Raw genomic sequence first — 57671 nt, 5'->3', positions numbered from 1 at the left:
CTTATCTATATGCGATGCTCGTTAATAAAGATGGTACAACCGGTCCGTTGAGAAAAGTTACACAACTTTCATCTAGTCGAAAGAGTGGTTTTCCTCAGATGGAGCTTGTAGGAGATCAGGTATATTTTGCATGGGTGGAATTACAAAATAATGTTACGAAACTGAGAACAGTATCAAAACCTATAAATCAGTTTAAATAATAGAAAATGCTATATGTAACCTTAATTTATAAATAATGATAAAAAAAGCCGGATACAAAAATGTATTCAGCTTTTTTTGAAAAAATGTAATATTATTATTTATCGTATCTTTTAGGATGGTTATTTTCATCCATATCTGCCAAAAATAAATGATCTTTGTTTGGATGGATCTTAAGAAGATATTATTTAATTCTTATCTTTAAATAATAGTAATGTATATTGAATCAGTATTGATTACGATCAACCCAAACTAATTTATATTTTATGGACTACTCTCAATTGATAAAGGAAACGGCCAAATTTGTACATAAGTATATGGATGAACATGACCTTTCAAAATTCAGCTTCCATAATGATGCACATACGCAGGAGGTTGTGGATGCAGTTCAGAAAATGGCAAGTTATTATAATCTTGAAGAGCGCGACACCGCAATTGTAACGTTATCAGCCTATTTTCATGATCTTGGTTATTGTGTTCATGGCAAAGATAGTCATGAAGAGAGGAGTGCGGCCATTGCTTCAGATTTCCTTCATTCAAAAGATGTTGATGATAGTTTTATTCAGTCTGTGTCTGGCTGTATATTAGCGACAAAATTACCGCAATCACCAAAGAATCTATTGGAAGAAATTGTTTGTGATGCTGATTTATTTCACTTAGGCAGCGATCGCTTTGATGCTCGCAATAAATTGATGCGTCAAGAAGCGAAAGCTTGTGGATATGTAGTGAGTAAAGATGAGTGGCGAAAAAATACGATTAAATTAATGGAAGATCATCATTATCATACGGATTATGGTCGTAATTTACTAGAAAATAAAAAGCAGCAGAATATGACGGTTTTGAAACAAAAAGAAAATTCTGGAACTGCTGATCAAGAAAAAAAGAACGGGAGACCTGAAAGAGGGATTGAGACAATGTTTCGCATCACCTCGACTAATAATCAGCGTTTAAGTGATATGGCTGATAATAAATCCAATATCCTAATCACTGTTAATTCGATAATATTATCTGTTGTTATTGCTCTCCTATTACGTAAATTAGACAATAATGCTCATTTAATATTTCCTACATCAATTTTATTATTTACTAGTTTAGCAACTATGGTGATTGCTATTTTGGCAACGCGACCATCTGTTCCGGACGGAAAATACACCGATGAAGATTTGAAAAGTAAAAAGGTCAATTTGTTGTTTTTTGGTAACTTTTACAGAATGAATCTAGAGAGTTATAATAGCGGAATGAAACTTATGATGGAAGAGCGTGATTATCTGTATAGTACTTTAATAAAAGATGTCTATTCTCAGGGTGTTGTGTTGGGCAGAAAGTTCAAATTACTTCGATTAGCTTATAATATTTTTATGTACGGGTTGATTGTATCCGTATGTGCGTTTATTATTGTTGTATTGATTAATTCCTAATGTATGCTAAACATTGAAAGTGAAGAAGTGAGTACACGTCTTTATAATCGTGATTTGAGCTGGTTATCGTTTAATGCGCGTATTTTGAGAGAAGCAGGTAAAAAACAAGTTCCGCTATTAGAGAGCATTAATTTTTTAGCAATTTTCTCTTCAAATCTGGACGAATTTTATCGGGTTAGAATGCCCGTACTGCTTGCTTTGAAAAAGATTAAACATCAGGAAAACATAGATAATGACTCGCAAGACGTTAAAATTTATAAACAGGTCAAGTTACGCATAAAAAAACAGTTATCTCTTTTTGGAAGTATCTTGGTAAGTGAAATCATTCCTGCTTTAAAATCAGCTAACATTCATTTCATCTATAATGAAACAATCCCCGATACTATTGTTAACCAAACTAAAGATTATTTTTATGAACAGATTGCATCATACTTAGAAATATCTATTATCGAAGATGTCACTTTTTTTCCAAAAAACAATCAACTTTATTTTGTTTTTACTTTCAAAGAAGGGGAACTTGATAAGTTGGGAATGATTTCTATTCCGTCGGATCAAGTTTCCAGATTCTATTATGTTGCCACTGAAGATAAAAATTATATTGTTTTTATTGACGATATTATTAGGCAAAACTTTCCAGATATTTTCAAAGATCACTTCATTACAGGTATGTATTCATTTAAGGTGACTCGTGATGCAGAGTTGGAGTTAAATAATGAATTTGAAGGCTCGTTGCTTCTGAAAATTGAAAAGCAGATCAGAAAAAGAGATTTTGGGCTAGCGACACGTTTACTCTATCAGCCAGATCTTCCAGATGATCTTTTAAGTGCATTGATTAAGTTGTTTAAACTTCGCAAATCTAGTTGTATAAAAGGAGGTAACTATCATAATCTAAAAGATTTTTTTTCTTTTCCGATTGATAAAAAAGAGTGGAAATATAGACCTCAACCTCCAATACCTTATCGGTTTAAATCTTCATTTTTATCTTTGTTAGATGAAATTAGTGTTGAAGACATCCTCGTTAATACTCCCTACGAGTCTTATGATGTGGTGCTTAGATTTTTTAATGAGGCAGCGGTTCGTCGAGATGTGGAAGAAATATATATATCCATGTATCGGGTAGCTAGTGATTCTAAAATTCTACATGCAGTATTAAATGCAGTCAAAAATGGAAAAAAAGTAACTGTTTTCGTGGAATTAAAAGCGAGATTTGATGAGGAAAATAATATTTATTGGGCAAAGAAATTGAAAGCAGCAGGTGTAAATGTACTATATAGTATTCCAAATTTAAAAGTGCATGCTAAAATTGCTTTAGTAAAAACAAAACAAGGTAATGCCGTCCAGTATTTTGGTTTACTTTCTACGGGCAATCTGAATGAAAAAACAGCCCATAGGTATGCTGATCATGTTTTATTGACTGCTCAGCAAGAAATCTTACAAGAAGTAATGGAGGTGTTTAATGTGTTAAAAAAAAGACGAGATCAAACTTCCTATTATAGTACCCATTTCAAGTATTTACTGGTGTCACAATATAATTTGGCAGCAGGTTTTATGCAGCTCATCGATCAGGAAATTGCATCTGCAAAGATGGGATTGCCAGCATGGATTATTATTAAGGTCAATAATTTAGAAGAAAAGGGCATGATCCAAAAGTTGTATGAGGCAAGTCAAGCTGGAGTGGTAATTCAATTAATAGTCAGGAGTATCTGTCGTCTAATACCTGGTGTTGCCGGTCTAAGTGAAAATATTAGCGTTAGACGTATTGTAGATAGGTACTTAGAACATAGTAGAGTTTTTATATTTAACAATAATGGTCAAGAACAGGTGTATTTAGGATCGGCAGACTGGATGCACCGTAATATATACAATAGGATAGAAGTTTGTTTTCCGATTGTTAATAGACGATTAAAAAAGGAGATTCAAACAATTATTGACATACAATTGGAAGACGATACGTCTGCTGAAGTTCTGGATGAACATATGGATTCCATCGAAAGATCTGTTGATAAAGGTATTCGCGCCCAAGAGTGTATTTATGATTATTGTAAACAACTAAATGAGTAAGGAAATGAATGGTAGAAAATTATTATTGATATGTATGCCTATTGCTAGTCTATTTTTCTTGACAGCATGTGCACAAACTACTCAAGTTTATAGGAGTCCAAAGGGCTATGATTTCAATAAAGGAGAAAAATTATTTTTACCAGATGCTCTTCATGAACTATCTGGAATAGCATTTCCTGCAGAAAGCTCCAAACATATCTTTGCAAACGAGGATGAAAATGGTCTGGTGTATTATTTTGCGCCAGGTGAACACCAGTACCAGCAGATCAAGTTTGCAAAGAAAGGTGACTACGAGGGAATTGCCATCAGTAATGGATATATTGTAGTGCTAGAAAGTAAAGGTACAGTCTATTCGTTTCCTTACAGAGATATACTTCAAAGGGAAGCTACAAATGTTAAAGTAGGAAAAGACCTGATTCCTAAAGCTGAATATGAATCACTAGCGGCCTCTCAATCAGACAGTTTATTGTATATTATATGTAAGAAATGTGCTGTTGATAAATCGTCTAGCAAAGTTACTGGTTATGTATTGGGACTTTCTAAAGAGGGTGATTTTTTCAAAAAAGGGGAATTTAAAATTGATGAGAAACAAATTGACTTAATTAGTAGTTTAAAAGGAAAACAGTTTCGGCCATCAGCTTTGACTAAAAACAAGCGGACAAACGAGTGGTATATTTTGTCCTCGATTAATAAAATGTTAGTTGTTGCAAATGAAAAATGGGAGGTGGTTGGCGCATTTCCATTAGATCCGTCACTTTTTAATCAGCCTGAAGCTATTGCATTTGATGATTCGGGCAGTTTATATATTGGTAATGAGGGTGGAGATAAAGCAAATAAAGCAACATTATTAAAATTTAAATTGAATTAAAAGATGTTGAAATTTTTATGTGTTACACTTCTTTCATTTTTAATGACTGGGGTATTTGCACAAGATAGTGTAGTAAACCGAGTTATTTTTATTGGTGATGCCGGTGAGATTAATTTTAAACAGGAAACGATTATTCCACTTGCCGCCGCACTGGTTTTAAAAGGGAAGACAACTGTTATGTTTTTGGGGGATAATATCTACCCCAGTGGTATGGGGCTACCCGGTAGTAAGGAAGAATTGGAAACAGCATCGATCTTAAGGTCACAGTATGAACCTATGCGAGCCGCTGATGCACCGGTATATTTTATACCCGGCAATCATGATTGGGATAAGATGGGGAAACAGGGACTAGCAAAGATCAGAGCTCAAGGAAATTTTCTGGATGCACAACAAGATTCACTTTTGCAATTAGTTCCTAAAAATGGCTGTCCTGATCCGGTAGAAATTCCTATTTCAGATCATCTGGTTATTATTGCCTATGATAGTGAATGGTGGCTTTTTCCTCATGAAAAGATCGATACTAATATTAGATGTGGCTGTGATTCTGAAGTTAAAGTTATAGAAAAACTGAAGGAATTGGTTCATAAGAATAAGAATAAAACAATTTTGGTTGCTTCACATCATCCTTTCTATTCATACGGTGTTCATGCGGGTTACTATTCGTGGAAGGACCATATTTTTCCACTTACAATATTGAATAAAAATTTTTACCTTCCATTACCTGTAATTGGATCATTGTATCCATTAATGAGATCAACAGTGTTTTCAAATCCTGAAGATATGAATCATTCGGATTACAAACGTTTAAAACTACAAGTAAATGCGGTATTTGAGGGAGTTCCGAATTATGTTTACATATCTGGTCACGATCACGGCTTACAGTTTATAAAAAAAAGAGATCAATATCAAATTGTTAGCGGTTCTGGAGCAAAAAGCTCATCTATAAAAAGTAATAGTAACTTACTTTATAAAAATTCAATGCAGGGTTTTGTTACTGTGGATCTATTATTGGATAGAAGTACTCAGATTACTTATTATACTTACGATAATAAGGATATTAAGGCAGATTATGCATACCGGATACCTTATAAAACAGAAATCACAAATAAATAACGAACTGAATCTACTCTGCATAACATTCCCATCTTAAATGTGATGGGTCGTGTTAGTAATTTAATTTTTTTAATATGCAATCAGCATTATTTACTATAATAAATGAGGAGGAAGATCAATTTCCTGAAATTGAAACCCACCTTTCTTTTGACCCATTTTTGAATTATCTGAAAAGAAAAGGTGAAAATGAAATATCAATTAAAAAGAACTTTTTAGCTAGTGTATTAAAGGATTTTAATCAAGCATTTGCAAAATATGGTCCTTTGGAGAAGCACAATATTCACCAATTTGAAAACGAATTTAGATTAATTCATGCATCTTTAAATCCAGTATTACAAGATGATGAGGACACTTATTGGGCATTGGGCTTTCCTTTAGGACAAAAAATATGTTTTGGAACAGATAAATTCTATGCTTTACTTGAACAGTATAGATGTGATAATCAACTTGCTTTAGCACATGATTCTGTTGGGTTTTCTGAGAAAATCCAGATGTTGTATTCATTTATATTAGAAAGGTTATATGGGATAAAATCTGCAAAGCATTTTGAGATAATTCATTCCTTTATCGATGCATTGACTGGACTACAAAAGTATTACCGGATCAATATCGATCATACTTTTGTAGATGTAAAAGTAATCGGAAATTTACCTGTTTTTGATCGGATAAAAGTAATTGATGAGTTTTCAAAAACATTAAATTTTGAGATAATAAAAACTTTGATTCCATTGAATAAAATCAAAATGGATGGTTTTTCTATTTTAACAGTTACTGATATTACTGAACAACAGGCGCTTGAAAATATAAAAAATATCATTATAAGGGGAATTGATGAAGCAGATTCTTATGGACACGTGATTATGGCTTTAAGAACATTAGCAGGAAATCCTGCTATTGAATTTTCTCTTTTACCTTTTTTTAAGTTGAATAACAAAGTCGTATTTGATTTTAAAGAAAAGAAAACGTCAGCTTTATTGGATTTATTAAAAATTAATAAAGGAAGTGAGCAACGTATTCAAGAGTTGCTGGATGAATTTATTAAGCAACCCCAAATTCTTGTTTTTAGTAAAGATTTTCCTATTGAAGATAAAACTATGTCGTTCCTTTGGGAACGACTGAAAGATCTGGGCATCGTCAACTATGCATTGATTCCCATAGCCCATAATAAAGAGATCGTAGGTGTTATCGAAGTCTTTACAAAAACAGATGCAGTTCTTGATGAACAGATTTTGGCTCGAATATTTAGTGCAAGTACCTTACTAGCACAGTTGCTAAAAGATGAAATTGTTGAGTTTCAGACAAAAATAAACGAGGTTATAAAGGAAAAATTTACATCTCTTCAATCAGCAGTACAGTGGAAGTTTAATCAAGAGGCTTGGGAATATTTACAAAGAATAGAACAAGATAAACCTAAACCTATTGTTGGTGATATTAAATTTGAACAAATATATCCGTTGTACGGTGCCATCGATATTCGAAATTCAACTATTGAAAGAAATAAGGCGGCTTTTCAGGACATGATTGTTCAATTAGAATTATTGGAGAATGTCTTAATTCAATTGAAACACTTAAATAGTATTGTTATTCTTGATGAAATGATTTTCAACTGCCGAAGATGGTTACAGGAAATTAATGAAGAATTAATGGATAGTATGCAGATTCAGCTTAATGACTTTTTTAATCAAAATGTGGCTGAAGTTCTCACTTATTTTAAGGAGAATTTAAAAGAATCTCATCCGATTATTGCCGCATATGAAAATGCTATCCATCCTTTAAATGGGGTTGTTTATAAAAATCGTAATGTTTTAGAAAAATCGATACGTTTAATTAATAGTGGAATAAGTGGTTATCTGGAGTTATTTGAAAAGGAATTGCAAAATTCTTACCCTTGTTATTTTGAAAAATTTAGATCAGATGGTATTGAATATGATATTTACATAGGCCAATCTATCGCTCCAGACAAAAAGTTCAATGAGATATACTTAAAAAATATCCGACTTTGGCAATTGACGTCAATGGCGGCGATTGCAAAAATTACACATAGTCTGTTGGATCAAATGGAGAAACGTTTACTAACAACGCAGCTTATTTTTGTTAATGCTACGTTGATCGATATTAATTTTAGAACAGATGAACACCGATTTGATGTAGAGGGAGCTTATAATATTCGCTATCAGATTATAAAAAAGAGAATCGATAAAGTGACTATTAAAGGTTCGAACGAACGCCTTACTCAGCCGGGTAAAATTGCTATTGTCTATTTTACAAAGCGCGAGGAAAAGGAATATTTAGGATATATTCAATATCTACAAAAGAGCGGATCTTTATTAGATGATCTAGAAGAATTGGAATTGGAAGAATTACAGGGTGTTAAAGGATTGCAAGCGTTGAGAATAGGAATTAATTTAGCCTAAAGTAGCATACTAAACGCATCAAACAAATGATCTAAATCAATTTTTAGATTTTTAGTAATCCTTATTTTTGCAATTATTAGATATCTACCTAATTAATTAAAATAACAGTTTATGGCAACATACAAATGGTCAATAGACCCAAGTCATAGTGAAGTCGCTTTTAAAGTGAAACACTTAATGATTACAACGATAACAGGTTATTTTGGGAAGTTCACACTTGATCTTGAAACTACTTCTAATGATTTTAATACCGCTAAGAATATAGCATTTAAAGCGGAGATAAATTCTATCAATACCAATGATACACAAAGAGACGAACATTTGAAGTCAGCTGATTTTTTTAATGCTGAAGCCTACCGTTATTTAGAATTTACTGGTGTTAAATATGTAGGAATCGGGGATGAAGCGCAACTAACCGGAAATTTGACAATAGGAAATATTACCAAAGCTATTACATTAAAAGTTTTGTTTGGCGGGATTGTGGTCGATAGTTATGGCCAAACAAAAGCAGGCTTTTCTTTAAGCGGGCAACTTAGTCGTAAGGAATTTGGTTTAACATGGGATGCTGTTACAGAAGCTGGTAATATTGTGGTTAGTGATGAAGTACGAATTAGTGCTGAAGTTCAAGTGATTAAAAAAGATATAATACTCTAGATTTTGGATCATGATAAAGATATATCATAACAAATTGTGTAGTAAAAGCTGTGCTGTATTAGATTTATTGAAATCGAAAGATGTAGATTTATCAATACGGGAGTATCTTCAAGATGTTCCTAGTAAAGATGAATTGCTTGAGCTGGTCACTTTACTTCAATTAAAACCTCTTGAGCTGATACGACGTAATGAATCAATTTTTCAAGAAAAGTTTAAAAATCTTGTTCTTTCGGATGAAGAATGGATCTCCCTTATGTTGGAGTATCCTATTCTAATTGAGCGTCCTATTGTTGTAAAAGATGGTAAGGCCGTTATCGGTCGACCGATTGATAAAGTAATAACACTAATATCACAAGGTTAACATTATTTGTTATGAAAAGTATCTAGATAGGATTGCATACTTTATTTTTTTTAATACTGGGTATCTAAATAGAAATCCAGTCGGAACTTTGGGAAGGTGTTAAAAAATCAGTGCGTGGTGGAAGATTTAGGTATGGATAGTTAACTTTGGATAGATACAAACCTATTGGATGGGCCGGTCTCAATATTTTGGGAAGTTCTAATGTAATTAAATGATTTTCAAATTCATCAATACTTAGTTCCCCATTACCTATTTTTAAAAGTTTACCGGTTAGAATTCTGATCATCTTACCTAAAAATCTATTACTGGAAATATTAAACCGAATTCTATCACCTTTTGTATTGACAAATATTCCTGCAGCTGTTACGTGGCAGATTGTATGTTCATTTTTATCAGGATGTGTGCAAAAGGGACGAAAATCCTTATATTTTAAGAGCAATTTTGCAGCTTCACTCATTTTGTCTAAATTTAATTTGGGATATAAGTATAATGAGCTTTGATTGCTTAAGAAAGGATCTTTGTACGTGTGAATAAAGTAATCATATTCTCTATGCACTGCATCAAAACGAGCATGCGGCTTACCTTCCATTTTTATTATATCGTAAATGGCGATGTTATCAGGAAGAGCCTTATTGAGTCGAAATAATAAGTCGAAATCATATTCTTTCTCAATATCCGCATGAAAAAAGTACTGACTAGCGTGGACTTGAGCATCTGTACGGCCACAACCAAATATGGTGGTTGGTACTTTTAATACTTTATGGAGTGTATTTTCCAAAACTTCTTGTACGCTTTCTACATCAGGTTGTCTTTGCCAACCATTATAATTCTGACCCTGATAGGCGATATGGAAAAAATATCTCAATTTACCTTTTTAATTTAATGCAATTTTACAAAAAAATGCTAGCTTATTTTTATAAAAAACTTTTTACCTTCATAATATTTTAAATTGACTATTCCTTATTCATTTTTGCGATTTTAATATGTGCAAGATGATGCTCACAATGCCAAGCGTACAGTCCAATATTTGTTTTAATATTAATGAGTTCGTTCGAATCAGGATGTCTAAATTGTCTGGCCATATCCGAAGGTGTCATATTTTGTAGTAAAACTACCCAGCGGTAATGTAGAGCTTCTAGCATATTTATAGAAGAATTAATAGCAAGTTCTTTTGAGTCAATAAGTTCTGCCCAAAGATCTTCAGCATATGGTTTTATAACGGGTATATCTTCTGTCAAAGCTAGTTTAAATCTGATTAAACTATTCATGTGGCTGTCAGCACAATGATGTATTATTTGTCTTATTGACCAACCATTAGGTCTATAGGTTTTTTGTAATGCTTCTTCCGATAATTCTTGAACTTCTTTTTTTAGAAGATCTGGGAAAGATTGTATAATTCCAATCCATTTTGTTATCGTTCCATTATCTATTGTATTTGGCGCAATAAATTTACCAATTGGAAACTTCAGTTTATCGATATTAGATTTCATATCTATGTATAAGTTCTTATGTTTTTAACGTCATTCTCCAGCTTCCTGAAAAGATCACTTATTTCTTTTATTTCTAATTACGTATGTATTAATACGGCTCTTAATTCCTTTACAGCGATAAATCATTGTTTTAATAATACGATTAATAATGCGATAGCAAAAATAACCGATTACAGATACAGTTAAGATTATTATTGTATTATCAACCCATTTTGGCAATAGATGATTTAGCAAAAAATATCCCATGAAGATCAGGTATGCTACTAAATAAAGTATGATGTAAAAGCTCTTTTTCCAACCAAACCAAGCTGAGAGATATAAATAGCTACTGATTAATCCAATACATGGTAATATGTAAACAAGGTTTGTATCAGCTAACTTATCATCAAAAGGAGCATAGAAGAATCTACTGATCAGGATGATTATAGCTAAATTAAAAATAAATTTAAGGATCCAGTGGATATTATATATGTACATAAGTTTTATATAATTATTAAAGACAATTGCCAGGTTTTCAACGTATTTTACTATAAACTATGGGAACAGACCCATAATTGAAAACCGAAAAAATTAAAATTAGCAAATTTCGGTTCGAAAAACTAATTATAAATATGAAACAACTTGCGTAATCGGTCATAGGACATTTCTAGTTTATTCGGAATATTTATTTATGCATTTAGATTAATGTGTATTATTTTCTTAATTTTTAAACTAAAAATAAGATTCGGTTGTTTAGTAATCGAGTATACATTACAAGAAATCACGATCATGGAAACAATTGTTTTTTTAACCGATTTTTCTGTTCCTGCTAGACATGCTTTCGATCAACTCTTGACCCTTGCTAAGCAAACAGCTATAAAAAAAGTCATCATATACCACTCCTTAGGGTATCTAAATGGAGGATTTTACTATGTCGGCGAGTTTATACCGCCACCAATTCTTGTAGATGAAACAGATATTGCGGCAGTAGACTCAAAAATGCTTCTTTTGAAACAGGAATTATTAAATGTTTCACCAGCTACAAACGTCCATACAAGACATGATAGTTTTACTGTTTTAGATGGCATGGAGCGAATTTCCGAAGAGGGGCATGTTGACCTAGTTATTGCTGGAATGAGAGGAAATGATGATAATGGTAAAAATAGTATTGGTACTATTACCAATGAGCTGATACAGGCACATCTGTATAACCTTTTATTGGTGCCAGATATGGATAAAGTACATATCTTTAAAAATGTGATCCTTGCAGTGGATCTATTGCATTTAGATGAACGATTGCCCGTGAAAACAATATTTCATTTACAAGAATTGTTATCTTTAAGATGGTATGTTGTAAATGTAAGTGTTCAAGGGAAGCATAAGGCAGCTGATTTAATTGAGGAACAATCTTTTTTGCATGCAAGTTTAGATAGTCTTGAACCGACTTACTCTTATTTGGAAGGTGAAGATTTTGTTGAGAAACTAAATGTATATGTTCAAGAACATAATATTCATGTATTGATCACTGTACCCCGTAAACTTGGATTTATCGCTTCGTTTTTTCAAAAAAGTGCCTCAAAAAAATTGGCAGTTAATGCCAAGGTCCCTATTTTAATGTTAGTATCTTAATTAACTTCTTCATTTTTGTAAGTTAAATCAATTAGATTAAAATAAAGGGGTGTATATAGATTAAGATCTATATACACCCCTCTATTTGTTATTGTACGGGTAGATTACTGCATTTGCATTCCTTCCATCGAATTTTGATTTTTGTTTTTCTTAAACATATTCATATCCATTTTTCCAAAGCGATAAGATAAGTTCAATTTGATTAGTTGAGGATTTGAAAGTCGATAATAAGATTGTGTAAACCCTTCTCCTGAAGATACAATTGTATTACCTCGGCTTCTGAAAATATCATTCACAGCTAAAGTTACTGAGGCAGCTTGATTTTTTAAGAAACTCTTTTTGAGAGCTAGATCGACACCATAAAAAGGTTTGATGTATCCTTGGGATGAGCTTTGTGCTTGATTCATTGGAGGACCAAATGACTGGCCTTGTGTGACAGGCATATTTGTTTTGCCTTGATATTCAAATGCGACTTGAAGATTCCAATTGTTTTTAACATTAAAGGTGTTGTTCAATTTTCCAAACACTGTCCACATTGCTTCAGACGGGGTACTGTCGTCAACTTCTATTTTTGAATTATAGAAATTAAGATCTGCGGTTAAATCCCACCATTTTTTAAGATTATTGGTATATGTAAATTCTGCACCATAGTTTTTACTAGAATTGGCATTAATATAGGTATTTATAAAATCCATCTTGCCTGTTACTGGATTTAATTCCTGAGTCAAAAATCTGGTAATCAAATTATTGGTAGATTTATAATAAACTGAAGCTAAAAAAGTGCCTTTTCCATGTGTTCTACTATACGAAAGCTCGCCAGAAGTCGTGAATTCAGGAACAAGATCGGCATTACCTTTCGTAATATTTAAGCTGTCTGTATAATCGATAACAGGTATCGTTTGAAAAAAATTAGGACGATTCACGCGACGCGTGACACTCATCTGGATTTGATCTTTTTCGGTCAGTTTTTTACTTAAAAACACAGATGGAAATAGGCTTAATGGATAATTGTTCTTAAATTTTTCATTAGTATTTAAAAGTTCTCCATTATAAGTTGAGTTTTCAGCACGTAGACCTATTTTATAGGATACCCAATCTTTAAAATTTCCTCCGAGGGAAACGTAAGCGGCATAAACGCTATTTTTACTATCGTAATTAGCGGATGCTGAAGAAATATTTTTAAAGTCTTCTTCACCAATATCTTGTATTGAATTATCGTTGAGATTTTTTAATTTATTAATTTGGGCACGAAGACCGGTCTCCAATTTCATTCCATTTTTGAAAGGCTTAACATAGTCCGTTTGGATAGTAATAAATTTATTATTTCCAAAACCGATGTTCTGTTGTTTTTTTGTGCCTGTTATCTGGTTTATATCATTGAGATAATTTGTGGTGTAAAGACCGTTTGAATTATTATTACCTCCGAAATAATTAAAGTCAACAGTTAATTCCTCACCTTCTGTTTTAAATTTCTGCACTATTCCGGCCTGTAGACCTCTTGGTTTAAAGCTTCGTTCGGATTCCGAAATTCGATTGCTTAATGAGGTTTTTCCTTCAGATTGTGTTGATATTAGGGTTTCTTCATTTGGACGAAATTTCCCTTCAACCAAAACTCCGGCAATTGATAATGAAGTTCGTGGACTGAAATCATAATCTAAACCAAGTCTTCCAAAAGTGATCATACCCTTTGTTTTTCCTTCAATATCTTGATCTACAATTGAATTTATGTTATTTATATTACTCGTTCTATGACTATCTCCTTCAGTATTCGTACGCATTCGCATATTCATTCCTGTAAATGACAGGTTTAATTTGTTTTGACGCGCATTGAGGCTTCCCATAAAATTAGTTCCGCCAAATCGATCTCCACCTAGGGTAACCATACCATTATATCCTGTTTTCTTATTTTTTTTAAGGATTATATTTAAAATTCCAGCCATACTTCCTGAGGCATCGTACTTTGCAGAAGGGTTTGTGATGATCTCTATTTTTTCGATGACATCTGCGGGGATCTGATCTGGTGAAAGTGTTGTAGGCTTTCCATCTACAAAAATGGTTGGTGCAGCATTTCTGAGCTTGACATTTCCATCGATATCTACTTGTACAGATGGCATATTACGAAGTACATCGATAGCAGTACCGCCAGTTGCTACGATGTTTTTTTCCACATTGAATACTTTTTTATCAATATCCATTTCCAATAAAGCCTTTCGACCTGTGACAGTTACTTCTGCAAGTTGTTGATTGTCATTTTTAAGTACAATAGTTCCTATATTTTTGTTTAAGACTTTTTTATCATCACTATGATCAACATTTAGCTCGAGCGTTGCGTAACCTATTGAGCTGATTTTTAATTTCCAATTATTGGTATTAGAAATAGCTGAAAAGTTAAAATTTCCATTTTCCAGCGAACTTGTACTTCTTATTAATATTTCTCTTTCCTGATTGTTTTTTTGATCTTTGATAACCTGAAAGAGATTAATCGAAGCCTTTGAAATAGGTTTTCCTTGACTGTCTATAATTTGACCAAAGATTGTACCTTCAGACTTATTTACGTTTGTAGGTGAATTTTCAGCGGTATTTTGAGCATACACAGTTGATATTGCAGTTGCTACAATAAGCGTTGATATATATCTTTTCATTATTCTTTTTTTATCGATTTGTTTATCCCTTTTTAATAGAGGTCTGATATATGACAAATTTGAGAAGGATTTTTAATCTACACAATGATCTGTAGACAGACAGCGTAAATGTGTAGACGAATGAAGTTATTGAAATAAATGTTAGTGTCGACAAGAGAATTTAATTTAGAAAATTTCGATATTTCCAACATATTTTTTGCCTACTGGCAGTGCAATCTCAGGAAGTGTTAATTTCGTTAGAGCGACGTGCTGAATTCTATTTTTGTTTACTATATATGAATTATGGATTCTTAAAAAATCTTTTACTGGCAGAATTTTTTCCATACCTCTTAGGTTACTACGGGTAAGAAGTGGAGCATTCCGATTTACCATATAGATTTTAACATAATCTTTTAATCCTTCTATGTAACTTATTTCATTGATAAATATTTTAATCTTTTTATACTCAACATTGACGACGATGTGATCTACTGTATTATTTTGATTTGCTCGTAAAAGCATAATGTCTTCAACCTTTCGAATAGCGCTAGTCAATCTTTCTTTTGCAATGGGTTTCAATAGATAATCCACTGCATTCAATTCAAAACCCTCCACAGCATATTGATGATATGCCGTAGTGAATATAAATAAAGGTGGATTAGTAAGTTCCCGGATAAATTGTGTTCCTAATTTTTCCGGCATTTGTATATCCAAGAAAATCAGATCGACTTCATGATCTCTCAAGTAATCGACGACATCGATTGGCGAGTTAAACTTGTGCAGTATTTCAACCTTGTCAAAGCTTAATAAATCGTCTTCTAAGATGTTTAAAGCAAATGGTTCGTCATCTATAAGTAAGCATTTAATTTTCATCGGTCATCAATTTGAGTAGTACCTGGAAATAACCGTCATCCGTTTTTGTAATGGAAAGATCATGACGATTTGGATATAACAGTTGCAAGCGACGCTGAACATTGGTTAATCCAATTCCTTCACTTGTTCGAAGTTCTGTATGCTGTAGTATTTTATTGCTGGACTTAAAAATTATACCGCCTGGAATCTGTGCGAATTGAAACTTGATTTCTGGACTGTTTTTACTGTCTACACCATATTTGAATGCATTCTCTACAAAATGAATAAATAGTAAAGGTGGTATCAATCTATTTTTTAGATTAGATTCAATTTCGAGATCCACATTTCCAGCTATCGGAAGACGGAGTGTTTGTAAGGCAATAAAATTCTGCATATGCTCGATTTCCTTAAAGAGCTCTACTTTTGCACCATCAACTTCATAGAGAATGTACCGCAATATTTCGGATAATTTGACGATTGTGTCTTCAGAATCTGGTGATTGTTTACGGATCAACCATCGGATATTGTTAAGGGTGTTGAATAGGAAATGTGGACTGATCTGAAGCTTTAGAATTGTTAATTCTGCTTTTGTTTTCTCCAAAGCAATCTGCTTATTTAATTCTTTTTGCCTGGCTTGTTCCCCGTATAGAAAAATCATGGATGAGGTAATTAAACAAAGTGAATATATAATTCCAGGCCCGATCACTAGTCGTACGAAAAGTATATTTTCTTTTGTGAAATGTGCCAATTCTCCATTAGGATTAAAGTATACAATAGCATAGTTTAGCGCGACATAGGATAAAAAAGCACAAGCAATTAAAAGCACCAGAAACTTTCTGCGTGTAAAGAAGTATTTTGGTGCGACATAATAGCAGTGTAAATAAAAATTTGTTGCCAAAAATATAATATTGGCTAGATGAGATAGAGCAGAGTAGGGCTTAAACTCCGAAATCTTATCTGGTTGATAGAGATAGGTGATAAAGGGAAGTAACAATAAAATGGTCCAGATGACTATGTCTAAATAGAATTTTCTGAAAAATTTGCCGATCATAACATTTTTTTAGCCAATATATTTAAGGTATATAACAAATAGTAGATCAGTTTAAATTTATCTTACCATTTTATTTTGTTCTTAAATACTTATAGTAACAATGTTACAAATTTTTAATTAGAATGTTACATGCTGAATCATTGTATATTGGGTTAAATGGTTGCGAATTCTCTGCATAACAATAATTGAACAATTGAAATTAGAAACTAATAATTCTTATTTTCAATTGTTCAATTCCAAGAAATCATATCGAAATTACGATACTGATTTTAAAGTTTCAATAGATGCTGTCACTTGGTCTAAAATTTCGAACGCAACCTCTGCCATTCTATTCCCTTGACTGTCTAAAAGGGGATTTACCTCTACAAATTCTAAGCAAACCACTTTATTAGATGCAATAATTTCTTGAAGCAATGATGTTATTTCCGTTTGATTAAATCCTTTGGGTACTGGTGTACCAGTACCGTTAGAAATTAGCTCGCTGTCCATACTGTCAACGTCAAATGAAACATAAATATGGTCACATCCTTCCAATTGCTGAAGGGTGCTCTGAACACAGGATTTAATTCCCATATCACGTAATTGCTCTACTTGGTATTTTTTTATATTCAGTTCCGCAATTAGATTTTCTTCTGGTAATTCGGTATCGCGAACACCAAAGTAGATCAGGTGTTCTGCTATTATTTTAGCTTGGGAAGTTCCTATTGTTTTTAATTTATTCCAATATTGTTTGGTTTCTGCATCAACATTATTAATTTGATTTTCTAAATTGTCCGTACCTAATACCGCCGCTAAAGGCATTCCATGTAAATTACCAGAAGGTGTGGTATAGGGTGAATGTAAATCAGCATGGGCATCTATCCATATTACTCCTAATGTTTTTTCTGGATATGCCGACTTTATACCACTAATGGTACCAATTGCAGATGAATGGTCTCCTGAAAAAACCAGGGGAAACTGTTCTTCTAGTAAGCTATCTTCAACAGCTATTGCCAATAATTTGCACTGCTGTAAGACCTGCTTTATTCTCTTACCAAATGGATTAACAAGCGGATCATAAACTGTGTTATTGCGCGTTTGTATATCTATAAAATTATAGTTATTGAAGTATTGACTTCCTTTATTAATTGCAGCAATTTCGATAGCGTCAATCCCTAGGTCGGAACCGCGGGTACCTGCTCCAATATCCGATCTATTTTTAATTAATTTAATCGATCTATTCATATTTTTTGTGCAAATTGATGAAGTGATTTTTCTATAATTGATAGACTTTCCGTAATTTGATCTTCTGTAATTACTAATGGGGGAGCTAATCTAATTTTATTACCGTGAGTAGGTTTGGCTAATAATCCATTTTCCTTAAATTTTAGACAAATTTCCCAAGCAGTATTATCTTCTTCTTTGCTATCTATTACAATTGCATTTAATAATCCTTTTCCTCTGACTTCTTTAATTATGGGACATCTTATCATCATTTCTTGAAGGCCTTCTCTGAATATTTTACCCATTTTTTCAGCATTTAATGCTAAATCCTCATCTATGATCACTTGAAGAGCTTCCATGGATACTGCACAGGCTAGGGGATTCCCACCATATGTTGAACCATGTTCTCCAGCTTTTATAGTCAGCATAATATAATCGTCTGCTAGAACAGCAGAAACCGGAAGTACACCTCCAGAAAGTGCTTTTCCTAAAATTAAAACATCAGGCTTTGTATTTGAATTGGTATCTTTAATATCAAAAGAGGCTAGCATATTTCCTGTTCTTGCAATACCAGTTTGAATTTCATCGACTATAAATAATACGTTGTAGTCTTTGCAAAGTGCTTTTATACGAGAAAGATAATCATCACTTGGAACGATAATTCCAGCTTCGCCCTGAATGGGTTCAACAATAAATCCAGCAATGTTCGTATCATTTTTTAGTAATTCTTCAAATGCTTGAACGTCGTTATAAGGCACTTGTGTAACCCCATCTAAGAAAGGTCCAAAATCTTTTCTTGCCGAATCATCATTTGAAGCAGAAATTACGGATATGGTTCTACCATGGAAGTTTCCACTAGCGAAGACTATTTTGGCTTGATTTGCAGGAAGCCCTTTAACTAAGTAAGCCCATTTACGGCATAACTTCATGGCTGTTTCTACGGCTTCAACACCGGAATTCATAATTAAAGCTTTATCATAACCAAACAGATTACAAAGATACTCTTCAAAATCACCTAATTTATCACTATAAAATGCTCTTGAAGTTAAGGTAAGCTTTTCAGCTTGTTGGGTTAAGGCTTTAATAATCCTTGGATGACAATGTCCCTGGTTTACCGCTGAGTATGCTGAAAGAAAATCAAAGTATCGGTTTTCTTCAACATCCCACACAAATACTCCTTTTCCTTTTGCTAAAACCACAGGTAAGGGATGATAATTGTGGGCACCATATTTATTTTCCTTTGCAATGAATGCATTGCTTTTTGCTAAATTTGTTAAGTCTGCCATATTATTTGTAATTGGAATTATGAAATAAATGTACGATATTTAATTTTAATAGCCTAATATGGATTTAAATTCACTCAATTAGTAGCTTATTAAATTTAATTTAACTCTAAACTTAATAATTAAAAATAACCATGAATCATTTGGATGATTTTGATATACAGATTTTGAAACAGCTCGAAGCAGACGGACGCATGGCGTATTCTGCTATAGCTACAGAGCTAGGAGTTTCCAATACAATGGTCCATCAGCGTATTACACGCCTTATGGATCAAGGTATTCTTACGGGAATTAAGCCTGTTTTGGACGAAAAAAAATTGGGTTACGATTGGGGAGCTTTTACTGGAATATCTCTTGAAAAAGATCATGATTCAAAAAGAATAATTGAGGAGCTTCATAAAATTCCTGAGGTTACAGAATGTTACTATATTACTGGAAACTATACGCTATATTTAAAGATCATCGCTAAAGATCATGAGCATATGAGACAATTATTGTATGAGAAAATAGACAGTATTGCAGGTATTGCCAAAACGGAGACTATTATCGAGCTGGGGTGTGCTTTTAGACGTAATATTGTTTTATAAATCACTTTATCATAGAAGATAATGAAAATAAACTTACAGAAGTATGGACCGGAAGATTTTAACTCTTTCAAAACACTTGTTTGTTAAGATGATTTAATGAAATATATTTCTGGAAATGGATTGAATGAAAATCAGGCTAGAGCAAAGTTCGATCGTATTCTTGAAATCAATAGTAAGGAACGTGAATTAGGATATTTTAAGGTTCTTACTGAAGAAAATGAATTTGTGGGAGATTGCAAGTTGGAGCGATATAAGCATGATGAGAGCATTCTTGAAATAGGTTATATTATAAAAAAGAATTTTTGGAGAAATGGAATAGGATCTTTAATCTGTCGAAAATTACTAGATGTAGCGCATAATTTATATCCTGATTTAGCGGTTATTGGAATTATTGATCCAGAAAATATGGCTTCTAAAAAATTACTTGAAAAATTTGGATTTGAAAGTTATTTTATTGGGATTGAAGACGATTTACCAACTGAGAAATTAATATTGAAGAAATTGAAAGTTGATGAATGAGTCCTATTTGTAAATAAACGTATAATGATGTATCGTATGTATTTTAACTTAATTTTTTAAGAATTATGAAGTACTGTGCTTTTCTGAGGGGTGTAAATGTCAAAGGAACCAACATGAAGATGACTGATGTATGTCAGGTTTTTAGGGATGCAGGAATGCAGGATGTTAGGTCCATAATCGCATCTGGTAATATTGTTTTTTCATCAGATAAAAACGAGATCGAATTAAAGTTAATTTTGGAAAAGTCCATGTCAGCTTATTTTTCTTACGACGCTGTTTTATTTATAAAGTCGGAGCGTGATACGGTATTATATTGGGAAAGTGTTCCTTTTGAAAAGACTACGGATTTTCATATCTATGCATTTGTCGGAGAAACTGGAATAGAAACAGTTTTAATGGCTGAATTTCAGGACGCGACACAAAATACCAATGAGAGCGCAGAAATAGTTAATCATATTTTCTACTGGCAGGTCCCTAAAGGAAACACGCTTGATTCAGCATTTGGAAAGATTTTGGGTAAAAAGACACTTAGAGATCAATTTACAAGTAGAAATATTAATACTTTTGAAAAGGTTCTAAAGAAGATGAATTCGTAATGTGGTCAAGAACTATTTGAAAGGAAATCCCTTGTAATGGCCTTATAATTTATCATAATGACAGTATGACTTATTAAGGCTAATAGAAAAGAGATTATTAACTTTATTTTAAAGAATAGTAGTCAATTTTTATATATTGTTAGACTTAACCACATTCTGGTAAAAACAATTATTCCTCCGATAATCTAATACGATAAATTACTGCGTTTTTTATTTGTAAGCTTTACTGAAACATTTTTATGCAAAACAATAATTATTTTTTAATAGATAGCTTCTTTGGTCTCATTTTTGCTATTAAACAACCTGCGCATTTACAGTGTTTAGAAGGAGCATACTTCGACCTCGTTTTAAATTATATTAAGAATGTTGGATTATGATGGGATTGATCTGGAAATTGAAATAAATCTACCTTTATTTACATAAATAGTAAAGCCATTCTTTTTAAGAATGGTTTTTTTTAATATTCTAAAATTACCCTAATTTGATAATATTAATCAAGTTGTCTTATTCATCTGTCTTTCCCAAACTTTTACAAGTCATTAGAATCAAACCTATTGTGACGAAAAGTATCCAACTTAACCTTTCAGGAAAATAATCAGCAACAGTTAGCCGGATTTTTATTTTTGGTCTTTCTGTTATTAAATTGCTAATTTTTATTTGGGATTTTTGATATTGAAATTCAACTTATTTAATTTTTTTTAGCTTTCGATTAAACGTCTATGATAATTTATTTGTCCGAGATGATAAGCGAGATGGGTTGTCAGGTGAATTAAAAAAAACTCGGTTGAAGTCTTTTTTGAAAACACTAAAATGGGATATTCGCTATCTAATTCTTCATCTGCTATTTGGCTTAGTGCAAGTCTAATGGTTTCAATTGTATCTTCTATTTTCGTAATTAGATCTTTTCTCGGAACATTTTTTTCTAAAAATTCAAGATCTCTATTTCTTACATAGTTAGTTTTCCCGATCTCTTTACCTATATAAGTGTTTAAGTTACCAATTAAATGGAGGGTTAAATTTCCCGCTGAATTCAAGATCTTTTTCTCAATCCGCCAAATATTGGATTCATTTTCATAAAGTTCTATTTCAGTTATTAATTTTTTCAGATCTCTTTCAAAAAGGGATACTAATGTATTCGTGAGCATATTTAATTATCATTAAAGTTTTTCCTTGTCTAAAAATGGTTTCAGCAACTTTCGCAATTAAACTGATCCTGATTTAGAATTATTTACTTTTAATTGTCACTGTCTTTTCAAAGCGACCATGGTTGCTATTTGAAGCTGCTTTATATTGATTTGAGTTTGTAATACATAACCAAGGTATTCCATTTATATCTTTTAGCATTTCTTTTTTGTCTATTTCCACTACGAGATCTAGATCTTCTAAGTCATTAGCAGCAATAGTATGGATAAAATCATCAGCTAAAAAAGTTCTTGTATGATAGATATTTCCACTATAAAATACTTGACCAGTTGCACTAAAACAGGTTTGTGATAATATTTTACAAATCAGTTTCTTAGGAATGAATTCTCTTTTTTTTGTCTGTCTATTTAGGATTTTGTACGCAGCTTCTTTCATGCTCCACATCAGCCATACTATAATTTCTGGATCAGAACTATTGGCTATAAAGCACTGTTCTTCTTCTGTAAATAGTTTTTCCAGAAACCCATGTCGTTTCCAATTACTTTCTTGACGGGATTTCTGTATATCTATGATATCATTACCAATCACTTCTGCGCTAATTTGATTTCTATAATTTCGACGGCTGTTCTCACGTTTAACATACGTTCCATATCAGCATTATCGATGACAACATCAAATATTTGTTCAATATCGAGTACAATATCTACCAGATTTGCAGAATTGATGTTAAGATCATTAATAAAATCGGTGTCTTCATTTAGGTTTTCGTATGCTTCTAAATTCGTGGTATAAGGTTTTATAATTTCCTTTAACTTACCTATCAACATTTCTTTATTCATAAGATTAAATTTCAAATTTTTTAAATATTACACAAGCATTCACATCACCAAATCCAAAGCTAGCTTTGGCTATTACATTTAAATTAATGTTAAAAGATTTTGTCGGTATTTTTGAGGCATCAATATGAGTTGCTATTTCTGGATGTAGATCATCGCAATTTGTATTTCCAAATAAAAACCCATGATGAAGTTGCAGAACTGTAGCTACACTTTCAATGCTTCCTGAAGCACTGAGGCAATGTCCTATCAAACTCTTTAATGAATTGACGTAGGGAAAATCAATATGACTTCTGCCCAATGCCTTTGTCCAGTTCTCTATTTCAATACTATCTTTAGCAGTTGCTGTAAGATGACCATTGATTGCGTCAATATCATTTGCTGAAATAGTTGCGTTTTTGAGAGCATCAATAATGCATCTTTGAACAGCTTTGCTATTTGGAGCAGTCATCGTACCATTTCCCCGCTGTCCCCCACAGTTTACACTACCACCTAGAATTTCTGCATAAATATTTGCCCCTCGTTTTAGCGCACTTTCCAAGTCCTCAATAATTAGTGCTCCTGCACCGGATGCAGGTACAAATCCTGCTGCTGTTGCACTCATAGGACGGGAGCCTGCCTCAGGATTGTCATTATATTTAGAACTGCAAACTCTTAAAGCATCAAATCCAGCCCAAATGTAGGGGCCGCTATCTGAAGTGCTGCCGGCTAATATGCGTTTTGCTTTTCCTGATCTTATACGCTCATAGGCCATTATTATTGCTTCGGTCCCTGTTGCGCATGCCGAAGAATTCGTGGTTACCTGATTTCCTAGTCCTAATTTTCCGCCCAGATATGCGCTTATACCACTATTCATAGTTTGAGCAACAACACTGCTACCAAGTTTACGCGTCTGTAAATCATCAATTTTATAGATACTTTCGCGCAATTTATCAATGCCTGATGTTCCTGATCCAAATATAGTTCCACTGTCCCAATCAGGCTCATTATTATTTTCTATCGGAAGTCCGGCATTTTTCCAGGCTTCAACACCTGCAATGACGCCATATAGTATTCCGCTACTGTTAAAACCTCTAAGTTCAAGATCGTTAAAATACGCTGACTTTATTTCATGTGTGATTTGGGGTTTTCCTGCTATCTGACAAGAAAACTGCAATTGCTGTAATTGTTCATCCTGGCGTATTCCAGATATACCATTTTTAATAGCATCGGTAAAAGCAGGTACGCCAACTCCATTTGGAGCAACGACCCCTAATCCCGTTATTACAACTCGGTTCATAGCTCAGTGGTTAACATTCCTGAAAATATACCTTGACTAACAATCTGTTCGGCTTCGTTTTTCATACTGATGTTACACTTGAGTTTGCCGAATCTAAAATATATTTTTTGAGAAATTACAGTAACTTTTTCATTTGGATATACAGGTTTTAAAAACTGCATTTCGACAGATGTAAATGCAATTGAAGTATTTTTTAGCTCATTATTAAGAAGGTAAATGCCGAGACAAACTAGACCTATCTGCGCCATAGTTTCTGTTAAAATCACTCCAGGAGTAACCGGTTTTTCTTTAAAATGTCCCTTATAGAAATCTAGATTTTCATCGAAGGTATATGTACCCATACTTCCATTTTCATCAATATGAAGCAACTCATCGACGAATAAAAATGGTTTACTATAGGGTAATTTTGCTATAATATCTTTTACGTTCATTGTACATTACCATTTTAATAAAAGCCCTTGGGCAGAAAATCCTGGACCAAAACTTAACATCAACCCTAATTCTCCCTGTATGGGATTTTTATCCATGACGCGCTCTAGGACGTAAAGAACAGTTGCACTTGACATATTGCCATATTGCAATAATATTTCTTTTGTGTGATCAATATTTTTACCCCATTCTGAAAATAGTTTTTCGACCGTCATTACGATTTTTTTTCCTCCGGGATGAAATATCATATGGTCTATGTTTCTGATTTCTAAATTATTTTTCTTTAAGAACGGATGTATAATATCACCAAAATGTTGTGCTATGGTATCCGGAACTTCAGTGCCAAGTATCATTTTCAAACCACTATTGGTCAGTTTAAATCCCATAATATGCTCCATATTAAAGAAGTGATACATCTGTTCATCAAGTATGTTGGGACCATAATCTTCTTCATAAGAAGAAAGTAGACAACAAGCTGCCCCATCACCAAAAATAGCCGCGCTTACAATATTTGACATTGAAAAATCATCCAGTTGAAATGTAGCAGTCGGAGCTTCAATCGCTATTACTGCGGCTCGTTTGTTAGGATTGCCTTTGAGGAAGTTTTTGGCATATAACAAACCCGATACTCCTGCTACACAGCCCATCTCTGTAACTGGCAATCTGACGATATCCTGTCGTAGTTTCAGTTTATTTATAAGATACGCATCTAAAGAAGGGATTATAATACCGGTGCAACTTACAGTAATAATATAGTCTAAGGTGCTTGGATCCCATCCCGCTTTTTTAAGTGCTTTCTCAAGCACTTGTTCACCAAGGATAATAACTTCACGGCTGTAAATGTTATTTTTATCTTCAAAAGAAGTTGCTGTAAATACTTCAATAGGATCCATAATTGAATACCGTGTATTTACTGCCGCACCTTCAAATATTTTTTTTACTTTTTTTATAAAACGTGTTTCTTGTCCATAAAGCCAAGTATCTAGCATAGGAAGTATTTCAACTGTATCGCTTGAATATTTCGGCAGTTGTTTTGCAACAGTTACGATCTTTACACTCATATTTTAGGTATAATCCATTGGTAACGAAAGGCCCATTTCCATTGGATGGTATAATTCTTTAAATTTAGTTTTCTTGCAAAACTTTGTAGTTCATTTCTTTTAAATCCTCTCAATATCGATGTACATCCATCTTCTTGCAACATCCTGTTTAATCTAAAAACAAAACATACCATTTGGTAAAGTCTATAAGCAAATTTGCTGCGCTGTAAATCGTTTATAACTATTCCTACAGAGGCATTATGACTAAAGATAGTAATTAAATCTATTATTTTTTCATTAGTAAAATGATGAATAGTTAAGGTGCAAAGTGCAATATCGTATTTTAATGTCTTGAAATTTTCTTCAAATATATCAGTGCATACATAGTCAATATTAGCGTAGCTTGTTGATAATTTTCGAGCATAGTTGACCGTATATTCATTTGCATCTATACCGATCATTTTAAAGTTAATATTGTTCTTAATACCGTATTCGGCTAACATACGTAACATATCACCGTTACCGCAACCTATATCTGCAACAGTGATATGTTTAGATCGATCAACCTGTGTTAACAATTGCTTTACGCCATTAAGTGTAATACTATTGCCTCCAAGAAATTGATTGATGCGTGCAATTTTATCTAGAGCTTCTCGTAATTCTTCACCTTGGAGTGAAAAATCATCCATTAATTCGTTTTTTTCTGTCCTATTATCGGTATTTATTCTCATTTGATTGTTATTGCTTTACCGTGTGTTTGCTTTATTATCAAAGGAAGAAGAGAAGGGAACATCGTTGCGATCCTGATCAATACTGTTGTGATGGTTTGATGTTGAAGTGCTTTCGATAACAGGTTTCCGATTAAGAGTCTCTTTTCGAAATTTTGTTTCCATTGTTGTGTGAATTTTTTTTCTAATAATTTTCGGGATACGATTTTACCTGTGTAATAGTCGACGATTAGCTCTGACGAAATTTTAGCACTGTGCATAGCCATGGCCATGCCATTGCCACAGAGGGGATGGATAACGCCGGCAGTATCACCGATCATTAATATATGGTTTTCGATGATCGGTTTTTTATCAAATGATATTTGACTTATTGTAAGTGGTTTATCAAAAAGTAATGTGCTATTTTCAAAAAAGTATTTGATGTGTTTATTCTTGTAAAGAACATTTTGTTCAAATTCTGTAATATTCTTGTGTTTTTTAAATGATTTTAAATCAGCCAGGTAGCACATATTTATAGTATTGTCTTCAACTTTTGTAATACCACAATAACCATCCTTAAAGTTATGTAGTGCTACTACATCATCATGAAATTCTCCGGAATAATGTCCTTTTACGGCTAGCCACGGGGCAGTTTTATTCATAAAATTACGTTTTAGTACCTGATCCACGTTCGATCGTTTTCCGAATGCTCCCAATACGATTTCTGCTATCAAGATCTGATTTTCGGTCATCACTGTGAATGCATTTTCATTAAATGTTACCTTTGTTACTGTAGCTTTAATAACGGTACATCCCATTTTTAATGCTTGTAGATATAGAGAATTATCCAGCGAATACCTACTGATGCCAAGGCCTCCCAAAGGTAAGTCTGCTTTTGCAGTTTTACCATTTTGATGTGTAAATATAAGTGTGTTAATATTTGTTGGATATACTTGTAAAATGTCTGAGTTCAACCAATTCAAATAAGGTAATATTTCTTTTGAAAGATATTCCCCGCAGACTTTATGACGAGGATAACTATATTTTTCAATTAATGTGACATTTAATCCTTTTTTTGTTAAATGTAATGCAGCTGTTAAACCTGCAAGGCCACCACCAATAATAATAACATCAGCATTTTTCTTCATATATATTTAGCTATAAAACAGGAATATCATAAATTTTGGAGTGTTTAGTGAATAGGTGAAAGTTTTTTAAGGACGATTAAAGGAACTGATATTGATTTTATTTACCTTTTAGACATCATACAAGAGGGGGAGTTGAGTGCTGATCAAATTTTGTCTCCCCTCAGATGTTTTAAGAATCCGTTCAATATTAATTAGAGGTGAAATATGTTCGAACAAAAGCGTATTGCTGGTTTTCGGTCATTTTATCAGCAGGTTTTATTCCGATTTTAATTTTAGCATATGCTAGATCATCTTTAATAGTATTGTATAGCTCAATTTTTGCATCAGTTGGACCAAAAATGAGTACTTCATCATACTGTTTGATTATTTTAGCTATTTCTTTATAATATTCGGATAGCTCATTCTGTTTTTTATTATGCATGACACTTTCACTACGTTTTAGTGCCTCTTCCTTATCCTCATGGGTAAAGTTGCATTCAATAGTTTTAGTCTGCATAGGATTTATTGAATAATCCATCAAGTTGGCAAATGAATGGTCCATCCAGATACCAATTTTTGTTTTTTCTATCATATTCGTATCGTTTAGTTACTGGTTACGATCTATTATAACCTGATTTCATGACAAATTACTTCATAATTATTATACAGATCTCTTATCTTTCAGCATAAATCGCTCTTTAGCCATCTGTAATGATCATCATATAAGCCATTTAATAAAAATGCAGATTATAGGTGTTTACGTCTTATCAACAATTTTGAAGGGGATTTTGTTTCATTTAAAAAGACGTATTTATTTGTAAATTATTGATAGACTAGAATTAGTAGATATCAAAACCGGTTTGTATAATTTACAATAATTTATTTTGATATTGATTTACAGAAATGTAAAATATTGAATAAAAGTATACATATGATAAGATTTGAAAGTATCATATAAACAATTTAGGATTTTAATATTAAGTATGACTAGAAATACTTTTGATTGTTTAAAACAAAGATGTAGTGGATTTCCGCTTCATGAGAAGAAGGACTAAAATGATTTTCACAAGCTTAAAAATGAGGCGATAGTGTTAAAACTAAAGCCTCTTAGTATTAATGATGAATGTTGATCCCCATAGCCGGATGCTATAGCGTTATGCCAGAAGATGAAATTAGAATGAAGTAATTTTTAGTCTTCAAACTCGATAAGATTATCACCTAATGTTTTAATACGTGCGAGAGATTCTATTTGAATATTTAATTCCTGTAGGCGCTCATTTCCCTTTTGAAAAGATTTTTCAATAATAAATCCCATACCCAGCATGGTGGCTCCAGCTTTCTTTACCAGTTCATAAACACCAATAGAAGCATTTCCGTTAGCTAAAAAATCGTCGATAAAAACTACCTGGTCAGTTTTAGTTAAGAAGTCAGTACTTACACATATATCATATGTTTTATCTTTGGTGTAAGAATAAACCGAGGCCGTTAACATATTATTCATTGTTTTCGGAACAGCTTTTTTGACAAATACCACGGGAAGTTCTAATAAATATCCAAGCATTATTGCAGGAGCAATGCCACTTGCTTCAATCGTTATAATTTTATTAATTGGTAGATGCCCAAAGCGACGGACAAACTCTACACCTATAGATTTCATAAGAATAGGGTCCATCTGATGGTTTATAAAACTATCAACTTTTAATATTCCGCCTTCAAAGCTTTTACCATCCTTTAAGATTCGGTCTTTTAGTAATTTCATGTTAAAATAATAATGCAAAGCAAAGATAGTTGAACAAAATGAAAACAAAGCCACTTTTAGATTCATCTTTGTTTTCTGTTTTAGCTCTCTCTGTTTACAGATACTATTTAAATAGAACTTATTTTTAGAATTGCTATAAGTAATATTTCATCTTCTTTAATTGCATTAAAATTTAATAATGCATATATCCTTTTATAAAAATAGCTGGAAATTAATTATTAGTCTCAGTGGAGATATCTGAAATATTGGGATTTCATGTTGTTTCAAGAATGCTTCAAATGTAGCGGTGCTTTTTTGCAAAGCATCTTAATCTACGTGTTTAGTTATAAATCACAGTCAGTTATATTGTTATTTTCTTTATGCCAGTCGTGAAAACAAAAACGGCATTGCTTTGCTGTTGGTGTCCGGGCTAGCTTGTGGCATTTTGGACAATAATTGAAAACGATATCCAGGTGGTGGTCTCGCAATATGCGGGTTGCCGTATTTTCATTGAATTTTTCTAAACCATTGTTAAGAAGACTCAATACGGTTTGATCCTTTGTAAGCCATCCGGTCTTCAGGTATATTCGTTGCATTTTCTCTAAATTTTCACTGCCATCTAGTTTTAGCGTGGAATGAGCATGTTTATATGCAAGCTTCTCTTCGGGCGACATCAGATCCAGATAGTAGGTAATAATATAATCCTGAATTTCCTTGTTCATAATAGTAAGTTAAATATGCGATTTGACAATCGCAAAATCAACATTAAATTTTTCTGTTTTAAGTCCTGGTCTAAACCGAGGAAATTTTTAAGAGCAAAAGCTCATTTGGTTAATTCCATCAAACTTTTTAAAAGTACTAAATGGTGATTACTATTGTTTTTTTAACTTCAAAAATTGGAGGATTTTAATCAAAAATAATCTATTAATTACCAGCCAATATATTATATTTAGTCTCTGGACATAGAATTATCAGATCATATTCTTTAAATTATTTAAACATCATAATTTTAATTTGAAAATAGCAAAAATTTTTAACTTACAAAGTTCCCTGATAAATATACCACTTATGAAAAATTATACTCTTTTAATAATTGTTAGTTTTTTTTGTTCGATTTTAGTTGCGCAACAAAAATCTAATTCTCTGTTGCATTTGAATCGAGCCGAAAAGATTTTATTTCTTGGAAATAGCATAACTTATGATGGTCGATATGTCGCGATGATAGAAAGTGTTCTTCTAAGTAGTCATTTTATAAAAGGTACTGCAATAATTAACCTTGGGCTTCCAAGTGAGACTGTTTCTGGGCTTAGTGAGGACAATCATGCGGACGGTGAATTTGCAAGACCATGTTTATTCGATCGGTTGGAAAGTATATTGCAGAAGATCAAACCTGATGTTGTTTTTGCATGTTACGGAATGAATGACGGCATTTATCTCCCTTTTGACAGTGTGCGTTTCAAAGCTTATCAGGACGGTATAGAAAAATTATATACGGAGGCGCTTAAAAGTGGTGTAAAACGGATTATATTGATTACACCGCCCGTTCATGATGATCCAGATCTTGGTCTTGACGGATATAATCAAGTATTGGATCGATATTCAACTTGGCTATTAGAACAGCGGAACAATAAAAATTGGGAAGTTATAGATCTTCATTTTCCCATGAAAAAATACTTAGAATCCAGAAGACGGATTGATCCCACGTATAAGCTGGCTCCGGATGGTATACATCCAGAGCAGGAGGGACACTGGTTAATGGCCAGGTCAATTATTTCCTATCTTAATCCTACATTTCCGCAAGTGATCAAGTGGGATGAGTACGTTGCTAAGCATACTTATTTACCCAAGTTGTATGAGGCTGTTCTTAAGAAACAAGAACTAATGAAACTAGCCTTGCTGCGCTATACTAAGCATAAAAGACCTGGCATTCCCTCTGGCTTGACCATGGAACAGGCTAATCAGCAAAATAAGCATTTAGAAAAACAAATTTCATTATTGATTAAACATGATTAATTATTTAATATAATTAGGAGAATTCGGTGGTTTAAAATTTCTTATCTTTATATAGATAAAAGAAGTAATATGGGACTAAAAAAAGTATCATCAACCAGATTATATGTTATTGCATGGATATTTGGACTTTTATTCTATTTTTTAGATTATGTTATCCGTTCATCTCCTGCAGTCATGTTACCCCAATTGGCTGAACAATTTAACGTAACATCGGTTAATCTTATTAGTATTATAGGCACCTACTATTACACCTATTCTATCGTTAGTTTATTGGCGGGTCTTGCACTTGATAAATTTGGAGCTAAATATTCTTTGTTTACAGGTACATTGATTTTAGGTCTTGGTTGCCTGCTTTTTGTACTCTCCAGTTCTTTTGCGGGTAATGCCGGCAGGTTATTACAAGGCGCAGGCTGTGCATTTGCCTTTCCGGGATGTGTGTACCTTGCTTCAAAAGGATTTTCTGCGAAGTCGCTAGCTACTGCCATAGGATTTACACAATGTGTAGGTATGCTTGCAGGCTCTGCTGGACAGTTTGTCGTTGGACCGTGGGTTGAAAAAGGACTACAAACGAGCGATTTTTGGTTAGGAGTTGGTTTGATCACTATCGTAGTGGCTTTCGGCCTGTTACTTATTATACCGAAAAATGAAGATAAAGATGCATCTGTGAAAACCATAGATTCAAAAGGTATTTTATGGCCCTATAAGGTTGTTTTTTCTAATCCTCAGTCCTGGTTATGTGGTTTGATATCAGGGTTATTGTTTGCTCCTACAACGATATTTGCCATGACCTGGGGTGTGGCTTTTTTTCAGGAGGATAAAGATTTTAGTTTTCATGCTGCAACAATTGCAAGTGCCATGATTCCTATGGGATGGGTACTAGGTTGCCCGCTATTGGGTTATATAACGGATAAAATTGGTGCGCGCAAGCCAGTTCTTTTAGTTGGTGCTGTGGTTATGATTTTAGCAATTGGCCAGATTCTTTTTTTTTCAGATCTGATATCTGTATATACTACTAATTTTATATTTGGTGTTGCTTCAGGAGCTGCAATGATTCCTTATTCAGTTATTAAAGAGTCTAACCCAGATGAGGTTAAAGGTAGCGCTACCGGAGCGATGAACTTTATAACTTTTAGTGTAACTACGCTATTAAATCCTATATTTAGTAAGTTTTTCGGACAAACGCTGTCTTTAGGAATAAACAAATCATCTCATTTTCAATCGACAGGATTATTCTGGATAGGGGGTATAATACTAGCTATTATCTTAACGTTTTTTCTTAACGAAACTGGACAAAGAAAAGTCACGAAGTCATCGTTATAAATTTTAAAACTTAACATGTTTAGTGCAGCTTGTACATTTATAGCGTATTTTTTATAAAGCACTTAAATCGACGATAGATCCTTTATCAGATGTATTTTTCATATACTTTATCTAGGCAAAATTATTTTATGGATCAAAAAAACAAACTATAGTTGTTTAAAGTAATTGCAAACAACTATAGTATTATTAAAAAAGGTGTAATAAAATATGTTATTTTAGTTGATAAGCAGCAACGCTCTTTTTGAAAAACGTAGGTACATAAACGATCTTCTTGATAGGATCATAACCGATATCTGCTGTATTTTTCTTTTCTGTTGTGCTATCTAAAAGTAATTCTGATTTGCCATTAGCATATACATAATAAATGTAGCCACCCCAACAGGAATATACGAAATCTCCATTGCCGACTGGCTCAATACCATCTCCTCCACAAGGTAGTTCTGCTAAAGCTTTGATTTCTTTCTTTTCATTAGCTTTAAGTAATTGTTTATCACCACCGGCGATATAAAGATCTTTACCAATCGCCTTTAATCCATTGACTCCATTAATATTTTCAAGATAAATACTTGGTTTATTATTGATGATCTGATGAATTTTTTTTGTTCGTGTATCCGAAACATAAACTACACCTTTGTCACTTACAGTAATATCGTTTAAAAATACGGATTCGGAAATTGGAATTTTACGAAGTATTTTACTAGAAGGTATGTCGATAACTACAACATCAGTTATATCTGCAGCATAAAGTGTATTACCGTGCTTAGCTAAACCTTTTGGTGCATGGAGTCCGCTAATCCACTCTAGGTCCATCACTTTTCCGTTCATGTCCAATTTGCCGATACCGCCGATTCCATCTTTCTCATCAGCACTGTTTCCCATGATTGACACATATAAAATTCCGGATTCCGTATCGGGTAGCACAGACTCAGGTAGATTGATGATGCTATCTGTTTCCCATATTTTATCAAGTTTGTGTTGGGCATTGGCAGAGAACCCTAATAGTAAAGCTAGTGCTAGATTGAGTGATTTTTTCATAATTACTTTTGCTTCCAAATGGTTTAAATGTTTAAAATAAATAAAAAATTGTAAATTACGAAGTCTTATTTTAAGCAGATTAGTGATCGAAGTTTTTTTCCCTTCATTATTTTTGTTTTCTGTATGGTAAGAGCGAGATAAAAAAAATCACAAATGTTAATAAGGTAATCGAAGTGAGAGTCGCTATGCTGTAAGCATGACTTAAGTTTTCTATATCTAAAAGTGTTGTATTTTGATTGTGAAAGTAAATACCCACTACTAATGCAATACCCATACAGATAGAAACCTGCTGAATGGTGAGGTAAATGCCGGATGCAGTACCGATTAAATCAGTCTTGATATCCTTCAATGCCATTGTCATAAGTGAAGGTAGTACAGTACCGCAACCTAAGCCGTAAAAGAAAAATAAGATATGGATCTGATGGATGGTTATTGTAGGTTGATTATAAATATACAAATGCGCTATTAAACCTACAACCATGATTGCTAATCCAAATAAAATAACTGATTTTCCATTTTTTTGAACATGTTTGCTTACAATAATACTCGCTAGGACGTATCCGATGCCTTGATATACAAATGCGATACCCGTCATGGTAGGTGTAAAGTTTTTGTAAACTTGCAAATAGTTAGAATTGATAATGAAATAAGCATCCTGTACCATATAATAGCTAAATGCGGCCCCTAGACCTATATTGAAGGTTTTGTTTTTGAATAATGAGAAATTGATAAGAGATGAAAGTCCATACTGTTCTCGTTTTTTTTGTTGCTGCAGAAATGTAACTAAGAGAAAGATTGAGACAATAAGTAGCACTATGGTCCATACAGGCCAGTGTAACTCAGGCCCCAGAATAAGGGGAAAGATTAATCCAATCAATAAAACAAACAGTTGGATGATGGGCGTGTAACTAACTTTTGCTTTAACATCAGGTTTAATAGAAGGAATGATGATATAAACTAACAGTAGGGCCAATATGCCTACAGGAATATTTACTAAAAAAATCAACCTCCAACTGTCACTCATCCAGGACTGATCGGGCAGGATACCGCCTAACAATTGCCCGAGTACGGATGCTATACCAGCTATACTTCCATAAATACCAAGTGCTAGAGTGCGTTTCTCTTTTTGTTTAAAGAGTGAAGTAACCAACGCAATTCCCTGTGGGACCATAATACCAGAACTTACGCCCTGTAAAAATCGGCCAAGCAGTAAAATAATGATATGATTAGAAAAGCCACATATAAATGACGAAATCGTGAATCCCAGCATGCCGATGAGGTACATCTTTTTTCTGCCATAATAATTACCCGCATTCCCGGAACTGATGAGCAGACTGGCATATCCAATGACATAAAGAATAATGATCCACTGAGTATCGCTGGTACTGAGTTGCAGCGATTTCTGCATGGTTGGTAAAGATACATTAATAATGAAGAGATCGACCACAAATAGAAATATGCCGGCAGAGAGCACGGAAACTTTGAGTAAATCGGTAATTTGGAAACGCATATCAATTGTTTTTAGTAATTTTATCGATCAAATTTAAGCGTGATAATTAGCGATATCAAGTAGTTATAAGATGCATACTTAGTATGGTTTTATGCACTAATGCTCAGTATAAGTGGCTTATGGAAGAAAAAAAAATCAAAAATTCGGAAAGTTGTTGCGATGTCAACGGAATTTTTAAAATTATAGGTGGAAAATGGAAGGTATTGCTAATTAAAACCATCGCACAGCAATGCCCAAAGCGTTTCGGCGAGTTACGAAGAGACATGGAAGATATGGCCCAGACAACATTAACGTTGCAGTTACGTGAGCTTGAACGCGATGATATCATCTGTAGACAAGTTTATCTCGAATCACCGCCACGAGTCGAATACAAATTGAGTGAAATGGGGAAAACGATTCTGCCGGTTATCGACATGTTGGATGAATGGTGGGAAGCCTATAAAATGAGATAAGCAGGTAATCTATCGTTGATTAAAATGCGAGCTTGCGTAACCTTTTATGATTCAGTGGCCATCACCATAGTGAGGTCAGTAGTAAACTTCATATCGATAATTTTACGGGTTTTAATTAAAATCTGTTAAGTTATAGCTTCCAATGTTTCAATTTTAGTACAGTCACAATACCTGTATTGACGTTGATTGAAAATATGCCTCTGCTATTTTTATAAGGAATTCAGTTTTCTAGGTAGGTACTAATGAAAAGCTTGCCTTATACTTTTCTAGATATAGCTGAGGTGTCGCTGAAACTCTGATAAATAGAAGGTTCTGTATGACAGTATGATTTGGATCGGGATAATAAGTACCATAGAAAAATTTAATCTGAGGAATAAATATAATTTTAAATTTTGTTGAAGCAATTTAAAAACTGTCTTTTAGTAAAGTAGGAACAGGTTTATAAGCATGTTCTCACTTTTTTTAAAAATCTCCAACTGTATTACTAACTAAAAGAGAAAATAATTATCGCTCACTGTTAATGCAATTGTGTTGCATTAACAGTATTGTTTTATACCTTTGCATGAAAATATATGTAAAACAAGGTATGATGACCTCAAATAATACTATTGCTTATCCTCTTTTCATCGCATTTTTACTATTCTGTGCGGAAAGTTCGGGACAAATTAAGACTCCTCTTGACACTTTGAAAAATATAAAACTTCCAAGTGCACAGGTTATAGGCAAAAAAACAAACAATATTCGTCGCGTAGAAATTAATAGACAAAAGCTAGATCAGATCCAGACACAAACTTTGAGTGCGAGTCTCAGTCATATTTCTGGTGTGCAAAATGCTTCTTTTGGACCAAATTCTGGAAGCGTTATGATTCGGAGCTTAAGCGGTAATAGAGTAAAAATACTTAGCAATGGAATTTCCATGCATGACCTTTCTGGGATGAGTCCTAATTTGAATGTCAATCTGGATATGGATAATTTAAGTGGTATTGATATTTATAAAGGTTCTGCAAGTGTACGATATGGTGGCAAGGCAATAGGTGGAGCTGTTGATATGAAGGATACCGTTCCACAGTCATTACTTTCAAAAAAATCGTCAGGAAGAGCAATTGTTGAAATTGGAACTAATAGTGGTAATCGCCAGGCCTTACAAATTGCCGGTAATCTTGGGAAACATTGGGTTTGGAATATAGGAGGAATGAATCAGAGTCATAAAAACCTGAAGATTCCCGCAAATACAAAAGCTCCTATTGCGTACGACCCGACTATCGATCACTTGACAGAAACAATGGCACAGGTACACGTAGATAGGGAAACTATCCGCAACCTATCCTTATATCCGTATATAAGTCAATTTGTAAAAAACCATATGAATGACCCCGATTGGGGATTGTCCGAGGCCGATCTTTATACTTTTCAGCAATACTCGTTTATTGGTGGTAAGCAGGTTCCTAATCCTACTAATGACCAATACATTGCTGGACAGGACCCAGCAACAGCCCTTTACACACAAGTTGTTCACGGTATAACAGATTATGTTCCGGTTACTCGTGGTATTATGCCTAATAGTCATGCTGAAAGCCGCTCGGTTAATATTGGGAGTAGCTTTATTAAAGAAAACTACAGCGTGGGAATTGGTTACCGGGCTCTAGAAGGTTATTATGGTGTGCCAGGATTTGCACAAGCGGCAAAACCAAAACATAGTCATGATGTTGTTTTGCCAGCTCCAATATATGAACCCGTCAATACCCGTGCTTGGTCACATATCCTATCAATGGAAAGCGCTATTAAACCATCTTTTTCACAAATAACGGAAATAAAATTTAATTATTCGATGCAATTTGCTGATGATCGTGAACTTGTCGGTATTTATCAGGTGAACAAATTTAATACACGTAGACATACGACAAGATCAGAACTACTTCATCAGTTCAGTAAAGATTGGACAGCTATAAGTGGTTTAGATTTTTCATCTATACGGATGGATGGGGTAGGGGAACAGAAATATCTTCCCAACAATCTAAGTAGAGAATTGGGAGCTTTTGTATTGCAGAAATATGAACATAATTTATTTACAGTCAATTTCGGTTATCGTCATGACTGGGTGGCTAGACGTGTTCTTTCTGATAACAGTTACACACCCAGTAGAGGCATGGCCGGTGGAAAATTGACACCAAGAGATTTTGATCTGAATCAGTTTTCTGGTGATATTCGTTATCATCTATTAAATATTGCTTATGTTCAGGCGTCATATTCTCATGCTGAGCGTGCTCCAGAGGTCAACGAACTGTATGCGGGAAATGACCATTTTGCAATTTTGGTAGAGGAAAATGGAGATGATCGTTTGAGTAAAGAAACGGCAAGATCTTATGAGCTTGGTACGGGATTAAATTTAGGTGGATTCCATCTGGCAGCAACATACTTCAGTAGCAATTATGATAATTATATTTACCTCGGTCACACCGGTATATCTCGTTCTGGCGGTTTTCTGGTGAAAGAGTGGCGTGCTTCTGATACAGAAATCAAAGGATGGGAATTGGAAGCTTCCTATAATTTTAAATGGAAAGATAAACATAGTTTTGAGTTAAATACTTTTGCAGATCTTGTCAAAAATAAAAATACTGCTGATGATAAAATGCGTACTTGGGCGGAGGGTGACTATATGCCTAATTTGCCAACAAGTAGATATGGCGTATCTACTATGATGACTTTGAACAGTTTTTACTGGAATACAACTTTTGATCATTATTTAAAGCAACGCTACCTTGGGAAAAATATAAATCTTGAGCCAGCGATGCCATCTTATTCATTACTCGCCGCACAAGTTGGTTATTCTTTTAAAATTAGGGAGTATGTTTTTACATATTACTTATCGGGTCATAATTTGCTAAATGTAGAAGCACGCCCTCAAAACTCATTGTTGAAATACCTCGCGCCGCTTCCTGGGCGTAATATTTCATTAGGTATCAAAATACAGTTATAGTCTAGGTTGGATTTTTTTTGATTACGATATTATATTGTTTTAAACCCTCTGAAGCTACTAGTTATGTTTACGACAAAAACATCGAAAATATAATTATAAGCTTTCCTGTGACCTGTGTTGAGGTTGAAAAAAAGGACTTTAAATTTTTCAAATGGAATTTACTTGCATCAGAGGGTAAAGTATTTTTATAGCGGAGTAGATGGTGATAGGTGAAGTACTGGCAAAGTATCTAAATTAAATGGATGAACTTGTCTTTCGACCACATATTTTTTTGTTCACAATAACATTGGCAAATCTTCTTATTATACATATTTTAAATATGGATTTTAAAGGGATTCATAGTGCTTTTAATAACATGACTTAAAAATGAAACACAAGTATTTGTGATTATATCTTATTGAAAATAAGTTAGTTCATAAATTAAACTAAAAATGTTAGCTATTTTAATTTCTCTTTTTAATCTCATTTATTAGAGAAAATGAGATTCCGGACACTAAATAAATTAGTTCAATTTTTGAGTGCAAAAATCCTTCTAAAATTAATTTGAAAAATGAAATAAAACTAAAATAATTAGTATAATATTAAGGTGTGAATTTGTCTTTTTTAACCGCAATGTCGTTGCTATATATTTTAGTATTCGTTTATTAATGGATTTATGTTCATGAATTTTATAGAAATTATTAAATCTATGATAATTACATATAATGATGAAAATATGGGAAGATAATAGAATTGTAGCTTGGTCTCGATGTCGTGTAGTAGACTTGTACATTGGACTTTAAAAAATTTTCTAAGTAAAAATACATTTAAAGGTGGTAAACTCTTTATTTATTATTATAAATACCTGTTTTAATGATAATTGTCAAAAGAAAGCACATTTATTGCTTCCATTATAGTAAAATAGTGACAACCCAATATTTATCATTAATTCAAATCGTATGCAAGCACATTCAAAAACATACTCAATTATCATAACTATATTTTTACTTTTTCAAAGTTCGGCTGTTATTTCGCAGGATTATAAAGATGAGCATATACTGCGAGACATTGTTTTTATGAGAACTGAGGGGCTGGTGATGACACAGTTGATGGAAAAACACAGTAAGAATAAGGATATACTTGTATTATGCAAACAGATCAGAAATTATTATAAAAATACACAACCGATATTGGTCGACATTATCAAGGGTAAAACCATTGATCTAGATCAAAATCAGTTTGAGCAGATCTGGAAAGCAGGAGAGAAATCTTTTTTATATTACAGTGATGAGTCCGAAAGTAAGTGGAACAAGTTATTTTTGGAACATATTAATGCAAGTGTAAATGCTTATACCAAACTTCTTCGGGAAAGACAAGATGATGATATCGCTTATTTTACTTTCAGAGCTTTACCAGAACTAGTCAATCTTGCAAAAGCATATCAGACTTTAGACAATAATTGATCAATTTGTAATAAATCTATTTAGTGAAAAATTTCGGAAAGTGATTTTAGCATTTTTTCTATTAAAATATAAATTGTAATAGTGTATATCAAGCACTTTTTTAGAATATTTTGAAGAAGAAAGCATTGCCGTATTATTTTTTTTAAAATAATTTTTACTTAATTCAAAATAAATAATATATTTGTCACGATAAATAATAATAACCCTTTAAACGGAGAACACAAAAATGTCTATAGTTACTATAACATCCATTAACATTACTGCAAAAGATGCGGTCATGGTTCTTCGTGCCCAGATATAAAGGATTCTATCAAATCATTATATTAAAAGCCCGAAGATAATTCGGGCTTTTTTGTTTATTCTATATTTTACATGCAAATTTTCCCGAATTGACAATTATTGGAACTTGTTTCCAAATATTCACTGTGTTTTTTTAACACATTTTTCAATTTTATAATACAATCATGGGAAGTAAAATCTCAGGGAAAGACCTCATAAAATTAGGTTTTCCTCAAAATAATACAATAAATATTGGTTTAAATCAAATACAACGTTATAGAAAGCGTGAGAAGAAAGAAGCTGTCTTACAAGAATTAAGTGCGGTATTGTCTAACCCTAGCATCTTTCATCATCATGGGATTTGGGGCAAGTTAGCAGAGGGTTTGATCAAGCCTGTTGAAGTGAAAATGCAGGAGTTATTGAAACAGCGCGCTCCATTTTCCATTTTTGGAGAAGATGTGATTGATGAAAAGGCTAAATTTCAACTCTATGATGCTTTAAAACTTCCTGTTGCAGTGGCGGGCGCATTAATGCCCGATGCACATTCGGGATATGGTCTACCTATTGGGGGCGTTTTAGCTACACATCAGGCTGTTATTCCTTATGGTGTTGGTGTAGATATTGGATGTCGTATGAGTATGTCTATTTTTAATTTGCCAGCCTCGTTCATAAAAGGGAAAGATGCGATGCTTTTAAATATCTTATCAGAACACACCAAATTTGGAATGTATGAAACGCATAAGAACAAAAGTGACCATGAGCTATTCTATCGATCCGAATTTCAGGACATCCCGCTTTTAAAAAGTTTGAGAGACAAAGCTTATAAGCAACTGGGAACCTCAGGTGGTGGAAATCACTTCGTTGAATTTGGAATTATTGAGCTTACACACCCCAAACCTGAATGGAAACTTGTTGCTGGTGAATACTTAGCCGTATTGTCACACAGTGGTTCTCGTGGATTGGGAGCAAATATTGCAAAACATTATACATATCTGGCTAAAAAGCAATGTCCTTTACCACGTCAAGTACAGCACCTTGCTTGGTTAGACCTAAATACACATGATGGGCAGGAATATTGGTTAGCAATGAATTTGGCAGGAGACTATGCAAAAGCATGTCATGAAAATATCCATCAGCGGATTGCTAAGGCCTTGGGTAAGCGTATTGTAGTGACAATCGAAAATCATCACAATTTTGCATGGAAGGAAATGGTCGGTGGTCAGGAATGTATTGTACATCGTAAAGGTGCGACGCCGGCAGGTAAAGGTGTTTTGGGAATTATCCCCGGATCGATGACCGCACCAGGCTACTTAGTAGAAGGCTTGGGACATGTGGGAAGTTTAAATTCCGCTTCACATGGTGCGGGACGATTATATTCGAGAGCTGATGCAAAATCCCTTTTTACCAAAACAGCAATGAGTAAAAAATTAGCCGATGCTGGTGTTCAAGTTATCGGAGGCAGTATGGACGAATCACCGATGGCCTATAAGGATATTGAAAAAGTGATGAGTTATCAAAAAGAATTAGTAACAGTTTTGGGAATTTTCAAACCAAAATTTGTCCGTATGGAAAGTTAATAAAATGGAAGTATATATTCAATTAAGTTCAGGAAAAGGACCCAAGGAGTGTGACTTTTTCCTTACAAAGGTGTTAAGTATTTTTAAAAGAGAAGCATTAGAAAAGCAGATATTGGTGACTATTGTGAGTCAAGAGCAGAGTGAGGGGGAGTTAATAAGATCTGCAATTTGTAAATTAACAGGACACGATATCGATATATTTCTTCAATCGTGGACAGGTTCTTTGCAATGGACTTGTACAAGTCCATTTCGTACTTTTCATAAAAGAAAAAATTGGTTCATTGCTTTGTTTATTGTTAATGAGAAGAATGAGGTAGCAATTTCGGAAGATGATATTCTTTATCAAATGATACGAAGTTCGGGACCTGGTGGACAACATGTAAATAAAGTTAGTTCTGCTGTTCGCGCACTTCATATGCCGACAGGGTTAATGGTCGTAGCGATGGATACAAGATCCCAATTACAAAATAAAAAATTAGCAACAGAACGTCTTGCGTTAAAGATCATGAATATGCAGGATCTGACTGTTAAGCAAGAAAAAGACCTCCAATGGCATAATCATGCTGAAATAGAGCGTGGTAACCCCATCCGGGTTTTTAAAGGTATCAAATTTAAATGTTCATTATAAATTTGATAGATGGAGATGAATCACTGTTCAAAAGCCCTATGTTTAAATACCTAGGGCTTTTGTACTATAATTAGAATTTGCATTTATATGTGGAGGTACTAATTTATCTAAATAAGCAGTCTTAGACCGAAATTATTTCATTTTTATGTAAAACCGTAGCATCGATAGATCACTACATTTTAGTTGATTAATGAAAATTTTTAATAAAAACCAGATTAAAAATGTGATTTGTTTTTTGTTAAATATTATATTAACGCTATCTTAACACACCAATTATAACTTTGCAACTGAAGAAATGTAAAGTTCTAGTATGCAATTTAAATTGATCAAGAGTAAGAAATCATGAAGACGTGGTCTGATAGCGAATTGTTTGAGGAATTAAAGAAGGACAATAAAATGGCCTTTTCAATTTTATTCGATCGATATTCGGATATTCTTTTTCGTTTTATCCAAAAGCGGATTGAATCTGTTCCAGATGTCGAAGATATAATACAGGAAGTTTTTATTTCTATGTGGAATAGACGAAGCAAAATTGAAGTGAGTGATTCCATTTATCCTTACTTATTTAAAGCTGCCAAATATGAGATGATTGATTGGCTTATTAAAAGTGAAAAAAGAAATCGTCATCTTGATTATCTTGAGATTAATAAAGATCAATATCTTATCGGCACTACCAGTGAAGATGAACTGATCGCTAAAGAACTTGCAAGGCTTCTAGAAAATGAAATGTCTCGTATGCCTGATACTATGCGTTCTGTTTTTAGACTCAGCAGGAGTGAAGATATGTCAATAAAAGACATTGCCAATCAACTTTCTTTATCTGAGCAGACTGTCAAAAATAATGTTTCTATGGCGCTGAATAGACTCAAATTTAAACTCAAATAATTATTTTACTTTTTTTCGGTACTTATTCACCCAAAGTCGGGTTATAAGGATGTATGAAGGAAAATAAACCCATAGATTCTCAAAAACAATTACTTCAGAAATATCTGGATGGTCAATGTACACCTGAAGAACATAGACTGCTTTTGAATTGGTTTTATTCAATTGAAGATGACCAGTCTCAAGAGACTTCGGATACCGAACGGATTCAATCATTAGGTAGATCAAAATCTATCGTAATGGATCAGCTAGATGTTACTTCTGATTCAAATCCAGTGAGAAAGATGTTTGACTGGAAAAGATTTTCCGTAGCGGCCGCTGTTATAGTGCTCGTGAGTATTGCTACATTATACTTCGTGAAAAATAATATTCAATTAAAGGAAGTCCATTTGGCAGCACAAATACCAGATTCTACTGGAACTTATAAAAATGATATCCTGCCTGGGTCTTCTTATGCTTATCTATCTTATAAGGGTAAAAAAAGTGAAATAAAAGACCATCAACTAAATAAGAGTAATGTCCCGCATTCCAGCAACTATTTTATAGAAGTACCCAATGCTGGCACATATAAATTGGAATTAGAGGATGGTACATTGGTTTGGTTAAATTCTTCTTCTACACTAGATTATCCGGATGCTTTTGGTGTAAAAGAGCGTCGGGTAAAGCTCACAGGTGAAGCTTATTTTGAAGTGAAAAAGGATAAGAATAGGCCCTTCCGCATTGAAGTCGAGGGTAGTACTGTTGAAGTTCTAGGTACAAGTTTTAATATTAATGCTTATGCAGATCAAGTGAATACAACTCTTGTTGAAGGTAAAGTAAAGATTCTAAAAGGAAATCACGAACATGAGTTGCTTCCGGGAGAAGAGGCTTTGATAAAAGGTGATGAAATTAAAATTCAACAAACAGATGTTTCAAAACATATAGCTTGGCAACGAGGAGAGTTTTATTTTGACGGCAACAATCTTCAAGATATTTTATCACAGATTGCGCGATGGTATGATGTTGAAATTATTAATGCTGAAGCTTTGACCTTAAATTCATCTTATAAAGGCTCTTTAAGTCGTGAATTGAAACTTTCCGAAATTCTGAATTCATTGGCATATGTGACTAAGAAAAAATTTGAAATTGATGGACGAAAAGTAATTATAAAATAACAGAATTATAAACCTTAAAATTTGAATGATATGATCGAAACCTAACAAATACTAGTTTACGGCCAGATCCATAAAAAAAGGGAGTGTTGACGCACTCCCAAATGGAAAAAGGCAATTTATTGAAATGTGAATTCTATAGATTAATCAACCTTTAACTATTCAAAGTTATGAATTTTTTTTCTCCTATAATAATCCGGGATGATCGGAGGAGTCGACCCTATGCCTATGTTTTTAAAATCCTGCTAATTATGAAGTTAATTTGTATGCTGGTTGTGTTGTTTACACTCGGGGCCCAAGCATCGGGATATGCTCAGAATGTAAATATTTCGATGAAGAATGCGAAAATAGAGCATGTGCTGAAAGAGATATCTAAGCAGACTAAATTGCGTTTTTTTTACGATGAAAAATTACTCGAGCAGACCGGTCTTGTAGATGTGTCTGTTTCTAAATCAGATGTTCGCACCGTCTTAAATCGGGCACTAAAAGGTCAAAATCTTGCATTTGAGATAATGGGGGGGACAATCGTTATTGCTGAAAGAAATAAAACAGATATTGAAATATCTGGTATAGTGCGTGATTCTATTGGGGTTATGCGGGGTGTAACTGTATCCGTTTTGGGAGTATCTGGCCTTTCGACAAAGACAGATGCAGATGGACGGTTTTCTCTTCGTGTACCAGAAAATGGCATTTTACTTTTCCGTTTTTTAGGCTACAAAGATCAAGAGGTTCAGGTTGCAAATCAAAAGGTGATCAATATCCGAATGGAAAGCGCAGAGTCGCACTTGGATGAAGTTATTGTCGTGGGTTATGGAACTCAAAAAAGAGTCAATTTATCTGGTGCTGTTGACCAGATCAGTGAAAAGTTTTTGGATAGCAGACCGATTACTAATGTTGGCACTGGGCTACAGGGAGCTATGGCTAATCTAAACATAACGCCTACGAGTGGTAGAGCAAATAGTTCACCTGGGATTAATGTAAGGGGGTATACATCATTATCTGGCGGTGGACCATTAATTGTGATTGATGGCGTTCCGGCCACAAATGATGAATTAAACAGAATGAATCCCATTGATATTTCTAGTGTTACGGTTTTAAAAGATGCCGCATCTGCAGCAATCTATGGTAGCCGGGCTGCTTTTGGTGTGGTCTTAGTAACGACAAAAACAGGAACAAGTAAAGAGATAAAGGTAGCCGCCAATTCAATTTTTGCAGCTAAAGCAATAACTAGAACGGTCGACATTGAAGATAATCCATATGAAGTCATGAAGTATAGGAATATCATGGGTGCTCCTTGGTATAATCTTTATGATGAAAGGATGCTCGAATATGGTAAAGCTTTAAATGATGATCCTTCATTACCACGTGTGATTGTGGATCCAAAAAATCCTAATGCTTATATCTATTTAGGTTCAACAGACTGGTTCAAAGAAGTATATAAAGATATTCAGCCTTCTTACACGAACAACATCAATATATCTCAAAAAAATGAAAAGTCTTCATTTTATCTTTCTGGAGAGTATTATAGACAAAATGGTATGCTCAGAATCAGTCCAGATACCTATGATCGCTACAATTTTAGAGCTAAGGGAGATTATAAATTAACTGATTGGTTTACATTATCTAATAATACAACCTATACTGCAGATAAATATGACCAACCATCTGCTATTGATCAAGGTTATCTTTATTGGCATAATGTTAACCGCCAGCCCTCATTAAATACGGTACGCAATCCTGACGGAACCTATACAGAAGCCGGTGTAAGTATGATCGGTGCTGTTGCCGATGGAGGAAGAAGTGTTCGCAGAGTCAATGATTTTCAAAGCAGTTTTGGAGCTAAGATCGATCTACTAAAAAATGTCTGGACTTTAAATGGTGATGCAACATTTAGAAGGGTATCCGGTAAAAGTCATTATTTTGTGGTGCCACTGGAATTTAGTACAGGTCCAGGTGTTATCAAACGCCAAGCTTTCAATAGCTCAGCTTCAAATGGAAGTGATGAAACCCGCTATAATGTATATAATCTGTATTCCCAGTACCAACAGACATTAAAGGATCACTATTTTTCATTAATGGTTGGTTTTAATCAGGAAGAACGTATTTATGAGTCGTTTTCTGCCTCACGTGATCAATTGATCGCCAATTCTTTGCCTACTATTGGACTAGCCACAGGAGAAACACCTTCAGTTGGTGCATCTGACTATGCATGGTCGGTCAGAGGTGCATTTGCTAGAATTAACTACAGTTATAAAGAGCGATATATTTTTGAATCAAATCTGAGATATGACGGTTCTTCAAGATTTCCTAAAAAAGATCGATTTGCATTTAACCCATCAGTTTCTGGGGCTTGGGTGATTTCAAAGGAGAACTTTTTTGCTCCGCTAAGTGCGTCTGTTTCAAATTTGAAGTTACGCGGATCCTATGGGTCATTGGCTAATCAAGATCTGCGTGATAACTATTATCCATATATCGCAAATATGGGAAAAGGTACAAGTATTGTGTTAGATGGTAAACGCCCTGCTTATGTAACAAGTCCTGGTTTGGTCTCGCCTACGTTAACTTGGGAAACAGTTACACAATCAAATTTCGGAATAGATATCGGCCTTTTTGGTAATCAATTTTTTGGATCATTTGATTTGTATCAACGTATGACAAAAGATATGCTGACTGCGGGTCGTACGTTACCTATTGTTCTCGGTACCGGAGTACCATTAGAAAATGCAGCAGATTTAAAGACAAAAGGTTGGGAGTTAACCCTTGGTTTTAATAAAGAGTTTATGGTCGGTTCTAAACCTCTTTCCTTTGCAACTCGATTTAATCTTGCTGACAGCCGTGCTTACATAGAAAAATTTAGCAATCCTAAAAATAACTTAAATGATTACTATGTAGGACAGGAGATCGGTGAAATGTGGGGATTGACCACATTAGGTTTTTTTCAGTCAGCAGCAGAAATAGAGGCACATGCTGATCAGAATGATGTTACTTCTTATCCGGGTACAAGAGGCCTCGAGCCAGGTGATCTTAAATTTGCGGACATAAACGGAGATGGAAAGATCAATAACGGTGATTGGACATTAGCAAATCATGGTGATTATAAAGTGATCGGTAACTCAAGACAGCGATACACTTATGGCCTTGATTTAACATCGGCATGGAATGGTATAGACCTTCGTATATTTTTGCAAGGTGTCGGTAAGAGAAATTATTATCCTCCTGGAGGCGACCATTACTTTTGGGGTATCTATGCTCAACCTTGGGCGAGTTTGACAAAATTTAATTTAGATCACTGGACGCCAGATAATCCAAATGGATACTTGCCTAGACCTAAATCTTATGTAGCTGAGCAAAGTGGAATCGAATTGGCAGCTACACAAACTAAATATTTACAAAATGCGGGCTATTTAAGGGTTAAAAATATTACGGTCGGTTATACTTTTCCAAAATCGTTGACAGATCGTTGGGGAGTGGATCGCGTTCGTTTATTTGCCAGCGGCGAAAATCTTTTTGAATTTACGAAATTGATGGATTATTTAGATCCAGAGATTGTAGGGGATAGAACTGCTTATCCATTTCAAAGAACATATTCTTTGGGCTTGAATTTTAATTTTTAAATAATGAAATGTATCATGAAAAATATAAATAGATGGATAATCGTCGGGGGTACATTAATGAGTATGTTTGCCCTAGTCACAAGTTGTAATGATGATTTTATGGATCGATATCCTACTACATCAGTTACTGAAGAAGTTTTTTTCAATAATATTACAGATTTAAAAACATATACAAATAGTTTTTACAATACTTTAAGTTCACCGATCGCAGATATCGGAACGGATAACTTGGCCCATCATAATTCAGGAAGCGCTATAGATGAAATGATGAGGGGAGGTATAACACCTCAAAATGCGAGTGTTTGGAGCTGGTCCACTTTGCGTGGGATCAACTTTTTTCTAGAAAATTATGGACGCGTTAAGAATGCCAGTGCAGAGGAAGTGAATCATTATGTCGGCATAGCCAAATTTTTCCGTGCACGGTTCTATATTGAAAAAGTCAATATGTATAATGATGTACCTTGGTATGGACACACTTTGAATACCGCAGATATTGAACCGCTACATAAGAAGCAAGATAGTAGAGCTTTGGTGGTTGATTCTATTATGGCTGACCTAGAATTTGCAGCAGCCCATATAAAACCTGACGGACACAAATCGACTGTAACTAAATGGGCAGCTTTAGCACAGCTGGCACAGTTTGCACTGCAAGAAGGTACATACCGTAAATATCATACCTACTTAGGTTTGGCTGCTAGTTCTAAAACGTTTCTAGAAAGAGCAGTATCTGCTTCGGAGAAAATCATAAATGAGGGTGGCTTTCAGATCAGTAAAGCCGGTGGTGTAGATAGAGCTTACAGAGACTTGTTTATCAGTCAAAATCTTCAGGCAAATCCGGAAACTATTATGTTTATCGATTACGATAAAGATTTGAATATGAGACGGAATACGCATACGGTATTGGATTATGAATGGGCTTTAAGCCAGACACTGATGGAAAGCTATTTGATGAAAGATGGGACTAGATTTACAAATCAACCAAATTATAAGACAAAAAATGTCAATGAAGTATTTGCAAATCGAGATCCACGTTTTGAGCAAACATTCATGAAGCCTGGATTTCAATCGATTGACGCAACGACACCACATCGTTTGAAGCCAACTTTAGGTGGGTATAATCAGATTAAATTTTATCCGGAAGTTACCGAAATGATTAGCTGGGAAGCTTCTTACACGGATGCATTTGTATTTAGATATGCTGAAGTCCTATTAATTTATGCAGAAGCTAAAGCAGAACTTGGAACTTTGAATAGTCAAGCAGATCTGGATAAGTCGATCAACCAACTAAGAGCGCGTGTTGCTATGCCTCCTATGATTTTAAGTGAAGCGATGGGTGCTGTAGATCCTATATTACAACAATACTATCCTAATGTAAAAGGAAATGTTGGACTAATTTTAGAAGTTAGAAGAGAAAGACGGGTTGAATTAGCATGTGAAGGCCAGCGCTATCGTGATATTTTTAGATGGGAAGTTGGTGAACGTCTTGCAGATCAACAGCAAGGTATGTATGTAAAGGCGTTAGGTGCAATGGATGTCACCGGTGACGGGAATCCCGATATAGCTATATTAGAATCGGCGAAAGATACAGGTCCTATTGCTGGGTTTACTCCAGAACAACTGAAGAACATTACACTTTACTACCTCAAAGATGCAAATGGTAATAATAATAGCATTTACCTAGAGAATGGAAGTAATGGACATATTATGTTTACTGTTGCTAGGGATAATAAGAAAAACTTTATTAAAAATAAGCACTACTATTATCCTATCGCCAATAGTCAAATGGTGTTAAGTGGAAGTAACTTAGTGCAAACATTAGGTTGGGAACAATAGTAGGAAATAATCGATCTTACATAACCCTAAGAGAAGATTAAGAAGGTAGTTAAGAGAAGGCTTATCTGTGATGGGATAAGCCTTCTCTATTTTTGTATTTTTCTTAAATTTGGAAATTTATTAGATCGACCTTAATTAAATAATAGTGCCATAAAAGTCTTTTCGCAGAATCGGAAATGAAGGTTTCTATTATAGTATGATGGTTTTACAGGAGACCATTCATATTATTATCGAAAATGAATAACTATGCAACTTGTTGTTTCCAGTAAGATACAAACAAGTCATAGAGTTCATTTATGCTCATATCAATTTCGGAAGCAGAATACATGATCTGTAATTCTTGAGATTGTTTATCAAAAGCCATATTCCAAAACATCTTGGAAAGTTTTGTTTGGTAATATGCTACATTTGTTAAGTATACAACCACCAAAGTATCGCCACCAACTTTTTGAACTTCTAAACCAGTAACATCTTTCCAGTTAATTGCTCCAATACCTCTTGATAGAGGTGAGGTTTTTCCGCTTACAGTGTTTTCATTCAATTCAAAAATTGCAGACTTATCATTCATATTTATGATACTCTTTATCACGAAAATCAGCATAATCAAAAATACAGCCCCACTAGCCACTGCTACCTTTGCTTTAAAAATATCGTCAAAAGTGCCTAATCCATAAATAAATACAATGCCCAGGACTAGACAGATCGCTCCAGAACTGATTAATAACTTTCTGCTTTTAGCTGTATCTCTAAAGATTTTAATTTCTTTGTTCATATATCATGTATGTATTAATGAACAGCGAAAGTAAAGAATTTTATCATATACCCAAGAAAATTGCGAAGTTATATGCGTTATTTATATACCTGTCTTTTATGGAAAGTACCTATTATATTTTTATTCTGCGAGGCATGTCGGCATATGCATTACAGGAAAATTGCACGAATTGGCTATAAAACAAAGTTGATTAGCTTTTTTGTGCAAATCTAACGCTAATGCAATTTGCTCCGGATTTAAAATAACCACTGCAGGTTTTAGTATTATCTCCACAAAATGGCCACTAGCATCTGAATTAACTTCTAATATAGCTTCTGCATGGTCTGTGTAAGAGATGACCTCAATGTTGTTTTGATCACAAAGATAAAGATAAGACATCATGTGGCATGAAACTAAGCTACTCAGCAAGAGATCTTCTGGATTGTATAGACTTGGATCCCCTTTGAAAGCTTTAGCTGCAGAGATTGCCAGATCACTTTTCCCTTCAATAGAAATGTGATGGCTTTTACTATAAACTTTAGATTTAGGAGAAGCTACCTTCTCTGTTGAAAACCAACTTAGTGCTACTTTAAAGATGTGCTTGAACGCCATTTTTTATTTCAAATTTAACTCCATTATACTAGATATCCAATATTAACACTAATTTGGCTACAATTTATGTGCTTTCATTTCACTATTCTGAATTTTGTTTAAACCAATGATTTTGTTTTTGGAATCAATCTGAAAGATAAGGGAAGCATCTAGGTCTCGCGCGAAGAATTTATGCTTTGCAAAGGGTACAAGTTCTTTTTTATCATGACCAACCTGTCCATAAAGTTTATTATGCTCTAGGGTTACTTTAAATACAGGTCCTGGATTAAATTGATAACTACCCACATATTCTTGCAATAACTTTAAAGGTAGTTTAATGCTGTTATATAATGTTATCTCATTGTTTTCCCGATAGCCATTGACCGATATTCCTGTACTCTTCATTATAAAGTTAGCTTCCTTAGATCGTCCTTTTCCAATAAAATCTAAAATGATTAAACTATTTCCTAAAGTAAATTGATCTTTTGCAATTGGAATTAATCGAGTTTTTGTTCCTCCAAGAGTATAGTACATCAGACAACCATCTTCTAATCGGATAATGTATTTTGTGTCATTATCGAGTTTATAAACTCCTTGATAAGTAGCTAATTGCTTAGCTGTTAAAATAACTTCATGAGCTGTATATGGTTTTCCTAAACTTATAGCGAGCATTTTTGACCCCAGTAGATCTAGATCTACTGGGCTATCACTATTTCTAAATATAGATATGGCTATTTGCTCTTCTGGTAAATAAGCGACATAAGTATAAAAGCCATTGATTACTCCCACATGCTTAACACTGAGAGTTCCTTGTACATTACCGATTTCCCAACCGTACCCATATCCAGTTAACCTTCCATTCGTTAGTTTAAAAGACGTAAAGGCTTTTTTAATCGTTTCAGGTTTCAGAAGTAAGCCATTAGACAGCGCTTTATACCAAATTTGTATATCTCTGGGAGTGGAAGCTAATGATCCTGCTGCATACGGCAATGTCATGCTTAAGAAATTCGTATTTTGATAACTTCCATTTCTTTGTGAATAGCCAGATACCCGCCCTTTAATAATTTTAACAGGATCGTCGAAGTAAGAGTGTACCATTCCTAATGGTTTAAAAATATTCTCTTCAATATATGTTGCATAAGATTGACCCGTAATTTTTTCAATGATATTGCCCAATAATACATAACCAGAATTAGAATACTTATAATTGGTTCCTGGTTCGTATTCAAGGGGCTCATCCTTAAAAAGATTAATTAGTGCTGTTGGCGTTAAATCTTTCCTTTTTAATTCTTCAGTAAAGCTACTCAGACCTGTATAATTTTTTATTCCAGCAGTGTGCGTAAGAAGAGCCTCAATAGAGATTATTTTATTTTTCGTCGGAAATTCCGGAATGTATTTTCGAATATCATCTTGGAGCGATAATTTACCTTGTTCTAGAAGCTTTAAGATCGCACAGGCTGTAAACTGTTTGGAAATTGAACCTAAGCGAAATACATGGTCTAATCCCATGTCAATATCCAGTTCTATATTAGCTTTTCCGGATGTATTCTTGTAAAGAATTTGATTACCTTTTGTGAGGCATATAACAGTGCCAGGTGCATTATTAGGAAGCTCACTTTTGACGATTGAGTCAAATAAGATAACATTTTGTTGCGCAATACTTATGCTAGGTGAAAGAATGGAAAATCCAAGGCATAGCAATGCCATAAATGATAGTTTCATTTTAAAAAATTTAGGTAAATATTAAATTAGATTGATATGAGTAATTGTGCTAATCCTTCTGCTTATTTCTTTTTGAGTAAATAGAAAGAGGTAATTAGAGCTACACCCAATCCAAGAAAAATACATGTCATCATCAATGTCAGTTTTTGTAGAGGGAATAGTACACTTAACATAGTGCCACTAACAATTCCCAATGAAATTCCAATACTGATAATACCTATTACTAATAATAGTGGTCTGAAATCTGATTGACCTTTGAAGTAATCCGGTTTCAATCCTCTTTCCAGAATTTCCATTCGCTCTTTGTGTCTAGTGGTGAAATAGTAATAACTGATTCCAAATACAACGAGAGAAATAGATATAAATAGTGCTGCTGATGTGCTTTGCATGTCAAATTATTTATTGTTTATTTCTTAATGAGACTGAAAATTTTTATCATTGGTCACCAATGTGACCAATTTTTTTTAAACGAGTCTAAGCATTAGTATAAGAAAATTAATCTAGCCACAAGTATGCTGTTTGGACAACCCCGTAAGAAAGAAGATTATTATTTGCAAAAGGCGATTCAGGGTGAAAGAGAAGGGTTTGAATATCTTGTGGCTACGTATAGAAACTTAGCATATACACTTGCTCTTAAAATTTGTGGTAATAGTGAAAATGCTGAAGAAGTAGTGCAGGATGCCTTTATGAAGGCCTTCAGTGGATTAGCACATTTTCGTAACGCGGCAAAATTTTCAACATGGCTTTATAAAATTGTGTATTACACTGCATTAACTAAAAAAAGAAATCAACGTAATGACACACAGGAGCTTAATGAAAACTCAGATGCAACTGCTTATATATCGGATGAAAAAAAAGAATTTAATAATTTAGTAGTTGCTGATCGACAGAAGTACATCAATTTGGCCCTCAACCAGCTTGGAGAAGAGGAGAGGATTGTAATCACTCTTCACTATCTGGGCGAAAAAAGTATTTCCGAGATCTCAGAAATACTTGACCTTGGAAAATCAGCAATTAAAATGAAACTGCTACGTGCAAGAAAAAAGTTAGAAAAAGCTCTTAAGGGCTTACTTAATGACGAATTAAAGGATATATTATGAAAGATAGAATATTAAAAGAAAATGATCCATTAGCTAACTTGCTCAACCGAGAATTAATGGATGTTCCTTCTTCTGAGTTTTCAGATAAATTACTCCATTCTTCAATAGCGAGTTATAAAGTCAGTTATCGGATAAAATATCTGAAGCAAGAACGTTTGGGCAAGATCATTATGCTTGTGCTTATTTTTTTTAATTTAATGATGTTACATATTTTGAACCCTCTAAAGCTGAGTACCATCGTTTCATTCTTTTTTCTAGTAACAGCCGTTTCCATTGGATTATTATGTCTATGGATACTATTGAAATCAGCTCATAAGACCACAAATAAAATAGAATTAAAATTGCATTCGCAAAATAATTAATCAAATATTACAGGCTAAGAAAATTTGATCATATCAGTGCTTAAACCTGAAAACTACATCAGAATTAGGTTTTATAAAGTTCTTGCTAAGAAAATAGGATGAGAGACATAATACGAAAGATCTAACTCATCTTTATTGAAAGTTTATATTTCCAAAAAAATCTATAGCATGAAACTGTGGATGCGGTAAATGAATAGGAGACCAAGATAAATAATGAGGCTGTTCCAATTTATCACCGCATTTATAAAAGTTCCCTTTAAACTTTTGATTAGCAAATGAATCCATTGGATTTAAATAGAAAGCAGTTAATGGTATGATGACAGCTAGTTGCCAAGAGGTTGTTTGATTTTGAATATTGATAGGATCGCTACCTAAAGATGACCATCGCTTGATACTGTTTAATATAGGTTCTGTGGCCAATGCACGTTTTCCAGGCTTACCTGCCTGCAATAATAACTTTCCGATACAGTTGAATTCAAAATTATAATAGGTTAAATCAGAGGCCTGAGGTTGGACAAAAAATTCAACACATGCATCTTGAAATACTTTCCCGTTATCATGATTAGTAACAGCCCGTACATGTTTCTCCTCCACTAGGTAATGAATTAATAAGGCCTTATCGGTATATGCAATAGCAAAACTAACCCGCGGTTTATAGGGATATGTAGCCCAATTCACCTGATCAATAGCTTGATAGGTAATAGCCGCTTTATTAAAAAAAAGAGGGATATCTTTAGGATCAGCTATATCCGTTTTCAATCTCACTACTGTTAAAGACTTTGACCTGTTATGCACTTGGGCAGTTAAGTTACATGTTGTAAATACCGCGAAAAAAAGAAGTACAGCTCGAATCGAATTTCTCATTATAGATATAAGGTAAATATTTAAGTCAGCTATGGTGCTGGTATCAAAGCTTATTTAGAACACAACATAATCATATTTTCTATGTTTTATAGCCGTAGTTTTATATTCATTTTTTCAAAAAGGCCAGCTGTCCAGATTACTAAAATAGCAAAAAGAAAGCAATTAAGAAGACCTGGCAACCCAGAGGTTAATTGATCGGGTAATGTAATTAAGGTTAAACTAGAGGCTGCATAATACAAATAAGGTATACAATAAGTAGTAAGTGTACTTGTACCAGCTGGTTTGATCCATTTAAACCATCCTGTCAAGTTATAATAGGTTAAGATATCCATTAAAGTATATGTCAAGAGAGAAATACATAAGACATAAAATAACCAAGGTAATGTCGCCGAGATTTTATTTACAATCCAATATTGATGACAGAAATATCCCATCGCTAAACTGATCAACCCAGATAAAATGATATAGAACCATTGCATGCTTTTAGATAATTTTTCCATTTTAGCAAGTGACATACTGAGTATTACACCACCCATGGTGAAAGCTGTTAATACGCCATTGCCGATATGAAATAGTGCAATGAATCCGTCAATAAAATTACCTTTTGGTAGATTTAAGATTGAAGTTCCACCAAACTCTGCTTTTAATGGCGTTTTAAGAATTGCGATTAAAATAAGGATGACAGCAATGTAAAATAGGTATTTCTGTCGATCAGAAAATAGTAAATAAACAGTCGCACAAAAGAAATAAGAAAAACCAATCATCCCAAGAATACCCCAATTCGAAGAAAATACAGATCCATTTGCTCCTCTAAAGCTAATTGCTAAATAGAGAAGTATGAGTACACCTATTATTTTGAAGATGGGGATCAGGCCTTGTATTCGATGATTCGTAACCTTTGAATAGTCGTTCCAGATGGCAACAAAAGCTAGGATCATTAGTACCCAATAGATAGCGATTGAATAAGGAGTGTCTGCCGCTAGCCCGGCTTCGGAATTTCCGATAAAAACTCCAGTAATCAAAAGTGCAAATGTACGGGACAAAATATGTTTTATTGTCGATAGCGATTCATATCCTTTAGTATACCGTATCTCGATTGCATAAGGTATGGATAAACCGACAGAGAAAAGAAAGCATGGAAATATAACATCTGCTAGCCCCATAAAATCTTCTCCATAAGCAGCATGCTCAAGATAATGGGGAACGTCATGAATTTTCCAAAAATCATTAACAAAGATCATAATCAACATGGTCAGTGCCCGCATCATATCAATTGCTGGATTCCGCTTATGATAAAATAAACTTTGCTTTTCCATTCTTTCACAATAAGGTTATTCCTGTACTTATGTTCAATTGTTGATTACTCGAATATTCCTGAATAAACTGTACTTCGAAGTATTCCATCTTCTGTATCACCAGCATATTCCCAATACATAGCTCCTAATAAACCTTTTGCTCTTATAAAATCGCACTTGAGCCTGATGGATTCGGGGCTTTCATAGGACAAAACAAATTCTCCTTGTTGATTGACCATGTAATTCGCTTTTGCAACATCATCCCATTTTTTTTCCAATCCTTGTAGCTTTAATAAGTCTTTGTAATCGATAAAACTTTTAACTTCTTCCTTATTTCCTCTTCCATAAAAGGGTATTCCTAAAACAAATTTGTGAGCAGGCATCCCCGCGGTAATATGTGCTGCTACTGCTTCTTCACATGTTGTATTACCAGACAATGCTGATCGGTATAGGCTCGCATGGTGGTAAGGAGGATTACCGGAATCGTAGGTCATGATATTGACAAAATTTAGATAAGGTGCAACTATATCGAAAGCCACATATTTACCACTTGCCACAGAAGCCATAGTTAGCAATTTTTTAGTGCCAATAGCTTTTCTAATCGCTTTCATCAATAAACTAAAATTATGGGTATCATTAATATGGGAAGATATACCTGCGGCCGAACTAGTAGGGTATTCCCAGTCAATATCAATACCATCTAAATGAAATTGTTTGACAGCTCGAGCGCAATCTTTGGCAAATTGCTCTCTTTTAGTGTTATCTGAGGCCATCTCACTAAATCGGCCACTTCCCCAACCACCGATCGATAATAATACCTTAAGATGAGCATATTTTTTCTTCAGATCGACAATCGATTGTAACCGTGTTTCATTATCGATACGAATACCATTAAAAGCATCATTAACATGACCAAATGCGTAATTAATATGTGTAATCTGTGTTGGATCGGGTATATCTGATGTCCAGGAAGTTACATAGGCGACTATAACCTTACTAGGTTTCTTTTTCGCAAAAATGGGTGAGACAGTAGATATTAGCAGTATTAACACAATAATAAGCTGAAAGGAAAAAAAC

52 protein-coding genes (1 of these 52 running past the window's edge) are annotated in these 57671 nt (G+C 33.9%); 25 read left to right on the top strand and 27 right to left on the bottom strand.

What is annotated here, in order from left to right; genetic code table 11:
• The 8 genes from HCX49_RS07415 to HCX49_RS07380 form a co-directional block, all read left to right on the top strand.
• A protein-coding gene (locus HCX49_RS07415; protein WP_168126661.1) for a hypothetical protein crosses the window boundary here: on the top strand, positions 1–200 show its 3' end. Its footprint begins 1024 nt before the window's first position; 200 of the gene's 1224 nt are visible here — the last part of the coding sequence; the start codon falls outside the window, past its left edge; its stop codon occupies positions 198–200.
• A 264-nt stretch (positions 201–464) separates the two neighbouring features.
• Positions 465–1616 (top strand): Pycsar system effector family protein, encoded by a 1152-nt coding sequence (locus tag HCX49_RS07410; RefSeq protein WP_132768404.1) that lies wholly within the window; start codon positions 465–467, stop codon positions 1614–1616.
• A 3-nt stretch (positions 1617–1619) separates the two neighbouring features.
• Entirely contained in the window at positions 1620–3677 is a 2058-nt protein-coding gene (gene ppk1 / locus HCX49_RS07405; protein WP_168126660.1) for a polyphosphate kinase 1, read from the top strand.
• Positions 3670–4545: an SdiA-regulated domain-containing protein gene (locus HCX49_RS07400; protein WP_206368293.1), complete on the top strand. Its 876-nt coding sequence runs from the start codon at positions 3670–3672 to the stop codon at positions 4543–4545. Before ppk1 ends, HCX49_RS07400 begins: the two co-directional genes overlap by 8 nt.
• A gap of 3 nt (positions 4546–4548) precedes the next feature.
• Positions 4549–5658 carry a metallophosphoesterase gene (locus tag HCX49_RS07395; protein WP_168126658.1) on the top strand — a complete coding sequence of 370 codons (1110 nt, stop codon included), beginning with the start codon at positions 4549–4551 and terminating at the stop codon, positions 5656–5658.
• Positions 5659–5732: 74 nt separating this feature from the next.
• Entirely contained in the window at positions 5733–8072 is a 2340-nt protein-coding gene (locus HCX49_RS07390) for a GAF domain-containing protein (protein ID WP_168126657.1), read from the top strand.
• Between the two features lie 111 nt (positions 8073–8183).
• Positions 8184–8726 (top strand): YceI family protein, encoded by a 543-nt coding sequence (locus HCX49_RS07385; protein ID WP_168126656.1) that lies wholly within the window; start codon positions 8184–8186, stop codon positions 8724–8726.
• Positions 8727–8736: 10 nt separating this feature from the next.
• The gene (locus HCX49_RS07380; protein ID WP_168126655.1) at positions 8737–9087 is read left to right on the top strand and encodes an ArsC/Spx/MgsR family protein; all 351 of its coding nucleotides are present in this window, start codon (positions 8737–8739) and stop codon (positions 9085–9087) included.
• Between the two features lie 64 nt (positions 9088–9151).
• On the opposite strand, the gene truA is transcribed toward HCX49_RS07380, so the two are convergent.
• Positions 9152–9952, bottom strand: coding sequence for a tRNA pseudouridine(38-40) synthase TruA (gene truA / locus HCX49_RS07375; RefSeq protein ID WP_132768392.1), 801 nt, complete (start codon positions 9950–9952; stop codon positions 9152–9154).
• An 88-nt stretch (positions 9953–10040) separates the two neighbouring features.
• The gene (locus HCX49_RS07370) at positions 10041–10577 is read right to left on the bottom strand and encodes a YfiT family bacillithiol transferase (protein ID WP_021188328.1); all 537 of its coding nucleotides are present in this window, start codon (positions 10575–10577) and stop codon (positions 10041–10043) included.
• Positions 10578–11345: 768 nt separating this feature from the next.
• On the opposite strand from HCX49_RS07370, the gene HCX49_RS07365 reads away from it, so the two are divergent.
• On the top strand, positions 11346–12185 hold the full coding sequence (locus HCX49_RS07365) for a universal stress protein (RefSeq protein ID WP_132839697.1): 840 nt from the start codon (positions 11346–11348) through the stop codon (positions 12183–12185).
• Between the two features lie 104 nt (positions 12186–12289).
• On the opposite strand, the gene HCX49_RS07360 is transcribed toward HCX49_RS07365, so the two are convergent.
• From HCX49_RS07360 to rocD, 5 genes are all read right to left on the bottom strand, one after another.
• On the bottom strand, positions 12290–14827 hold the full coding sequence (locus HCX49_RS07360; protein WP_168126654.1) for an outer membrane beta-barrel family protein: 2538 nt from the start codon (positions 14825–14827) through the stop codon (positions 12290–12292).
• A gap of 165 nt (positions 14828–14992) precedes the next feature.
• The gene (locus HCX49_RS07355) at positions 14993–15679 is read right to left on the bottom strand and encodes a LytR/AlgR family response regulator transcription factor (protein ID WP_132839700.1); all 687 of its coding nucleotides are present in this window, start codon (positions 15677–15679) and stop codon (positions 14993–14995) included.
• On the bottom strand, positions 15669–16709 hold the full coding sequence (locus HCX49_RS07350) for a sensor histidine kinase (RefSeq protein WP_132768384.1): 1041 nt from the start codon (positions 16707–16709) through the stop codon (positions 15669–15671). The genes HCX49_RS07355 and HCX49_RS07350 overlap by 11 nt, the downstream gene beginning before the upstream one ends.
• 255 nt (positions 16710–16964) lie before the next feature.
• The gene (locus tag HCX49_RS07345) at positions 16965–17933 is read right to left on the bottom strand and encodes an arginase (RefSeq protein WP_168126653.1); all 969 of its coding nucleotides are present in this window, start codon (positions 17931–17933) and stop codon (positions 16965–16967) included.
• The gene (rocD, locus tag HCX49_RS07340; RefSeq protein WP_132839705.1) at positions 17930–19198 is read right to left on the bottom strand and encodes an ornithine--oxo-acid transaminase; all 1269 of its coding nucleotides are present in this window, start codon (positions 19196–19198) and stop codon (positions 17930–17932) included. Before rocD ends, HCX49_RS07345 begins: the two co-directional genes overlap by 4 nt.
• Positions 19199–19329: 131 nt before the next feature.
• On the opposite strand from rocD, the gene HCX49_RS07335 reads away from it, so the two are divergent.
• From HCX49_RS07335 to HCX49_RS07325, 3 genes are all read left to right on the top strand, one after another.
• Positions 19330–19782: an Lrp/AsnC family transcriptional regulator gene (locus HCX49_RS07335; RefSeq protein ID WP_132768379.1), complete on the top strand. Its 453-nt coding sequence runs from the start codon at positions 19330–19332 to the stop codon at positions 19780–19782.
• A gap of 96 nt (positions 19783–19878) precedes the next feature.
• Complete coding sequence (locus HCX49_RS07330; RefSeq protein WP_168126652.1) at positions 19879–20301, top strand: GNAT family N-acetyltransferase; 423 nt, start codon at positions 19879–19881, stop codon at positions 20299–20301.
• Positions 20302–20366: 65 nt separating this feature from the next.
• Positions 20367–20897, top strand: coding sequence for a DUF1697 domain-containing protein (locus HCX49_RS07325; RefSeq protein WP_206368292.1), 531 nt, complete (start codon positions 20367–20369; stop codon positions 20895–20897).
• 698 nt (positions 20898–21595) lie between these two features.
• On the opposite strand, the gene HCX49_RS07320 is transcribed toward HCX49_RS07325, so the two are convergent.
• From HCX49_RS07320 to HCX49_RS07270, 11 genes are all read right to left on the bottom strand, one after another.
• Entirely contained in the window at positions 21596–22042 is a 447-nt protein-coding gene (locus HCX49_RS07320) for a DUF1572 family protein (RefSeq protein WP_021188340.1), read from the bottom strand.
• A 79-nt stretch (positions 22043–22121) separates the two neighbouring features.
• Positions 22122–22628: a 4'-phosphopantetheinyl transferase superfamily protein gene (locus tag HCX49_RS07315; RefSeq protein WP_132768373.1), complete on the bottom strand. Its 507-nt coding sequence runs from the start codon at positions 22626–22628 to the stop codon at positions 22122–22124.
• Positions 22625–22879, bottom strand: a complete 255-nt coding sequence (locus HCX49_RS07310) for an acyl carrier protein (protein ID WP_132768371.1) — start codon at positions 22877–22879, stop codon at positions 22625–22627. The genes HCX49_RS07315 and HCX49_RS07310 overlap by 4 nt, the downstream gene beginning before the upstream one ends.
• A gap of 4 nt (positions 22880–22883) precedes the next feature.
• On the bottom strand, positions 22884–24155 hold the full coding sequence (locus tag HCX49_RS07305) for a beta-ketoacyl-[acyl-carrier-protein] synthase family protein (protein ID WP_168126651.1): 1272 nt from the start codon (positions 24153–24155) through the stop codon (positions 22884–22886).
• Positions 24152–24586 carry a 3-hydroxyacyl-ACP dehydratase FabZ family protein gene (locus HCX49_RS07300; protein ID WP_168126650.1) on the bottom strand — a complete coding sequence of 145 codons (435 nt, stop codon included), beginning with the start codon at positions 24584–24586 and terminating at the stop codon, positions 24152–24154. The genes HCX49_RS07305 and HCX49_RS07300 overlap by 4 nt, the downstream gene beginning before the upstream one ends.
• Before the next feature lie 6 nt (positions 24587–24592).
• Positions 24593–25645, bottom strand: coding sequence for a type III polyketide synthase (locus tag HCX49_RS07295; protein WP_168126649.1), 1053 nt, complete (start codon positions 25643–25645; stop codon positions 24593–24595).
• Positions 25642–26355, bottom strand: a complete 714-nt coding sequence (locus tag HCX49_RS07290; RefSeq protein WP_168126648.1) for a methyltransferase domain-containing protein — start codon at positions 26353–26355, stop codon at positions 25642–25644. The genes HCX49_RS07295 and HCX49_RS07290 overlap by 4 nt, the downstream gene beginning before the upstream one ends.
• Positions 26352–27479, bottom strand: a complete 1128-nt coding sequence (locus HCX49_RS07285) for an NAD(P)/FAD-dependent oxidoreductase (RefSeq protein ID WP_168126647.1) — start codon at positions 27477–27479, stop codon at positions 26352–26354. Before HCX49_RS07285 ends, HCX49_RS07290 begins: the two co-directional genes overlap by 4 nt.
• A gap of 187 nt (positions 27480–27666) precedes the next feature.
• Positions 27667–28050 carry a hypothetical protein gene (locus tag HCX49_RS07280; protein ID WP_132768359.1) on the bottom strand — a complete coding sequence of 128 codons (384 nt, stop codon included), beginning with the start codon at positions 28048–28050 and terminating at the stop codon, positions 27667–27669.
• A gap of 597 nt (positions 28051–28647) precedes the next feature.
• The gene (gene xpt / locus HCX49_RS07275) at positions 28648–29217 is read right to left on the bottom strand and encodes a xanthine phosphoribosyltransferase (protein ID WP_132768969.1); all 570 of its coding nucleotides are present in this window, start codon (positions 29215–29217) and stop codon (positions 28648–28650) included.
• Between the two features lie 323 nt (positions 29218–29540).
• Positions 29541–29918 carry a hypothetical protein gene (locus HCX49_RS07270; RefSeq protein ID WP_132768357.1) on the bottom strand — a complete coding sequence of 126 codons (378 nt, stop codon included), beginning with the start codon at positions 29916–29918 and terminating at the stop codon, positions 29541–29543.
• A gap of 346 nt (positions 29919–30264) precedes the next feature.
• Between HCX49_RS07270 and HCX49_RS07265 the strand changes: the two genes are divergently transcribed.
• Both HCX49_RS07265 and HCX49_RS07260 read left to right on the top strand, forming a co-directional pair.
• On the top strand, positions 30265–31209 hold the full coding sequence (locus tag HCX49_RS07265) for an SGNH/GDSL hydrolase family protein (RefSeq protein ID WP_168126646.1): 945 nt from the start codon (positions 30265–30267) through the stop codon (positions 31207–31209).
• A 69-nt stretch (positions 31210–31278) separates the two neighbouring features.
• The gene (locus HCX49_RS07260; RefSeq protein ID WP_168126645.1) at positions 31279–32529 is read left to right on the top strand and encodes an MFS transporter; all 1251 of its coding nucleotides are present in this window, start codon (positions 31279–31281) and stop codon (positions 32527–32529) included.
• Positions 32530–32739: 210 nt separating this feature from the next.
• Here the strand turns inward: HCX49_RS07260 and HCX49_RS07255 are convergent, their stop codons facing one another.
• Complete coding sequence (locus HCX49_RS07255; protein ID WP_168126643.1) at positions 32740–33564, bottom strand: YncE family protein; 825 nt, start codon at positions 33562–33564, stop codon at positions 32740–32742.
• Between the two features lie 106 nt (positions 33565–33670).
• Positions 33671–35074, bottom strand: coding sequence for an MFS transporter (locus HCX49_RS07250; protein WP_168126642.1), 1404 nt, complete (start codon positions 35072–35074; stop codon positions 33671–33673).
• An 83-nt stretch (positions 35075–35157) separates the two neighbouring features.
• Here HCX49_RS07250 and HCX49_RS07245 point away from each other — a divergent pair, with 83 nt between their 5' ends.
• The 9 genes from HCX49_RS07245 to HCX49_RS07205 all read left to right on the top strand — a co-directional run bounded on the left by HCX49_RS07245 (position 35158) and on the right by HCX49_RS07205 (position 49909).
• Positions 35158–35526, top strand: a complete 369-nt coding sequence (locus HCX49_RS07245; protein ID WP_132839718.1) for a winged helix-turn-helix transcriptional regulator — start codon at positions 35158–35160, stop codon at positions 35524–35526.
• Positions 35527–36088: 562 nt separating this feature from the next.
• Positions 36089–38503 (top strand): TonB-dependent receptor, encoded by a 2415-nt coding sequence (locus HCX49_RS07240; RefSeq protein WP_237682736.1) that lies wholly within the window; start codon positions 36089–36091, stop codon positions 38501–38503.
• A gap of 938 nt (positions 38504–39441) precedes the next feature.
• On the top strand, positions 39442–39945 hold the full coding sequence (locus HCX49_RS07235) for a hypothetical protein (protein ID WP_168126641.1): 504 nt from the start codon (positions 39442–39444) through the stop codon (positions 39943–39945).
• Between the two features lie 464 nt (positions 39946–40409).
• Complete coding sequence (locus HCX49_RS07230) at positions 40410–41801, top strand: RtcB family protein (RefSeq protein ID WP_168126640.1); 1392 nt, start codon at positions 40410–40412, stop codon at positions 41799–41801.
• A gap of 4 nt (positions 41802–41805) precedes the next feature.
• Positions 41806–42429: a peptide chain release factor H gene (gene prfH, locus HCX49_RS07225; RefSeq protein ID WP_168126638.1), complete on the top strand. Its 624-nt coding sequence runs from the start codon at positions 41806–41808 to the stop codon at positions 42427–42429.
• Positions 42430–42771: 342 nt separating this feature from the next.
• The gene (locus tag HCX49_RS07220; RefSeq protein ID WP_021190001.1) at positions 42772–43314 is read left to right on the top strand and encodes an RNA polymerase sigma factor; all 543 of its coding nucleotides are present in this window, start codon (positions 42772–42774) and stop codon (positions 43312–43314) included.
• Between the two features lie 53 nt (positions 43315–43367).
• The gene (locus HCX49_RS07215; RefSeq protein WP_132839727.1) at positions 43368–44465 is read left to right on the top strand and encodes a FecR family protein; all 1098 of its coding nucleotides are present in this window, start codon (positions 43368–43370) and stop codon (positions 44463–44465) included.
• 248 nt (positions 44466–44713) lie between these two features.
• Complete coding sequence (locus tag HCX49_RS07210) at positions 44714–48076, top strand: TonB-dependent receptor (RefSeq protein WP_237682735.1); 3363 nt, start codon at positions 44714–44716, stop codon at positions 48074–48076.
• 15 nt (positions 48077–48091) lie between these two features.
• Positions 48092–49909 carry a RagB/SusD family nutrient uptake outer membrane protein gene (locus HCX49_RS07205; RefSeq protein ID WP_168126636.1) on the top strand — a complete coding sequence of 606 codons (1818 nt, stop codon included), beginning with the start codon at positions 48092–48094 and terminating at the stop codon, positions 49907–49909.
• 244 nt (positions 49910–50153) lie between these two features.
• Here the strand turns inward: HCX49_RS07205 and HCX49_RS07200 are convergent, their stop codons facing one another.
• The 4 genes from HCX49_RS07200 to HCX49_RS07185 all read right to left on the bottom strand — a co-directional run bounded on the left by HCX49_RS07200 (position 50154) and on the right by HCX49_RS07185 (position 53362).
• The gene (locus HCX49_RS07200; protein ID WP_132768334.1) at positions 50154–50681 is read right to left on the bottom strand and encodes an STM3941 family protein; all 528 of its coding nucleotides are present in this window, start codon (positions 50679–50681) and stop codon (positions 50154–50156) included.
• A 120-nt stretch (positions 50682–50801) separates the two neighbouring features.
• Complete coding sequence (locus HCX49_RS07195) at positions 50802–51272, bottom strand: OsmC family protein (protein ID WP_168126635.1); 471 nt, start codon at positions 51270–51272, stop codon at positions 50802–50804.
• A 57-nt stretch (positions 51273–51329) separates the two neighbouring features.
• Positions 51330–52973, bottom strand: coding sequence for a serine hydrolase (locus HCX49_RS07190; protein ID WP_168126634.1), 1644 nt, complete (start codon positions 52971–52973; stop codon positions 51330–51332).
• 62 nt (positions 52974–53035) lie between these two features.
• A complete protein-coding gene (locus HCX49_RS07185; RefSeq protein ID WP_168126633.1) occupies positions 53036–53362 on the bottom strand; it encodes a DUF6249 domain-containing protein in 327 nt (108 codons plus the stop codon).
• Between the two features lie 123 nt (positions 53363–53485).
• On the opposite strand from HCX49_RS07185, the gene HCX49_RS07180 reads away from it, so the two are divergent.
• Both HCX49_RS07180 and HCX49_RS07175 read left to right on the top strand, forming a co-directional pair.
• Positions 53486–54073, top strand: coding sequence for an RNA polymerase sigma factor (locus HCX49_RS07180; protein ID WP_168126631.1), 588 nt, complete (start codon positions 53486–53488; stop codon positions 54071–54073).
• The gene (locus HCX49_RS07175; RefSeq protein WP_168126630.1) at positions 54070–54435 is read left to right on the top strand and encodes a hypothetical protein; all 366 of its coding nucleotides are present in this window, start codon (positions 54070–54072) and stop codon (positions 54433–54435) included. Before HCX49_RS07180 ends, HCX49_RS07175 begins: the two co-directional genes overlap by 4 nt.
• A gap of 132 nt (positions 54436–54567) precedes the next feature.
• On the opposite strand, the gene HCX49_RS07170 is transcribed toward HCX49_RS07175, so the two are convergent.
• The 3 genes from HCX49_RS07170 to HCX49_RS07160 form a co-directional block, all read right to left on the bottom strand.
• Positions 54568–55194 (bottom strand): carbohydrate-binding family 9-like protein, encoded by a 627-nt coding sequence (locus tag HCX49_RS07170; protein ID WP_206368289.1) that lies wholly within the window; start codon positions 55192–55194, stop codon positions 54568–54570.
• Between the two features lie 191 nt (positions 55195–55385).
• A complete protein-coding gene (locus HCX49_RS07165) occupies positions 55386–56615 on the bottom strand; it encodes a DUF5009 domain-containing protein (RefSeq protein ID WP_168126627.1) in 1230 nt (409 codons plus the stop codon).
• A 44-nt stretch (positions 56616–56659) separates the two neighbouring features.
• Positions 56660–57646 (bottom strand): glycoside hydrolase family 18 protein, encoded by a 987-nt coding sequence (locus tag HCX49_RS07160; RefSeq protein WP_317166815.1) that lies wholly within the window; start codon positions 57644–57646, stop codon positions 56660–56662.
• Positions 57647–57671: the final 25 nt, after the last annotated feature.

Source organism: Sphingobacterium sp. B16(2022), from assembly GCF_012030425.1.
GTDB classification, from domain to species: domain Bacteria; phylum Bacteroidota; class Bacteroidia; order Sphingobacteriales; family Sphingobacteriaceae; genus Sphingobacterium; species Sphingobacterium anhuiense.
This window is presented reverse-complemented; position numbering and strand designations above follow the sequence as displayed.

What these genes read in the sequence shown, in the direction of transcription:
- HCX49_RS07410 (WP_132768404.1), top strand. Translation starts at nt 465, where the DNA reads ATGGACTACTCTCAATTGATAAAGGAAACGGCCAAATTTGTACATAAG.
- ppk1 (WP_168126660.1), top strand. Translation starts at nt 1,620, where the DNA reads ATGCTAAACATTGAAAGTGAAGAAGTGAGTACACGTCTTTATAATCGT.
- HCX49_RS07400 (WP_206368293.1), top strand. Translation starts at nt 3,670, where the DNA reads ATGAGTAAGGAAATGAATGGTAGAAAATTATTATTGATATGTATGCCT.
- HCX49_RS07395 (WP_168126658.1), top strand. Translation starts at nt 4,549, where the DNA reads ATGTTGAAATTTTTATGTGTTACACTTCTTTCATTTTTAATGACTGGG.
- HCX49_RS07390 (WP_168126657.1), top strand. Translation starts at nt 5,733, where the DNA reads ATGCAATCAGCATTATTTACTATAATAAATGAGGAGGAAGATCAATTT.
- HCX49_RS07385 (WP_168126656.1), top strand. Translation starts at nt 8,184, where the DNA reads ATGGCAACATACAAATGGTCAATAGACCCAAGTCATAGTGAAGTCGCT.
- HCX49_RS07380 (WP_168126655.1), top strand. Translation starts at nt 8,737, where the DNA reads ATGATAAAGATATATCATAACAAATTGTGTAGTAAAAGCTGTGCTGTA.
- HCX49_RS07370 (WP_021188328.1), bottom strand. Translation starts at nt 10,577, where the DNA reads ATGAAATCTAATATCGATAAACTGAAGTTTCCAATTGGTAAATTTATT.
- HCX49_RS07365 (WP_132839697.1), top strand. Translation starts at nt 11,346, where the DNA reads ATGGAAACAATTGTTTTTTTAACCGATTTTTCTGTTCCTGCTAGACAT.
- HCX49_RS07360 (WP_168126654.1), bottom strand. Translation starts at nt 14,827, where the DNA reads ATGAAAAGATATATATCAACGCTTATTGTAGCAACTGCAATATCAACT.
- HCX49_RS07355 (WP_132839700.1), bottom strand. Translation starts at nt 15,679, where the DNA reads ATGAAAATTAAATGCTTACTTATAGATGACGAACCATTTGCTTTAAAC.
- HCX49_RS07350 (WP_132768384.1), bottom strand. Translation starts at nt 16,709, where the DNA reads ATGATCGGCAAATTTTTCAGAAAATTCTATTTAGACATAGTCATCTGG.
- HCX49_RS07345 (WP_168126653.1), bottom strand. Translation starts at nt 17,933, where the DNA reads ATGAATAGATCGATTAAATTAATTAAAAATAGATCGGATATTGGAGCA.
- rocD (WP_132839705.1), bottom strand. Translation starts at nt 19,198, where the DNA reads ATGGCAGACTTAACAAATTTAGCAAAAAGCAATGCATTCATTGCAAAG.
- HCX49_RS07335 (WP_132768379.1), top strand. Translation starts at nt 19,330, where the DNA reads ATGAATCATTTGGATGATTTTGATATACAGATTTTGAAACAGCTCGAA.
- HCX49_RS07330 (WP_168126652.1), top strand. Translation starts at nt 19,879, where the DNA reads ATGAAATATATTTCTGGAAATGGATTGAATGAAAATCAGGCTAGAGCA.
- HCX49_RS07325 (WP_206368292.1), top strand. Translation starts at nt 20,367, where the DNA reads ATGAAGTACTGTGCTTTTCTGAGGGGTGTAAATGTCAAAGGAACCAAC.
- HCX49_RS07320 (WP_021188340.1), bottom strand. Translation starts at nt 22,042, where the DNA reads ATGCTCACGAATACATTAGTATCCCTTTTTGAAAGAGATCTGAAAAAA.
- HCX49_RS07310 (WP_132768371.1), bottom strand. Translation starts at nt 22,879, where the DNA reads ATGAATAAAGAAATGTTGATAGGTAAGTTAAAGGAAATTATAAAACCT.
- HCX49_RS07305 (WP_168126651.1), bottom strand. Translation starts at nt 24,155, where the DNA reads ATGAACCGAGTTGTAATAACGGGATTAGGGGTCGTTGCTCCAAATGGA.
- HCX49_RS07300 (WP_168126650.1), bottom strand. Translation starts at nt 24,586, where the DNA reads ATGAACGTAAAAGATATTATAGCAAAATTACCCTATAGTAAACCATTT.
- HCX49_RS07295 (WP_168126649.1), bottom strand. Translation starts at nt 25,645, where the DNA reads ATGAGTGTAAAGATCGTAACTGTTGCAAAACAACTGCCGAAATATTCA.
- HCX49_RS07290 (WP_168126648.1), bottom strand. Translation starts at nt 26,355, where the DNA reads ATGAGAATAAATACCGATAATAGGACAGAAAAAAACGAATTAATGGAT.
- HCX49_RS07285 (WP_168126647.1), bottom strand. Translation starts at nt 27,479, where the DNA reads ATGAAGAAAAATGCTGATGTTATTATTATTGGTGGTGGCCTTGCAGGT.
- HCX49_RS07280 (WP_132768359.1), bottom strand. Translation starts at nt 28,050, where the DNA reads ATGATAGAAAAAACAAAAATTGGTATCTGGATGGACCATTCATTTGCC.
- xpt (WP_132768969.1), bottom strand. Translation starts at nt 29,217, where the DNA reads ATGAAATTACTAAAAGACCGAATCTTAAAGGATGGTAAAAGCTTTGAA.
- HCX49_RS07270 (WP_132768357.1), bottom strand. Translation starts at nt 29,918, where the DNA reads ATGAACAAGGAAATTCAGGATTATATTATTACCTACTATCTGGATCTG.
- HCX49_RS07265 (WP_168126646.1), top strand. Translation starts at nt 30,265, where the DNA reads ATGAAAAATTATACTCTTTTAATAATTGTTAGTTTTTTTTGTTCGATT.
- HCX49_RS07260 (WP_168126645.1), top strand. Translation starts at nt 31,279, where the DNA reads ATGGGACTAAAAAAAGTATCATCAACCAGATTATATGTTATTGCATGG.
- HCX49_RS07255 (WP_168126643.1), bottom strand. Translation starts at nt 33,564, where the DNA reads ATGAAAAAATCACTCAATCTAGCACTAGCTTTACTATTAGGGTTCTCT.
- HCX49_RS07250 (WP_168126642.1), bottom strand. Translation starts at nt 35,074, where the DNA reads ATGCGTTTCCAAATTACCGATTTACTCAAAGTTTCCGTGCTCTCTGCC.
- HCX49_RS07245 (WP_132839718.1), top strand. Translation starts at nt 35,158, where the DNA reads ATGGTTTTATGCACTAATGCTCAGTATAAGTGGCTTATGGAAGAAAAA.
- HCX49_RS07240 (WP_237682736.1), top strand. Translation starts at nt 36,089, where the DNA reads ATGAAAATATATGTAAAACAAGGTATGATGACCTCAAATAATACTATT.
- HCX49_RS07235 (WP_168126641.1), top strand. Translation starts at nt 39,442, where the DNA reads ATGCAAGCACATTCAAAAACATACTCAATTATCATAACTATATTTTTA.
- HCX49_RS07230 (WP_168126640.1), top strand. Translation starts at nt 40,410, where the DNA reads ATGGGAAGTAAAATCTCAGGGAAAGACCTCATAAAATTAGGTTTTCCT.
- prfH (WP_168126638.1), top strand. Translation starts at nt 41,806, where the DNA reads ATGGAAGTATATATTCAATTAAGTTCAGGAAAAGGACCCAAGGAGTGT.
- HCX49_RS07220 (WP_021190001.1), top strand. Translation starts at nt 42,772, where the DNA reads ATGAAGACGTGGTCTGATAGCGAATTGTTTGAGGAATTAAAGAAGGAC.
- HCX49_RS07215 (WP_132839727.1), top strand. Translation starts at nt 43,368, where the DNA reads ATGAAGGAAAATAAACCCATAGATTCTCAAAAACAATTACTTCAGAAA.
- HCX49_RS07210 (WP_237682735.1), top strand. Translation starts at nt 44,714, where the DNA reads ATGAAGTTAATTTGTATGCTGGTTGTGTTGTTTACACTCGGGGCCCAA.
- HCX49_RS07205 (WP_168126636.1), top strand. Translation starts at nt 48,092, where the DNA reads ATGAAAAATATAAATAGATGGATAATCGTCGGGGGTACATTAATGAGT.
- HCX49_RS07200 (WP_132768334.1), bottom strand. Translation starts at nt 50,681, where the DNA reads ATGAACAAAGAAATTAAAATCTTTAGAGATACAGCTAAAAGCAGAAAG.
- HCX49_RS07195 (WP_168126635.1), bottom strand. Translation starts at nt 51,272, where the DNA reads ATGGCGTTCAAGCACATCTTTAAAGTAGCACTAAGTTGGTTTTCAACA.
- HCX49_RS07190 (WP_168126634.1), bottom strand. Translation starts at nt 52,973, where the DNA reads ATGAAACTATCATTTATGGCATTGCTATGCCTTGGATTTTCCATTCTT.
- HCX49_RS07185 (WP_168126633.1), bottom strand. Translation starts at nt 53,362, where the DNA reads ATGCAAAGCACATCAGCAGCACTATTTATATCTATTTCTCTCGTTGTA.
- HCX49_RS07180 (WP_168126631.1), top strand. Translation starts at nt 53,486, where the DNA reads ATGCTGTTTGGACAACCCCGTAAGAAAGAAGATTATTATTTGCAAAAG.
- HCX49_RS07175 (WP_168126630.1), top strand. Translation starts at nt 54,070, where the DNA reads ATGAAAGATAGAATATTAAAAGAAAATGATCCATTAGCTAACTTGCTC.
- HCX49_RS07165 (WP_168126627.1), bottom strand. Translation starts at nt 56,615, where the DNA reads ATGGAAAAGCAAAGTTTATTTTATCATAAGCGGAATCCAGCAATTGAT.